General features: G+C 70.1%; 55 protein-coding genes and 1 pseudogene (2 of these 56 cut by a window edge). 34 read left to right on the top strand and 22 right to left on the bottom strand.

Going from position 1 to position 56,477, the window contains the following annotated elements:
• Together ACZ4TR_RS31840 and ACZ4TR_RS31845 are read right to left on the bottom strand one after the other, a co-directional pair.
• On the bottom strand, positions 1-108 hold the 5' end (the start) of the coding sequence (locus ACZ4TR_RS31840; protein WP_465291150.1) for a hypothetical protein. 753 nt of this gene lie to the left of the window's left edge; only the first 108 of its 861 coding nucleotides appear in the window; the start codon lies at positions 106-108; its stop codon lies beyond the left edge, outside the window.
• 4 nt (positions 109-112) lie between these two features.
• Positions 113-490, bottom strand: coding sequence for a hypothetical protein (locus tag ACZ4TR_RS31845; RefSeq protein WP_465291152.1), 378 nt, complete (start codon positions 488-490; stop codon positions 113-115).
• Positions 491-689: 199 nt separating this feature from the next.
• On the opposite strand from ACZ4TR_RS31845, the gene ACZ4TR_RS31850 reads away from it, so the two are divergent.
• From ACZ4TR_RS31850 to ACZ4TR_RS31880, 7 genes are all read left to right on the top strand, one after another.
• Positions 690-1,772 carry a substrate-binding domain-containing protein gene (locus tag ACZ4TR_RS31850; protein ID WP_465291154.1) on the top strand — a complete coding sequence of 361 codons (1,083 nt, stop codon included), beginning with the start codon at positions 690-692 and terminating at the stop codon, positions 1,770-1,772.
• Positions 1,773-1,851: 79 nt separating this feature from the next.
• Positions 1,852-3,162: an ABC transporter substrate-binding protein gene (locus ACZ4TR_RS31855; RefSeq protein WP_465291156.1), complete on the top strand. Its 1,311-nt coding sequence runs from the start codon at positions 1,852-1,854 to the stop codon at positions 3,160-3,162.
• An 8-nt stretch (positions 3,163-3,170) separates the two neighbouring features.
• On the top strand, positions 3,171-4,121 hold the full coding sequence (locus tag ACZ4TR_RS31860; RefSeq protein WP_465291157.1) for a carbohydrate ABC transporter permease: 951 nt from the start codon (positions 3,171-3,173) through the stop codon (positions 4,119-4,121).
• Complete coding sequence (locus ACZ4TR_RS31865) at positions 4,118-4,960, top strand: carbohydrate ABC transporter permease (RefSeq protein ID WP_465291158.1); 843 nt, start codon at positions 4,118-4,120, stop codon at positions 4,958-4,960. Before ACZ4TR_RS31860 ends, ACZ4TR_RS31865 begins: the two co-directional genes overlap by 4 nt.
• A complete protein-coding gene (locus tag ACZ4TR_RS31870) occupies positions 4,957-5,961 on the top strand; it encodes a hydroxyacid dehydrogenase (protein WP_465291159.1) in 1,005 nt (334 codons plus the stop codon). Before ACZ4TR_RS31865 ends, ACZ4TR_RS31870 begins: the two co-directional genes overlap by 4 nt.
• Positions 5,958-7,778 carry a DUF2264 domain-containing protein gene (locus tag ACZ4TR_RS31875; protein WP_465291160.1) on the top strand — a complete coding sequence of 607 codons (1,821 nt, stop codon included), beginning with the start codon at positions 5,958-5,960 and terminating at the stop codon, positions 7,776-7,778. The genes ACZ4TR_RS31870 and ACZ4TR_RS31875 overlap by 4 nt, the downstream gene beginning before the upstream one ends.
• Before the next feature lie 28 nt (positions 7,779-7,806).
• Positions 7,807-8,394, top strand: coding sequence for a sugar phosphate isomerase/epimerase family protein (locus ACZ4TR_RS31880; protein ID WP_465291161.1), 588 nt, complete (start codon positions 7,807-7,809; stop codon positions 8,392-8,394).
• Here ACZ4TR_RS31880 and ACZ4TR_RS31885 read toward each other — a convergent pair.
• On the bottom strand, positions 8,354-11,029 hold the full coding sequence (locus ACZ4TR_RS31885) for an exo-rhamnogalacturonan lyase family protein (RefSeq protein WP_465291163.1): 2,676 nt from the start codon (positions 11,027-11,029) through the stop codon (positions 8,354-8,356). The genes ACZ4TR_RS31880 and ACZ4TR_RS31885 overlap by 41 nt on opposite strands.
• A 680-nt stretch (positions 11,030-11,709) precedes the next feature.
• Between ACZ4TR_RS31885 and ACZ4TR_RS31890 the strand changes: the two genes are divergently transcribed.
• The 4 genes from ACZ4TR_RS31890 (at position 11,710) to ACZ4TR_RS31905 (ending at position 18,001) form a co-directional block, all read left to right on the top strand.
• On the top strand, positions 11,710-12,762 hold the full coding sequence (locus ACZ4TR_RS31890; RefSeq protein ID WP_465291165.1) for a rhamnogalacturonan acetylesterase: 1,053 nt from the start codon (positions 11,710-11,712) through the stop codon (positions 12,760-12,762).
• Positions 12,763-12,801: 39 nt separating this feature from the next.
• A complete protein-coding gene (locus ACZ4TR_RS31895; RefSeq protein ID WP_465291167.1) occupies positions 12,802-15,018 on the top strand; it encodes a glycoside hydrolase family 2 TIM barrel-domain containing protein in 2,217 nt (738 codons plus the stop codon).
• A 70-nt stretch (positions 15,019-15,088) separates the two neighbouring features.
• Entirely contained in the window at positions 15,089-16,423 is a 1,335-nt protein-coding gene (locus tag ACZ4TR_RS31900) for a right-handed parallel beta-helix repeat-containing protein (RefSeq protein WP_465291169.1), read from the top strand.
• Positions 16,424-16,495: 72 nt separating this feature from the next.
• The gene (locus ACZ4TR_RS31905; RefSeq protein WP_465291171.1) at positions 16,496-18,001 is read left to right on the top strand and encodes a family 43 glycosylhydrolase; all 1,506 of its coding nucleotides are present in this window, start codon (positions 16,496-16,498) and stop codon (positions 17,999-18,001) included.
• Positions 18,002-18,038: 37 nt separating this feature from the next.
• Here ACZ4TR_RS31905 and ACZ4TR_RS31910 read toward each other — a convergent pair whose 3' ends face one another.
• A complete protein-coding gene (locus tag ACZ4TR_RS31910) occupies positions 18,039-19,088 on the bottom strand; it encodes a LacI family DNA-binding transcriptional regulator (RefSeq protein ID WP_465291172.1) in 1,050 nt (349 codons plus the stop codon).
• Between the two features lie 314 nt (positions 19,089-19,402).
• On the opposite strand from ACZ4TR_RS31910, the gene ACZ4TR_RS31915 reads away from it, so the two are divergent.
• The 7 genes from ACZ4TR_RS31915 (at position 19,403) to ACZ4TR_RS31945 (ending at position 25,908) form a co-directional block, all read left to right on the top strand.
• Positions 19,403-20,731 (top strand): ABC transporter substrate-binding protein, encoded by a 1,329-nt coding sequence (locus tag ACZ4TR_RS31915; RefSeq protein WP_465291174.1) that lies wholly within the window; start codon positions 19,403-19,405, stop codon positions 20,729-20,731.
• Between the two features lie 13 nt (positions 20,732-20,744).
• Positions 20,745-21,626, top strand: a complete 882-nt coding sequence (locus ACZ4TR_RS31920; RefSeq protein WP_465291176.1) for a carbohydrate ABC transporter permease — start codon at positions 20,745-20,747, stop codon at positions 21,624-21,626.
• Positions 21,623-22,474: a carbohydrate ABC transporter permease gene (locus ACZ4TR_RS31925; RefSeq protein WP_465291178.1), complete on the top strand. Its 852-nt coding sequence runs from the start codon at positions 21,623-21,625 to the stop codon at positions 22,472-22,474. The genes ACZ4TR_RS31920 and ACZ4TR_RS31925 overlap by 4 nt, the downstream gene beginning before the upstream one ends.
• 7 nt (positions 22,475-22,481) lie before the next feature.
• Positions 22,482-23,966 (top strand): arabinosylfuranosidase ArfA, encoded by a 1,485-nt coding sequence (arfA, locus tag ACZ4TR_RS31930; RefSeq protein ID WP_465291180.1) that lies wholly within the window; start codon positions 22,482-22,484, stop codon positions 23,964-23,966.
• Positions 23,967-24,237: 271 nt separating this feature from the next.
• Positions 24,238-25,185, top strand: coding sequence for an arabinan endo-1,5-alpha-L-arabinosidase (locus ACZ4TR_RS31935; RefSeq protein WP_465291182.1), 948 nt, complete (start codon positions 24,238-24,240; stop codon positions 25,183-25,185).
• Between the two features lie 140 nt (positions 25,186-25,325).
• On the top strand, positions 25,326-25,460 hold the full coding sequence (locus tag ACZ4TR_RS31940; protein WP_465291184.1) for a hypothetical protein: 135 nt from the start codon (positions 25,326-25,328) through the stop codon (positions 25,458-25,460).
• 202 nt (positions 25,461-25,662) lie between these two features.
• Positions 25,663-25,908 (top strand): hypothetical protein, encoded by a 246-nt coding sequence (locus ACZ4TR_RS31945; protein ID WP_465291186.1) that lies wholly within the window; start codon positions 25,663-25,665, stop codon positions 25,906-25,908.
• A 406-nt stretch (positions 25,909-26,314) separates the two neighbouring features.
• Here the strand turns inward: ACZ4TR_RS31945 and ACZ4TR_RS31950 are convergent, their stop codons facing one another.
• The 4 genes from ACZ4TR_RS31950 to ACZ4TR_RS31965 form a co-directional block, all read right to left on the bottom strand.
• A complete protein-coding gene (locus ACZ4TR_RS31950; protein WP_465291188.1) occupies positions 26,315-26,638 on the bottom strand; it encodes a hypothetical protein in 324 nt (107 codons plus the stop codon).
• 62 nt (positions 26,639-26,700) lie between these two features.
• Complete coding sequence (locus ACZ4TR_RS31955; RefSeq protein ID WP_465291190.1) at positions 26,701-27,861, bottom strand: M20 family metallopeptidase; 1,161 nt, start codon at positions 27,859-27,861, stop codon at positions 26,701-26,703.
• The gene (locus ACZ4TR_RS31960) at positions 27,858-28,745 is read right to left on the bottom strand and encodes a polysaccharide deacetylase family protein (RefSeq protein WP_465291192.1); all 888 of its coding nucleotides are present in this window, start codon (positions 28,743-28,745) and stop codon (positions 27,858-27,860) included. Before ACZ4TR_RS31960 ends, ACZ4TR_RS31955 begins: the two co-directional genes overlap by 4 nt.
• Entirely contained in the window at positions 28,742-29,860 is a 1,119-nt protein-coding gene (locus ACZ4TR_RS31965; RefSeq protein ID WP_465291194.1) for a CapA family protein, read from the bottom strand. The genes ACZ4TR_RS31960 and ACZ4TR_RS31965 overlap by 4 nt, the downstream gene beginning before the upstream one ends.
• Before the next feature lie 67 nt (positions 29,861-29,927).
• On the opposite strand from ACZ4TR_RS31965, the gene ACZ4TR_RS31970 reads away from it, so the two are divergent.
• Positions 29,928-30,722: an IclR family transcriptional regulator gene (locus ACZ4TR_RS31970; protein ID WP_465291196.1), complete on the top strand. Its 795-nt coding sequence runs from the start codon at positions 29,928-29,930 to the stop codon at positions 30,720-30,722.
• Positions 30,723-30,745: 23 nt separating this feature from the next.
• Here ACZ4TR_RS31970 and ACZ4TR_RS31975 read toward each other — a convergent pair whose 3' ends face one another.
• Positions 30,746-32,071, bottom strand: a complete 1,326-nt coding sequence (locus ACZ4TR_RS31975; RefSeq protein ID WP_465291197.1) for an MFS transporter — start codon at positions 32,069-32,071, stop codon at positions 30,746-30,748.
• Positions 32,072-32,186: 115 nt separating this feature from the next.
• On the opposite strand from ACZ4TR_RS31975, the gene ACZ4TR_RS31980 reads away from it, so the two are divergent.
• Positions 32,187-33,275, top strand: coding sequence for an NADH:flavin oxidoreductase/NADH oxidase (locus tag ACZ4TR_RS31980; RefSeq protein WP_465291199.1), 1,089 nt, complete (start codon positions 32,187-32,189; stop codon positions 33,273-33,275).
• 27 nt (positions 33,276-33,302) lie between these two features.
• A complete protein-coding gene (locus tag ACZ4TR_RS31985; protein ID WP_465291200.1) occupies positions 33,303-34,088 on the top strand; it encodes an alpha/beta fold hydrolase in 786 nt (261 codons plus the stop codon).
• A gap of 42 nt (positions 34,089-34,130) precedes the next feature.
• Here the strand turns inward: ACZ4TR_RS31985 and ACZ4TR_RS31990 are convergent, their stop codons facing one another.
• The 7 genes from ACZ4TR_RS31990 to ACZ4TR_RS32020 all read right to left on the bottom strand — a co-directional run bounded on the left by ACZ4TR_RS31990 (position 34,131) and on the right by ACZ4TR_RS32020 (position 40,256).
• Complete coding sequence (locus ACZ4TR_RS31990; protein ID WP_465291202.1) at positions 34,131-34,808, bottom strand: GntR family transcriptional regulator; 678 nt, start codon at positions 34,806-34,808, stop codon at positions 34,131-34,133.
• A gap of 23 nt (positions 34,809-34,831) precedes the next feature.
• Positions 34,832-35,755 (bottom strand): NAD(P)-dependent oxidoreductase, encoded by a 924-nt coding sequence (locus ACZ4TR_RS31995; RefSeq protein WP_465291204.1) that lies wholly within the window; start codon positions 35,753-35,755, stop codon positions 34,832-34,834.
• A 30-nt stretch (positions 35,756-35,785) separates the two neighbouring features.
• The gene (locus ACZ4TR_RS32000; RefSeq protein ID WP_465291206.1) at positions 35,786-36,193 is read right to left on the bottom strand and encodes a carboxymuconolactone decarboxylase family protein; all 408 of its coding nucleotides are present in this window, start codon (positions 36,191-36,193) and stop codon (positions 35,786-35,788) included.
• Between the two features lie 95 nt (positions 36,194-36,288).
• Entirely contained in the window at positions 36,289-37,092 is an 804-nt protein-coding gene (locus tag ACZ4TR_RS32005) for an HpcH/HpaI aldolase/citrate lyase family protein (RefSeq protein ID WP_465291207.1), read from the bottom strand.
• Between the two features lie 23 nt (positions 37,093-37,115).
• A complete protein-coding gene (locus ACZ4TR_RS32010; protein WP_465291209.1) occupies positions 37,116-38,258 on the bottom strand; it encodes a CaiB/BaiF CoA transferase family protein in 1,143 nt (380 codons plus the stop codon).
• The gene (locus tag ACZ4TR_RS32015) at positions 38,255-39,412 is read right to left on the bottom strand and encodes an acyl-CoA dehydrogenase family protein (protein WP_465291210.1); all 1,158 of its coding nucleotides are present in this window, start codon (positions 39,410-39,412) and stop codon (positions 38,255-38,257) included. Before ACZ4TR_RS32015 ends, ACZ4TR_RS32010 begins: the two co-directional genes overlap by 4 nt.
• Positions 39,405-40,256 (bottom strand): HTD2 family dehydratase, encoded by an 852-nt coding sequence (locus tag ACZ4TR_RS32020; RefSeq protein WP_465291212.1) that lies wholly within the window; start codon positions 40,254-40,256, stop codon positions 39,405-39,407. The genes ACZ4TR_RS32015 and ACZ4TR_RS32020 overlap by 8 nt, the downstream gene beginning before the upstream one ends.
• Positions 40,257-40,375: 119 nt before the next feature.
• Between ACZ4TR_RS32020 and ACZ4TR_RS32025 the strand changes: the two genes are divergently transcribed.
• Complete coding sequence (locus ACZ4TR_RS32025) at positions 40,376-41,308, top strand: LysR family transcriptional regulator (protein WP_465291214.1); 933 nt, start codon at positions 40,376-40,378, stop codon at positions 41,306-41,308.
• Between the two features lie 176 nt (positions 41,309-41,484).
• Here the strand turns inward: ACZ4TR_RS32025 and ACZ4TR_RS32030 are convergent, their stop codons facing one another.
• Positions 41,485-42,486, bottom strand: a complete 1,002-nt coding sequence (locus ACZ4TR_RS32030; protein ID WP_465291215.1) for an amidohydrolase family protein — start codon at positions 42,484-42,486, stop codon at positions 41,485-41,487.
• Positions 42,487-42,548: 62 nt separating this feature from the next.
• On the opposite strand from ACZ4TR_RS32030, the gene ACZ4TR_RS32035 reads away from it, so the two are divergent.
• A complete protein-coding gene (locus ACZ4TR_RS32035) occupies positions 42,549-43,154 on the top strand; it encodes a TetR/AcrR family transcriptional regulator C-terminal ligand-binding domain-containing protein (RefSeq protein WP_465291217.1) in 606 nt (201 codons plus the stop codon).
• Positions 43,155-43,203: 49 nt separating this feature from the next.
• On the opposite strand, the gene ACZ4TR_RS32040 is transcribed toward ACZ4TR_RS32035, so the two are convergent.
• From ACZ4TR_RS32040 to ACZ4TR_RS32050, 3 genes are all read right to left on the bottom strand, one after another.
• On the bottom strand, positions 43,204-43,929 hold the full coding sequence (locus tag ACZ4TR_RS32040) for an SDR family NAD(P)-dependent oxidoreductase (RefSeq protein WP_465291219.1): 726 nt from the start codon (positions 43,927-43,929) through the stop codon (positions 43,204-43,206).
• Positions 43,926-44,486, bottom strand: coding sequence for a TetR/AcrR family transcriptional regulator (locus ACZ4TR_RS32045; protein ID WP_465291220.1), 561 nt, complete (start codon positions 44,484-44,486; stop codon positions 43,926-43,928). Before ACZ4TR_RS32045 ends, ACZ4TR_RS32040 begins: the two co-directional genes overlap by 4 nt.
• A 124-nt stretch (positions 44,487-44,610) precedes the next feature.
• Positions 44,611-45,264 (bottom strand): TetR/AcrR family transcriptional regulator, encoded by a 654-nt coding sequence (locus ACZ4TR_RS32050; protein ID WP_465291221.1) that lies wholly within the window; start codon positions 45,262-45,264, stop codon positions 44,611-44,613.
• A 122-nt stretch (positions 45,265-45,386) separates the two neighbouring features.
• Between ACZ4TR_RS32050 and ACZ4TR_RS32055 the strand changes: the two genes are divergently transcribed.
• Entirely contained in the window at positions 45,387-46,304 is a 918-nt protein-coding gene (locus ACZ4TR_RS32055; RefSeq protein WP_465291223.1) for an NADP-dependent oxidoreductase, read from the top strand.
• A gap of 81 nt (positions 46,305-46,385) precedes the next feature.
• Entirely contained in the window at positions 46,386-46,625 is a 240-nt protein-coding gene (locus ACZ4TR_RS32060; protein ID WP_465291225.1) for a hypothetical protein, read from the top strand.
• A 60-nt stretch (positions 46,626-46,685) separates the two neighbouring features.
• Here ACZ4TR_RS32060 and ACZ4TR_RS32065 read toward each other — a convergent pair whose 3' ends face one another.
• Positions 46,686-48,422 carry a BCCT family transporter gene (locus ACZ4TR_RS32065; RefSeq protein WP_465291227.1) on the bottom strand — a complete coding sequence of 579 codons (1,737 nt, stop codon included), beginning with the start codon at positions 48,420-48,422 and terminating at the stop codon, positions 46,686-46,688.
• A 273-nt stretch (positions 48,423-48,695) separates the two neighbouring features.
• On the opposite strand from ACZ4TR_RS32065, the gene ACZ4TR_RS32070 reads away from it, so the two are divergent.
• From ACZ4TR_RS32070 to ACZ4TR_RS32105, 8 genes and pseudogenes are all read left to right on the top strand, one after another.
• On the top strand, positions 48,696-49,592 hold the full coding sequence (locus ACZ4TR_RS32070) for an SDR family oxidoreductase (RefSeq protein ID WP_465291228.1): 897 nt from the start codon (positions 48,696-48,698) through the stop codon (positions 49,590-49,592).
• Between the two features lie 43 nt (positions 49,593-49,635).
• Entirely contained in the window at positions 49,636-50,109 is a 474-nt protein-coding gene (locus ACZ4TR_RS32075) for an AraC family transcriptional regulator (protein WP_465291229.1), read from the top strand.
• Entirely contained in the window at positions 50,094-50,369 is a 276-nt protein-coding gene (locus ACZ4TR_RS32080; protein ID WP_465291231.1) for a hypothetical protein, read from the top strand. Before ACZ4TR_RS32075 ends, ACZ4TR_RS32080 begins: the two co-directional genes overlap by 16 nt.
• A 184-nt stretch (positions 50,370-50,553) precedes the next feature.
• Positions 50,554-51,093 carry a (2Fe-2S)-binding protein gene (locus ACZ4TR_RS32085; RefSeq protein WP_465291233.1) on the top strand — a complete coding sequence of 180 codons (540 nt, stop codon included), beginning with the start codon at positions 50,554-50,556 and terminating at the stop codon, positions 51,091-51,093.
• Positions 51,090-52,085, top strand: a complete 996-nt coding sequence (locus ACZ4TR_RS32090) for an FAD binding domain-containing protein (RefSeq protein ID WP_465291235.1) — start codon at positions 51,090-51,092, stop codon at positions 52,083-52,085. The genes ACZ4TR_RS32085 and ACZ4TR_RS32090 overlap by 4 nt, the downstream gene beginning before the upstream one ends.
• Positions 52,082-54,199: a xanthine dehydrogenase family protein molybdopterin-binding subunit gene (locus ACZ4TR_RS32095; protein WP_465291237.1), complete on the top strand. Its 2,118-nt coding sequence runs from the start codon at positions 52,082-52,084 to the stop codon at positions 54,197-54,199. Before ACZ4TR_RS32090 ends, ACZ4TR_RS32095 begins: the two co-directional genes overlap by 4 nt.
• Before the next feature lie 232 nt (positions 54,200-54,431).
• On the top strand, positions 54,432-54,812 hold the full coding sequence (locus ACZ4TR_RS32100) for a transposase (protein ID WP_465291238.1): 381 nt from the start codon (positions 54,432-54,434) through the stop codon (positions 54,810-54,812).
• A gap of 27 nt (positions 54,813-54,839) precedes the next feature.
• Positions 54,840-55,376, top strand: a pseudogene (locus tag ACZ4TR_RS32105) (PQQ-dependent sugar dehydrogenase); the annotation flags it as partial.
• 72 nt (positions 55,377-55,448) lie between these two features.
• Here ACZ4TR_RS32105 and ACZ4TR_RS32110 read toward each other — a convergent pair.
• Positions 55,449-56,033: a TetR/AcrR family transcriptional regulator gene (locus ACZ4TR_RS32110; protein WP_465291240.1), complete on the bottom strand. Its 585-nt coding sequence runs from the start codon at positions 56,031-56,033 to the stop codon at positions 55,449-55,451.
• A gap of 92 nt (positions 56,034-56,125) precedes the next feature.
• Here ACZ4TR_RS32110 and ACZ4TR_RS32115 point away from each other — a divergent pair, with 92 nt between their 5' ends.
• A protein-coding gene (locus ACZ4TR_RS32115) for a ketopantoate reductase family protein (protein WP_465291242.1) crosses the window boundary here: on the top strand, positions 56,126-56,477 show its start. Its footprint extends 614 nt past the window's final position; only the first 352 of its 966 coding nucleotides appear in the window; it begins with the start codon at positions 56,126-56,128; its stop codon lies beyond the right edge, outside the window.

Raw genomic sequence — 56,477 nt, forward strand, 5'->3', positions numbered from 1 at the left:
CAGGGAGGTGAGGAAACTGACCTGACCGGGTTCCGGCTCGGGGCGCGCGAGGATACGATCGCGGGCCTCTGCTGCTCGTTCTTGGACGAGCGGGTGATCGGGTGCCACGGACCTAAGCACGCCAGCTGCCAAGTAACGAAACGTCGGTGGCCAGAGTGTCAAGGAGTGCTGCGGCTTGGTCCGGGGTCCCTCGTTCGGCGAGGCTGCAGGCCGCCTTTGTCGCGCCGAATGCAAGCGAGCGATTTGGCGATTCAATCAATTCGCCGGCTCGCCCCCGAACGACAAGATCAAGTATCTGGTCGCGCATTTCTGTTGCGGCATCATCGTCGAGTAAGTCCGCTTGGATGGCGATCTGCCTGATGCGAGCGTTCAGCGTCCACCACGGTGCGTTCGCCAGCGTACCGAAGGGCAGAAGAAGGTCGCCGGCATGGATTGCGTCGGAAACCGTGTTGCGCCACGCCTCACTCGCTTCCTCGACCAGACCGTCCATGCAGCACCTTCGCGCCTCCCGGGCGCTGACCAACGCGGCTAGCCTCCCAGGAAGCTGGCGCCTGCGTGCCGCGAGGAGCAGCTGTTTGCGCTGTTCCTCGTCGTACTCTGCGCGGACGAGCGGCGGCTCGACCAGCGCGTCGGCTGATCGTTATGCTCGGAGAAACGATCGAACGAACAGCCGACGGACGAAGGCCGAGATGCGGGAGTCGGGTGCGGACCGGCGAAGGCGGATCCTGGCCGTGGTGGAGGCGCGCGGCCAGGCGCGGGTCACCGAACTCGCCACGGAGCTGGCGGTCTCGGTGATCACCGTGCGCCGGGACGTCGAGGAGCTGGCCAGGGCCGGCCGGCTACGGCGGGGCCACGGCGTCGTCCGCTCGCTGGTTCCGCGGCGGCCGGAGCCGGCGCCCGCGGCGGCCGGTGGCGGCCAGGTGGTGCTGGTCGTTCCCGAACGCCACGCTTACCTCACCGAGGTCCTGCACGGCGCCCGTGGCGCGCTGGAGGAGGCTGACGTCCGGGGCGTGCTGCACCCGGCGCCGCAGGTGCCCGGCGCCGAGCGGCTGATCGTCGAGCGGCTGCTCGCCGACGACGCCGGGGGCGTGCTCATCGCGCCGCGCTGGCGCAGCGTGGCCACCGAGGAGGCGGACGACGGCTGGCTGGCCGCCGCCGACGTCCCGGTCGTCCTGATGGAACGGCGGCCGCGGCCGGGAAGTGCGCTGCACGCCAGGGATTCCGTCTGCACTGACCACTGGTACGGCATCCACCTCGCCGTGACGCACCTGCTCGCGCTGGGCCACCGCCGGATCGTCCTGGCCGCGCGCGACGACAGCCCGACCGCGCGGGCGCTGCGCGCGGCGTTCACCGGCATCTGCACCGGACGGCCGGAAATCGAGGACTGGACCGTGGTGCTCAGCGCGCCGGGCGCGGTGGCCGACCAGGAGCCGGTGCGAGACCTCGAGCCGCTCGCCGATGTGCTGCGCGAGCACGCCGCGACGGGCGTGATCATGCACGGCGACGTCGATGCCCTCATGCTCGTCCAGCAGCTGGCGGACGCGGGGATCACGGTGCCCGGCGACTGTTCGGTGGTGGCCTACGACGATGTCGTGGCGGTACTGGGCCGCACGCCGCTGACCGCGATCGCGCCGCCGAAAGCCGAAGTCGGCAGGCTGGCCGCGGAACTGCTGCTGGAGCGGCTGCGCGGACCGGCGGGCCGTCCACCGAGGCGGATCGCGGTCCTGCCGGAACTGAAGGTCCGCGGGTCGACCCGGCCGCTGATCGATTGACCGAGTTATGCGGGGCTATTGACCGGAATTCGTTCAAGCGCCCAAACTGCGTGGAGTTCGCGACCCGCAGGAGGCATCGATGCCTGTCCGACCCGACCGCCGGACCGTCCTCGCCGCGGGTCTCGCGTGGCCGCTTGCGGCCGCGTGCTCGGGTCCCGGCCGGGACCCGAGCACGCGGGGTGCCACCCGGATCACCTTCTGGTCGGCGCTGCGGGGCAGTCAGCAGGTCGTCGACGCGTTCAACCGCTCGCAGAACCGGATCCACGTGGTGTTCCAGCAGATCCCGTCCGGCGATCAGGGCGGCTACGCGAAGCTGAGCAACGCGGTCCGTGCGGGCAACGCCCCGGACGTCGCCACCATCGAATACCCGCAGGTGCCCGGGTTCGCCATCGACGGGGTGGCCCGGGACATCACCGATCTGGTCTCCGATCGCCTGCGGGCCAGGCTCCTCCCGCAGGCGCTGCGCCTGACGACGTTCGCCGGGCGGGTGTTCACCGTGCCGCTGGACGTCGAGCCGATGGTGCTGCACTACCGCACCGATCTGTTCGCTCAGCACGGTTCCGGCCCGCCGCGGACGTGGGACGAGTTCATCGCGGTGGCCCGCAAGGTCCGCGACGACCGGCGCCGGCTGGTCGCCTTCGCAACCGACGGGGCGACCCAGTTCGCGGCGCTCTCGTGGCAGGCGGGCGCACAGTGGTTCGACACCGCCGGCGGCGCCTGGAACGTCTCGCTCGCCGACGCCGCGACCCGCCGCGTCGCCGGATACTGGCAGGACCTGATCGACGAAGGTCTCGTGTTCGCGAACGGCGTGCAGGGCAGGCAAGGGGACGCGCAGATCGGACAGGGGCTCGTGCTGGCCCGGCTCAGCGGCGCCTGGGACGCCGGCGCGCAGATGAAGGCCCGGCCCGGCCAGAACGGGCAATGGGCGATCGCGCCGCTGCCCCAGTGGGATCCCGCGCACCCGGCGGTCGGGACGCACGGCGGTTCGACGTTCGCCGTCACCCGCGACAGCGCGCACCCGGAAGCCGCGATGGAGTTCATCGAATGGCAGGTCTCGCATCCCGACGCGTTGCGCGCCCGGCTCTCCAGCGGCACCAGCAGCCAGTACCCGGCCGCGCCGGAGCTGGTCGAGGTCGGGCGGAAGGCGTTCGACCGCCGCTACTACGGCGGCCAGGACATCTACCGGCTCTTCGAAACCGAGGCCGCGAAGATCCGGGACGGCTGGACGTGGGGACCGCGGATGAGCGCGACCCAGCGCGTCCTGCAGGACGGGTTCGCCCGGGCGAGCGCCGGCCAGGGCACCCTGCTCCACGCCGTCCGCGACGCGCAGCGCGCCACCATGCCGGACCTGGTCGCCCTGGGGCTGGCGACCACCGAGCACAGCAGCTGAGGAGACCCATGGCGACGACACTCGCCCGTCCGGAAAGCGCTTTCAGAACGCCCGCGCCGCGCGTCCGGAAGCGACAACGGCAGGGCACCGCCTGCACCGTGCTGATGGCCCCGTTCTTCGTGCTGCTGGTGGTGGTCTTCCTCGTCCCGGCCGGGACGGCGCTGTGGCTGAGCTTCTTCGGCGCCGACGAACCGGGCCTCGGGTTCGGGCCGGAACACACGGTCTTCGTCGGGTTGCGCAGCTACGCGGCTGTACTGTCCGATCCCACGTTCCTGAGCGGACTCGGTGTCGTCGCGCTGTACTGCCTGCTGTACCTGCCGCTGCTCGTCGTCTGCTCGCTCGGCCTGGCGCTGCTGCTCGACTCGGGGCTCGCGCGGCTGCGCGGGTCGGCGCGGCTCGCGCTGTTCCTGCCGCACGCGGTGCCCGGGATCATCGCCGCGATCATCTGGCTGTACCTCTACATCCCCGGCCTCAGCCCGGTGGTGGACCTGTTCGGCAAGGCCGGGATCACGGTGGACTTCCTCGGCGTCCACACCGTCATCCCGTCGATGGTGAACATCGCGCTGTGGAGCAACCTCGGCTACAACGTCGTCGTCTTCTACGCCGCCCTGCAGGCCGTGCCGCGCGAAGTGATCGAAGCTGCGGTGGTCGACGGCGCCGGCGGAGTCCACACCGCGCTGCGGATCAAGACCCCGCTGATCCGCGCGTCGATCGTGATGGTCGTGCTGTTCACGCTCATCTGGTCGTTGCAGCTGTTCACCGAGCCGATGCTGCTGTCGCAGGCCACACCGATGATCACCGCGCGGTTCTCACCGAGCATGTACGTCTACGACGCCGCGTTCACCCGCAACAACTACGGTCTCGCCGCGGCCGCGTCGGTGATCCTGCTGGCGTGCACGATCGCCCTGTCCTACGGCGTGACGCGCTGGACCAACCGCGCGCGGGAGGCCGCACAGTGAACCCGCCGAAGTTCCTCGGCCGCGCCGCCGTCAACACCGTCGTGGCGATCTCCGTGCTCTACACCCTGCTCCCGGCGCTGTGGCTGGTGCTCGCGGCAGCGAAGGACCGGGATGCGCTCTTCGGCAGTGACATCCTCTCCTTCCAGGGCTTCTCGCCGCTGAAGAACCTGCAGGACCTGTTCGCCATGGACAAGGGGATCTACGGCCGCTGGTACCTCAACAGCCTGCTCTACGCCGTCGGCGGCGCGGCGGTGGGCGCGCTGGTCAGCATCGCCTGCGGATACGCGTTCGACAAGTACCACTTCCGGCACAAGGAAAAACTGTTCGGACTGGTGCTCGCCGCGGTGATGGTGCCGCAGACCGTCCTCGCGCTCCCGCTGTACCTCCTGGCGTCGAGCACCGGCGTCGTCGACACGGTGTGGGCGGTGTTCATCCCGGTGCTGTTCAACCCCTTCGGCGTCTACCTCGGCCGCGTGTTCAGCCAAGGCTACGTGCCAGGAGAGATCCTCGAAGCCGCGCGGATCGACGGTGCGGGGGAGCTGACGACCTACTTCCGGGTCTCGCTGCGGATGCTCGGCCCCGGTGTCGTCACCGTGTTCCTGTTCCAGCTCACCGCCATCTGGAACAACTTCTTCCTGCCCATGGTGATGCTGTCGGACCAGAAGCTGTACCCGGTCAGTCTCGGCCTCTACAGCTGGAACAGTTCGGCCACGACGTCGCCCGAGTACTACCCGGTGGTGATCATGGGATCACTGCTGGCCGTCCTGCCGCTGGTGCTGGCGTTCACCCTGCTGCAACGGTTCTGGCGATCCGGGCTCACCGCGGGGGCGGTCAAGTGAGCCGGCCCCGCGCCGCGCTCGCCATGGCGCCCCGGGCCGCGGCGGCCGTGCTCGACGCCGCCGCGACGGACGCGTTGCGCCGCGTCTGCGACCTCGCCGACGGGGTGCTCGACGACTTCACCGGCGCCGCGGCCCGTGCCGTCCTGCACGACGTCGAGCTGCTCGTCACGGGGTGGGGTTGCCCGCCGCTGGACGCGGCTGTCCTCGCGGCCGCGCCCCGGCTGCGGGCGGTGGTGCACACCGCGGGGTCGGTCCGCCGGCACGTCACCGAAGCGTGCTGGGAGCGGGGAATCGCCGTGACGTCGGCCGCGGCGGCGAACGCGGTGCCGGTGGCCGAGTACGCCCTGGCGATGATCCTGCTCTCCGGCAAGCAGGTTCTGGAACGGGCCCGCGACCACCGGGCGGCCCGGGCCGGCGACGACGGGCTGGGCCTGCCGCCGCACCTGGGCAACTACGGCCGGACCGTCGGGATCCTGTCTGCGTCGATGATCGGGCGCCGGGTGATCGGCCTGCTGCGGCCGCACGACCTGCGGGTGCTGGTGCACGACCCCCACGTACCCGGCGAGGAAATCGCGGCACTCGGGGCCGAGGCCGTGGACCTGGCCGAGCTGTTCGCCCGCAGCGATGTCGTCAGCGTGCACACCCCGCTGCTGCCCACGACCCGAGGACTCGTCGGACGCGAGCTGATCGGCTCGATGCGCCAGGACGCCGTGCTCGTCAACACCGCCCGCGGGGCACTGATCGACCAGGACGCGCTGGCCGAGGCCACCGGAGCCGGGCGGATCCGGGCCATCCTCGACGTCACCGACCCGGAGGTGCTGCCCCCGGAACACCCGCTGTGGGCGGACCCGAACGTGCTGATCACCCCACACCTGGCCGGCTCTCAGGGCAACGAGCTGCGGCGGCTGGCCGAGCTGGCCGTCGCGGAGGTCACCCGCTGGGCGGCCGGGAAGGACTTCGCACACCCCGTCCACCGCGAACGCCTGGGGATGATCGCATGAGGCTGCCCGCCGAGAACCGCGGGCTGAGCCCGCACACCGGGTACACGCGAGAGCACTGGGTCGCCGTGGCGGACGGGCTGCTCGAGGCGGCCTGGCGCTGGGCGACCCCGGGCGGCGCCCGGCTCGACCTGCCGGGTCCGCCGTCGGCCAGCGGGGTCCGCTCGGACGGGCTGGAGGGGTTCGCGCGGACCTTCCTCGCCGCCGCGTTCCGGGTCGTCGGCGATGCGGGGAAGGACCCGCAGGGCTGGCTGGAGCGGTACGCCGGGGGACTCGACGCGGGAACCCGATCGCCGGGGTGTGACGACGCTGAGTCGTGGCCGGTGATCCGCGACCACTACGTCGCCGGCCAGCCGATGGTCGAGTCCGCGTCCGTCGCGCTCGGCCTGCGGCTGACCCGGCCCTGGCTGTGGGACCACCTCGCGCCCGCCGTCCAGGACCGGATCGAGGAGTGGTTGCGCGGGGCGCTGCGGCACGTCCCGGCGCCGAACAATTGGTACCTGTTCCCGTTCACCGTGGCAGGGTTCCTCTCCTCGGTGGGACGCGCCGACGCCGAGACCGAGCAGGCGCGCGACCGGGCGCTCGAGCTGCTGGAGGACTGGTACCGCGGGGACGGCTGGTACGCCGACGGCGACGGCCGCGCTTTCGACCACTACAACGGCTGGGCGCTGCACCTGTACCCGGTGCTGGACGCGCACCTCGCGGGCGAAGAGACCCGGTTCGGCCCGCGGCTGCGCGAGCACTTGAAGAGCTTCGCGCCGTGGTTCGGCGGCGACGGCGCGCCGCTCCACTTCGGACGGTCGCTGACCTACCGGTTCGCGGCGGTCTCGGCGGTCGGCCTCGGTGCGGTCACCGGGGACACCCCGCTGCGCCCGGGGGTGTCACGACGGCTGCTCAGCGGAGCGCTGCGCTACTTCCTCGACCGCGGTGCGGTCGACGAGCACGGGTTGCTGAGCCTCGGCTGGCACGGGCCGCATGCGCCGACGGTGCAGCGCTACTCCGGCCCGGGATCGCCCTACTGGGCTTCCAAGGCGTTCGTGTGCCTGCTCGCGCCGCCGGAGCACCCACTGTGGACGGCGACCGAGGAACCCGCGCCGAGCGAGACCGCCGACACGGTGCTCGCGCTGCCGGCGCCAGGCCTGCTGCTGCAGTCGACCCGCGACGACGGCGTCGTGCGCCTGCACAACCACGGCAGCGACCACGTCCGGCCGCACGAGGCCGAGTCGGCGGCCGATGAAGACCCGCACTACAGCCGGTTCGCCTACTCGACCCGGACCGGGCCGACCGCGCGGGACAACCCGGCGGACAACCATTTCGCGGTGGTCGTCTCCGGCGTGCGCAGTGTCCGGCGCCGGATCCACCCGCTGGGTGCAGGCCAAGGCGACGGCTGGGGATGGGCCGCGTCCTGGCACCACCCGGTGTTCCGCAGCGGCCCGGCGATGGTGCCGGGGCTGCGCGTCGAGAGTGTCACCGTGGCCCGCGGACCGCACGAGCTGCGGGTGCATCGGGTGGTCGGCGCACCGCCCGGCGCGCGGGCCGAACAGACCGGCTGGGCGACGGACCGCGGCGGGTCGGTGCTCCTTCCGCTGGCCGGCTGGACTGTGCAGGACCAGGTTCGGGCACCGTGCGGCACCGCGTACACGCCGTGGGTGTCCCTACCGCGGCTCATCGCAGACCTCGACGGTACGACGATCGTCGTCGCGCTCGCGCTACTCGGCGGCGCAGCCACGGGGGTCACTTCGGACGGTGCCGAAATCCGCTGGCCGGACGGCTTCGCGGTCCGGATCCGCTTCGACCCCTTGGAATTGACGGCCGGGTGACGACCGCCCGAGACGTGTCCGGCAGTGAGTGGAGGTCGTCGATGGCGCTGTCGACGGCGTCCGGTCCCTGCTTGCCGACGAGGGGCTGGCCATCGCGTGCCTCGCCGGGTACGCGAAGGTCGCCAAGCCGGGGCCGCACCAGCCCGTGATCGACGAGCTGCGGGCGCTGATCGACCTCGTCCACCGGATCGGCGCACCGGCGGTCCGCGTCTTCCCCGGTGGTGACGGCGACGCGCACCCACGGATCGAAGCCGTCCTCGACGACCTGAGCGCCGCCGGCGTGCGGCTGCTGGTCGAGACGCACGATTCGCACGGCACCGGCGCAGCGGCGCTGGACCTGGTGGCTCCGTTCGGACGGCCGGACCTGGTCGCGGTGCTGTGGGACGCGGTGCACCCGTGGCGCGGCGGCGAGGAGCCCGCCACCACCAAGGAGGTGCCCGGCCCCTATCCGGGCCACTTCCAGGTCAAGGACGCCGCCAGCCGGCAGGATCCGACCCCGGTGCCGCCCGGGACGGGAGCGGTGCCGCTCGACGACTGCGGCGAGCTGCTGCGCTCGTGGTCGGGCTGGGAGGCAGTCACGGCGCTTCCGCCGGGGCGATGGCGAGCAGCGCGATGATCGCCAGGTTTCGCTGGGCGAAGTCGTTGGTCGCGAAGGTGGCGAAGTCGCCCGCGGGGTTCGTGGTGGTGCGGGTCGGGATCTCCGTCACCGGTCCGGTCACGTCGGAGCCGGTGACGCGTTCCGCGGGCGGCCAGGACTTGCCCGCCGGGTCGGCGGTGAACTGCTCCCAGCCACGACGGCGCAGTCCGACGTCCCCGAGCTGCTCGCCCGCCCAGGCGGTGACGCGGGAGTAGATCGTCTTGAAGAGTCCGGGGTTGAAGTCGCGGCCGTACCGGGCGATCTTCTCGGCCGACGGCGCCTGGGCGTAGCGGGCGAAGTCGAGGTAGGTCCGGCGGAACTCGGGGACATCGACCAGGTCGAGGGCCTCCCAGAGGATCTGCTCGCCGAGGAAGGCCATCGAGAGGTTGTAGCCGCCGTCGAAGTCGCCCTTTTCGAGGTTCACCAAGTGGCCGGTCGCCGGGTCGAAGCCGACCGCGCCGCCCGCTTCCCCGGTGAACAGCCCGGCGGGGAAGGCGGCGATGTCCTGCATGCCGGTGACGATCCGGTCGCGCCAGCGGACGTCGCCGGTGCGTTCCCACTCCGTCAGCCAGTTGCTGACCAGCGCGTACCAATCGGGCCCGATCCGGACGCGGGCCGGCGCCTTGGTCTGCGGCGGCAGGACTTCGCGCAGCGGGTCCACCGTGCGCAGCGTCTCGTCGGCCTGCAGCGACGAGCGGATCAGGTCGCCCAGCAGCTCGTCGGCGGTGAGGTAATACGAGAACCGCTTGGTGAACGACTCGCCGACGCGGGCCTCCTTGGCGCCGTCACCCCAGTGCACGACGGCGTGGCGCGACCCGAGGCCGGCGAACCGGCCGGCGTGGTGAGTGTCTACCTCGGACACGTGCTGGGTCATGGCGCGCGCCAGCCGGAACGTCCGGGGTTCGCCCGTGCGCAGGAAGGCGTACCAGAGGAGGGCGTCGGTGCCGAGTTCGGCGTTGTCCCAGGCGTACCCCCCGACGTCGTAGCGCCACTCGTGGCGGTCCGCGTCGTAGGTGTGCATGACGTCGCCGTAGTGCCAGAACCCGTACCACTCCCGTTCGTCGACCTGGTCGGCGTAGAAGCCGATCTCGCGGGCGATCCCGTCTTCGAGGGACGCGCGGGCCGGCGTGCTGCGGTCGGGCAGGCTCCAGCGTCCGAACACCCCGGCCGCGTGGTAGGTCTCCGCGTCCGTCACGAGCTGCGGCGGCGCGGCCAGCGTGGCCGAGAGCGCGGCAACCGTGTCCCTGGCCGGGGTGGCCGCCATCCCCCAGAGCCGCAGCTCGGTGGAGCGCGCCATGCCCTGCGGTGTCGCGAACCCTTCTTGGACGTCTTCGTAGGACAGATCGAGCCCGTGGGCGGCCGTGTCGTAGGTGCGCAGGTCCATCGCCGGGGCGAGCGGGGAGTACGACCAGAGGGTCACCGTGGCCGTGTCCGTGGCGGCGCCGCGGATGTCGAGCGACCGGGGTGCGCGCTGCCAGAAGTCGTGCATCCCGAAGCCGAGCCCGCCGCTCACGCCGCCCACGTAGCCGAAGCCGGACGCGCGGTCGCCCCGGCCGGCGTGCCGGAGCCAGCTCCCCGCGGCGCTGGTGCGCTTCCACACCGCGAAGTGGCGGGCGGACTCCTGGAACAGCGTGAAGTCGTTCCACAGTGCGAGCTGCTGGTAGCCGTCGTGCACCTGCTGGCCCCACTGGTCGACGGGTGGGGTGGCGGTGCCGTCGGTCTGGGCCGTCCGGACCGCCGAGCCGGGGTCGCGGCGCAGGCCGGTGAGCACCCGCACGGGCTCACCCCACACCCCGCCCGCCGCCGTGCCGAAGCGGATGTGCCGGTTGTGCGGCTCGTCGGCCAGCGGAACGGAAAACCGCAGACCCAGCCCCCGGACGAAGGCGTGTTGCTCTTCGGCGTCCCAGACAAAACTGTGCACCACCCGTACGGAGTCGTCGCCCGCCCCGAGGTAGAGCCGCACCGTCCACGGCAAGATCGCCCGGTGGCCCCGCCGGTACCGGCCGGTCAGTTTCACGACCGCTCGTACCGGACCGGGCTGTTCGACCTCCACCCGGTCGACGACACCCGTCCAGTCCTCGAGCTGCGGGGCCCGGCCTTCGTCGTCCGGCTGGTCCTGCAGCCGGAGCACGAGCTCGCCGTCGCGGGCGACGACGCGTCCGTCCCGGGCGAGCGAACGCACGGCGACGGCGCCGGTCGTGGCGATCTTCAGCTCGACCGTGCCGTTGGCCACGACGATTTCGCGGGGTGACCGGTGCACGGTGGCCGGCGACGGCGGCGCCGCGGGAGTTCCGGGCGCCAGCACGAAGGCTTCCGCGACCGCCGCGGAAGTGACGGCGTGCCCGGTCCACTTGACCGATCCGTCCGGCCAGTACGCCAGCGGCCACGACTGCAGCGGAACCGGCCCGCCTTCCGCGGTACGCAGGGCCAGCGGCACCGTCCTGATGAGGGTTCCCCGGGGCCAGGGCACGCCGAAGGCGCACCCCGCCGCGGCGGCCGGCTTCCCGTCCAGCCAGTGCAGGCGAACCTCGCCGGCCGCCATGGGCGGCCGCGCCGGCGGCGCACTCGCGGCGGCTGCCGGTGGAGTGATGGCCGCGGCGGCCAACGCGGACACACCGCCGAGAAAAGATCTCCTGGGGAACGGGGAGTGCGGGGACATCTTCGGCCTCCGTTCAGCTCGGCACCGCCGCGGTGAACCGATTCAAACCAGGCTGTTCGGCGGTTGTCAACCCGGACTACCCGATCAGTCCAGGGTCGAAGTAAGCGCTTTCTTGACCGTTTGATCGATTCTGCTGCATCCGGGCGAAGCGTTCGATGCATTCGAGAAATGCACCCTTTCCTTGCTGGCACTGTGGTTGACGGCGCACCTGGGACGCGCCTAGCGTGCGTGATCCGATTCAAGGACGAATTCCGGTGAGATCGTCAAGCGGCAGTCGGAGAAGGGATCCGATGAGCGGACGATTCGCCGCGGCGCACGCCGTGGGTGCCGGGCACCAGATCGGGCGTACGGCGGCACCCCTGATCTTTCACCGAACCCCGATCGGCGGGAGAGCATGTGCGCCGGCACGTCGTGTTCATCCTGGAGCTGGTCGCCCGCGCGTCGAGCAGACGACCGCGGCGTGAGCCGAGGACGGTATCGCCGTGACGATGCCGAGGCTGCCATAGAAAGCGCTTTCTGGGCTATCAGCGAAGTCGGCTGCCGTGCTAGTCTTGGGAGCGCTCCCAAGCCCACCGGACTTGTCGAGTCTCTCCAGGAAGCCGGTGCGGAACGTCCATTCGGATAGAGGAGTTCGCATGACTGCAGGACGGTACGGGATGCTCGCCACCGGCTTGGCCGTCGTGGCCGCACTGGCCCCGGCGCCCGCGGAGGCGAGTGCCGGGCAGGCGTTGCCTTCCCCGTGCTCCGGGTCGATCCCGATCAGGTGCCATTTCGCGGTCCCTCCGGGCAACTACGACGTCACGATCGGGTTCGGCGGCCCGAAGGCGGCCGACACGTCGATGTCGGTGGAGGCGCGGCGGGAGGTGCTGAACGCGGTCCGGACGAACCCGGGCCAGGTCGTTTCCACGACGGTCACGGCCAACGTGCGTGATCCGGAAGGGCAGCCCACCGGACAAGGCGGCACGGGAACTGCGGGGCTGGACATCACCTTCGGCGGCAGTGCCCCGGCGATCGCCTCCCTCACCGTGACCGCGGCCGCGGCTCCGCTGGTGACCTATCTGGCCGGGGATTCGACCGTCTGCGACCAGCCGGTCGCGCCGTACACCGGCTGGGGTCAGGTCCTGCCCGCGGACGTGCGCAACGGGGCCGTGATCGCGAACTACGCCGATTCCGGGGAGAGTTCGGGCAGCTTCCTGGCCAACAGCGCGCTGTTCCCGCGGATGAGCCCGCTGATCAAGAGCAAGGACCTGGTGCTCATCCAGTTCGGGCACAACGACAAGACCACCTCGGCGACGGCGTTCCGGGACAACCTCGCCAAGCTGGTCGACGGGGTGCGGGCGCGCGGTGGTGTCCCGGTGCTCGTCACACCGCCGGTGCGGCGGTTGTTCAGCGGTGCCAAGCTGACGCCGACGGCCCTGCACGTCAACGGCAAAGGAGTCGACCTGCCCGCGGTGATCCGGGCGCTCGGCAAGAGCGCGAACGTTCCGGTGATCGACCTGACGGCCAAGAGCCGAGCGCTGGTCGAGTCCCTGGGTTCGGCGGCGTCCCAGGAGATCTACCTGACCGAGGCCACCGACGGGGTCACCGACAACACGCATTTCTCGGTCTACGGCGCGACGCAGCTGGCGAACCTGGTGGTACAGGGCATCCGCGAGCTGAACCTTTCCCTGGTGAGCTACCTGCGCTGACCGGCTTCCCGCCCATCGCAAGTTCGTGAGGTGAATTCGTTGTCCGGAAAACGGGGAATCTTCGGGAAGGCAGTAGCCGGGGCGCTACTGCTGATCGCGCCGCTGGCCGTGGCGCCCGGTATCACCGGCACCGCGGCCGCGGGCACCGGTCCGGCCGCGGCGGCCACCAGGTACCGCACGGTCACGGACTTCGATCCCGGCTGGCTGTTCAACTACGGTGACGCCGCCGGTGCCGGCGGGGCCTCCTACAGCGACGGTGGCTGGCGCCAGCTCAGCGTGCCGCACGACTGGAGCATCGAGGGCAAGAACCCGCCGGCGAGCCCGTTCTCGCAGTCGGCGCCGAGTACCGGCCGGGGTGGGTACCTGCCGTCGGGCGTCGGCTGGTATCGCAAGCACTTCTCGCTGGCCGGGGTGCCCGCGGGCCGGCGGGTGTCCCTCGAGTTCGACGGCGTGATGGCGAACGCGAGCGTGTACGTCAACGGCACCCTGATCGGCACCCACCCGTACGGGTACACCAGTTTCCGCTACGACATCACGGCGGCGGCCAAGCCAGGCGGCGACAACGTGGTGGCAGTCAAGACCGACACGACCTCGCAACCGGCGTCGCGCTACTACACCGGCGCCGGGATCTACCGCGACGTCCGGCTCATCGCGACCGACCCCATCCACATCGGACAGTGGGCCACCCGTGTCACGACGCCGAACGCCAACACCGTGCACGCGGAGACCACAGTGGTCAACGAAGGCGGCGCGGCGGCGAGCGTCAGCGTCCAAGGCGTGCTCTGCGACCCCGGTGGAGTCGCGCTCCCCGCGGTCACGACGGCGGCCAAGACGATCGCCGCCGGGGCGTCGGCCACCTTCGCCTACGACGTGCCGGTGAGCAACCCGAAGCTGTGGGATCTGGCGAACCCGAACCTGTACTCGCTGGCCACCAACGTCGTCGTGGGCGGAACCCCCGTGGACGACGACGTCACGTCCGTGGGCATCCGCACCCTGACGTTCAACGCCTCGACGGGCATGAGTCTCAACGGCAAGAACGTGAAGTTCCAAGGGGTCGCACTGCACCAGGACCTCCACGGGCTCGGCATGGCGGCCCCGCAGCGGGCCGTGCAGCGGCGGCTCGCGCAGCTGAAGGCGCTCGGGGTGAACGCCATCCGCACCGCGCACGACCCGCCGAGCCCCGCGTTTCTGGAGCTGACCGACCGAATGGGGTTCCTGGTCCTCGACGAGTTCTTCGACGTCTGGACCCAGCACAAGTACTCCGACGTCGGCGACTACGCGACCTACTTCAACCGGACGCCGGGCGCGCCGACCGGCACCCCCGCCGTGCCCGGCGCGAGCGGCTCGGTGCCGTGGTACCAGGTGGACGCCACGAGCGTGGTCGCGCGCGACCGCAACCACCCCAGCGTGGCGATGTGGAGCACCGGCAACGAGATCCGCGACCCGATCGCGACCCGGACACCGCTGCTGACCCGGATGGTCGCCATCGCACACGCGCTGGACCCGGGCCGTCCGGTCACCCAGGCGCTGTTCCGGCCGGCCGACAGCGGCGACGTCACCGGGGCGACCCGGACCATCGTGGACGTCTTCGGCGGCAACTACCGGCCGGACGAGGTCATCCAGGCCGCGAAGACGTCTCCGGCGCGGGCCGGGCTGTTCACCGAGATGGGCACCGGCACCGCCGCCTGGACGACGGTCCGCGACAACCCGATGATCACCGGCCTGTTCCTGTGGACCGGCGCGGCGTACCTGGGGGAGGCCGATGGGCTGTGGCCCCGCGGTGAGGGCGACTTCGGCCTCATGGACGGCGTCGGCACCGTCCGCCCGATCGGGTATTCGTGGCAGCGCACGTGGGGAGCCCCCACCACGTCCCCGCCGGCGACCGGCACCACGGCGAGCCGGGTGGTGCTCACGCCCGACCACAGCTCGGTGTCGACGGACGCCGACGACGTCTCGTACGTGAAGGCCACCGTGGCCGACTCGTCCGGACGCGTCGTGACCGGCTCGTCCGCCCCGATCACGTTCAGCATCAGCGGGCCGGGCGTGCTGGTGGCGGTCGACAGCGGCAGCCCGGTGCAGGAGACCTTCCGCGGGAACGTGCGGAAGGCCTACCAGGGCGTCGCGTACGGCCTGGTACGGGCGACGGGCGCGGGCACCATCACGGTGACCGCGAGTTCAGCCGGGCTGCCCCTCGGCACGACGACGCTGACCGGCACGACGGAGCCGTTCGTGCCTTGTTCCGGCAGCTGCAACTGACAGAACCGGTCCCGTGCCCGCCGCCGGTACCCCACGGCACGTACGGGACCTTCCACTCGGGAGTGTGCGCATGAAACCCTTCGCCGTAGGCCGTGTCCTCGTGTTCTCGGCCGTCGTCGTGACCGCCGCCGCGGTCGCCGGTTCCCCGGTTGCCGCGAGCAGCCCGGCGGCCGGGAAGACCTACTACGTCGCCCCGGCGGGCAGCGACAGCGCCGCCGGGACGCAGGCCGCGCCCTGGGCGTCGGTCGCGCACGCCCAGGCCGTCGCGCAGGCCGGTGACACGGTGTACCTGCGCGGCGGCACCTACAGCTACTCGCGTGCGAACAAGACCTGCGCGAGCCAGACCGACCGGGTGGACGCGATCACGCTGAACAAGAGCGGCAGCTCCGGCAACCCGATCCGCTACTGGGCCTACCCCGGCGAAACGCCCGTCTTCGACTTCTCCCGCGTGAGCGACGACTGCCGGATCAAGGGCTTCGACGTCACCGGCAACTACATCCACCTCAAGGGGCTGGAGGTCAAAGGCGTGCCCCAGAACAACAACCTCAACCACGAGTCGTGGGGCATTTGGGTATCCGGCAGCAACAACACGTTCGAAGCGCTCGACCTGCACAACAACATGGGTCCCGGCCTGTTCATCCAGGACGGCGGCGGCAACCTCGTCGTCAATTCCGATTCCCACGACAACTACGACCCGCGCACGTCCAACGGGGCCGGGGAAAGCGCCGACGGGTTCGGCGCCCACATCTCCGCCAATCACCCGGGAAACGTCTTCCGCGGCTGCCGCGCGTGGTGGAACTCCGACGACGGGTTCGACCTCATCAACGCGTTTTCGCCGGTGACGATCGAGAACTCGTGGGCCTGGCGCAACGGCTACCTGCCGGAGACGACGACCTCGTCCGGCAACGGGAACGGCTTCAAAATGGGCGGCTACGGCGGCAAGTACGTCAGCAACGGCGTCAAGCACACCATCCGGAATTCCGTGGCGTTCACCAACAAGGCCGCGGGCTTCTACGCCAACCACCACACACTGGCCAACGACTACTTCGACAACACCGGCTACAACAACCACCCCGACTACAACATGCTCGGCATCACCTCGAGCGGCGGAGCCACCGGACTGGGCAACCTGCGCAACAACCTCGCCTACCAGGGCACCCTGACCTCGAACATGTCCGGCACCAACGCTTCCTACAACTCCTGGAACCTGAACGTCACCCTGTCGGACGCGCAGTTCCGTAGCGTCTCGACGACCGGCTGGGACGCGCGGCGCCAAACCGACGGCAGCCTGCCGGTGCTGCCGAACCTTCGCCTGGCGGCGGGCAGCAGCCTGATCGACAAGGGCACCGACGTCGGCCTGCCCTACACCGGGAAGGCTCCGGACCTCGGAGCGTTCGAGTCCTGACCGGACCGGCGGTTCCGGGAGCGCGGACGGCCGGACGAATCGCCCAGAGGTACTCCACACGGAGGTCATGAAGTGCTGAAGAAGACATCTCGACGAACGCTCGTTTCGCTTCTACTTCCCCTCGCCGTCGCCTGTGCCTCCGCCGGTACGGCCGCGGCCGCACCGGCACCGCGCGTCGCCGCGGCCGCCACCATCCAGAACGACGTGTTCTGGAAGGACACCTCGGGGAACCCGATCTACTCCCAGGGCGGCGGCGTGCTCAAAGTCGGCACCACCTATTACTGGTACGGGGCCAAGTACAACGGTGCGGTCAGCTACTACAACAACCCCGGGGGCGGGAAGAACGGTGACACGTCGCTCAGCGCGATCACCATCTACTCGTCGACCGATCTGGCGAACTGGAAGTTCGAAGGCAACGCGCTGACCGGGAGCGACCTGGGCGGCGGCTGGGTCGGCCGGATCGGGGTCGCGCGCAACCCGAACACCGGGAAGTACGTACTGGTCTCGCAGCTGAACAGCGGGCTGGTGTTCGCCACGAGCAGCACGCCGAACGGCCGGTTCACCCGGGTGGGCACGCAGTCGTCCATCGCGAACGTCTCCACCGGCATGTCCGGCGACCAATCGGTCTTCACCGACGACGACGGCAAGGCGTACCTGGTCTACAGCAACAAGAGCGGCCGTTCGCACCTGTACGTCTCGCCGCTGCGCGCCTCGGACTACCTGCAGGTCGACCCGGCCAAGAACGTCTACAACAGCTCGGCGGGCGGGCGCGAAGGCAACATCATGTTCAAGTTCAACGGGACCTACTACTTCTGTTCTTCGGACCTGCACGGCTGGAACGCGTCCCACACCTACTGCATCAGCGCGAAGAACATCATGGGTCCGTACTCCGCGGAGTTCGTGCTGCAGGGAACGGATGCCGACTTCTCGCACGTGACGCAGACCGGCCTGGCGTTCACGGTGACCGGTTCGTCCGGCTCGTTCGTGGTGTTCGGCGGTGACCGCTGGAGCGACTTCGCCGGCAACGGCATCGGGTACAACCAGTGGCTGCCGGTCACCTTCAACGGGACGACGCCGGTGTTCCACTCGCTGAACCAGTGGACGGTCGACGCGGCGGCGGGGACGTGGTCGGTCGGACGTGGCAACAACTACGTCCTCAACCCGAGCGCCGAGGCCGACCGGGTCGCCCAGAACGACCTCGCCGGCTGGACCACGACCGGCGGCACCGTCAACGGCAACAACCAGGGTGGGCACACCGGGCGGTGGGCGTTCGCGCAGAGTTCGTCGTCGGCGTACAACGCCTCGCGGTACCAGAACATTTCGCTGCCGAACGGGACGTACACGCTGTCGGCGTGGGTGAAGAGCAGCGGCGGCCAGAAGAAGGCGACGATCTTCGCGAAGAACTTCGGCGCGGGTGAGCTGAGCGCGTCGATCAGCCAGTCGCTCGGGAGCTGGACGAAGGTCAGCGTCCCCGGCATCACCGTGACGAACGGATCGATCCAGGTAGGGATGTTCTCCGACGCGAACGCGGGCAACTGGGTGAACGTCGACGACTTCAGCCTGGTGCAGACCGGTTGACACCCAGTCGGTGAGGCCCCGGGCAGAGCAGCTGCCGTCACCCGCCTCCGGGATGCGGCCGGAGGATGGCGGACTTCCCGACTGTGCTTTCCCTGGCGATGAGCCGGTGTTCGGCGCGCACCTCGATGCCGGGCATCGGCTCGTCACCGCCGATGCGCCTCAGCAACCGGTCGACCGCGGTCGCCGCGATCGCCACCTTGTCCGGGGAGATCGTGCTGATCGTGGGGTTCGAGTAGCGGCCTTCTTCGATGTCGTCGTAGCCGATCAGCGCGATGTCCTCCGGTACGCGGCGGCCGAGCTCCAGCGCGGTGTGGAGCGCCCCCAGGGCGACGAGGTCGCTGTAGCAGAAGACGGCGTCCGGCGGGTCTTCGCGGGCGAGAAGGGCGCGCATGGCGCCCGAGCCGTCGGCGCGGTTGAACCGCGGGGTCGGGATGATCAGCGACTCGTCGACGGGCAGGCCGGCGTCCGCGTGCGCCCGGCGGTAGCCGCGGGTGCGCAGCTGCGCGGCCTCGCCCGTGGGGTAGGGCTGGTCGCCGATCGCCGCGATGCGCCGGCGGCCGAGGCCGATCAGGTGCGCGGTGGCGGCCCGCGACGCCTCGACGTCGTCGATGCCGACGTGGTCGAACACGCCGTTGGACACCCGTTCCCCGAGGACGACCAGCGGCAGGTCCGGGTCGATCTCGACGAGGTCCTCCTGGGCAAGCCCGAGCGGCGAGAAGATCATCCCGTCGAACAGGAACGCGCGGGCGCCGCGGCCGATCAGCTCGCGTTCGTGCACCGCGTCGCCGTCGGTCTGGTCGATGAGGACGTTGTACCCGTGTTCGCGCGCCCTCGGGATGATCGCCTGCAGCAGCTCCGCGAAGTACGGCGTGTCGAGGTAGGGCACCACGACCGCGATCTGCCCGGACCGGCCGCGGGCGAGGTTGCGGGCCAGCACGTTCGGCCGGTAGTTCAGCTCGAGCAGCGCCCGCTCGACCTTCTCCCGGGTCCGCTCCGACACGCGGGCGTAGCCGTTCACGACGTTGGAGACCGTCCGTGCGGACACCCCCGCGAGCAGGGCTACGTCACGCAAGGTGGCATCGCGCATGACGTGCTCCTTCGGTGGACGATCCCGCTCCGGGAGAAGTGTGCACGGCCATCCCCAACAGCGACAACCCGGAACGCTCGAGCCGGTCGGAGAAACCGGGGCTTGCAGCGCAGCAAACCGGCGTTCATACTCTTTTGCAGCGCAGCAAAACCCGGTGCCACGGCGGCAGCCACGGTCGTCCCCTGCGGACCCGTCCGGCCGTGGCGCGTGACACCGTTCGGTCCCTGCCCTCTGCTCCCGGCTCAGTGCGCCCCGGATGTTCACGTTCCGTGATGGCCGAAAGCCGCCGTGAGCCCGCGGAAAGGCGCTGTCTGATGCTCGGCTTCAACGGCTTGCGCAAGGTCCTGTCCCTGTTCGCAGCCGGCGGCCTGCTGGCGCTCGCCTCGTGTAGCGGCGGGTCCGGCGCCGGCGCGGACGGTGGCACCGGCAGCCCCGTGCACGTGTCGGTGTGGGCGTGGTATCCGGAGTTCAAGGGGGTGGTCGACGCGTTCAACGCCGCCCACAAGGACATCCAGGTGGACTGGACGAACGTCGGCACCGGTCCCGACCAGTACGCCAAGCTGAAGACCGCCTTCACCGCCGGCACCGGCGCTCCGGACGTCGCGATGGTGGAGTTCCAGCAGATTCCCACGTTCCTCATCCTCGACGCGCTCGTCGACATGGCCCAGTACGGCGCCGGCGACGACAAGGGCTTGTACGCCGACTGGGCCTGGCAGCAGTCGACCGACGGCGACAAGGTCTACGCCATCCCCGTCGACGGCGGCCCGATGGCGCTGATGTACCGCAAGGACCTCTTCGACAAATACGCGATCCCCGTGCCGACCACCTGGGCCGAGTACACGGCCGCCGCGGAGAAGATGAAGGCGGCCGACCCCAACGCGTTCATCGCGAGCTTCGGCAGCGACGGCGGCTGGCTCAACGGCCTGATGTGGCAGGCGGGTTGCCGTCCCTACGGCTACTCGCTGGCCAGAGCTCGGGACCAGGTGAAGATCGACCTGACCAACCCGGCCTGCGAGAAGGTCATCGAGTTCTACGGCGACCTCGTCGACCGCCACCTCATGGCTACCGACCCCTTCTTCACCGCCGACGCCGCCGCGGCGCTCGACTCCGGCAAGTACTGGACGTGGGCGGCCGCGGGGTGGACCCCCGGCTACGTCGCCGGTTCGCTGAAGAACACCGCGGGCAAGTGGGCGGTCGCGCCGATGCCGCAGTGGACCAAGGGCGAGGACGCCCAAGGCGACTGGGGCGGCTCGACCTTCACGGTCACCAAGCAGGCCAAGAACCCCAAGGCGGCCACCGTGGTGGCGCGGGAGCTGTTCGGCAAGTCGAAGCAGGCCTGGGACATCGGCCTGACCAAGATGTTCCTCTACCCGCTGGCCAAGGACGTGGCGGCCGACCCGGCGTTCACCGGCAAGGCGTACGGCTTCTTCGCCGGCCAGAAGGTCAACGAGATCTTCGTGCCGGTGTCGGAGAAGCTGGGCGACTTCGAGTACACCCCGTTCCAGGACTTCGTGTTCGGCGACCTGCTCGACCGGTGCGCGGAAGCGGTTTCGGGGAAACGGAAGTGGAACACGGTGCTCGCCGCGACCCAGGACAACGTCGTGGACTACGCCGGGAAACAGGGCTTCACGGTCAGCCGGTAGCGGAGGAGACCCCGTGCGACGCAGGCACACGACCGGCCACCCGTTCGCCGGAGCGTTGTTCGTCCTTCCGTTCTTCCTCGTGGTGGTGGCGTTCCTCGTCGTGCCGCTCGGGTACGCGTTCTGGCTCAGCCTGTCCAGCAAGAGCCTCGCGCTCGGCGAACGCTTCACCGGGTTCGCCAACTACGCCCGGGCCTTCACCGACCCGGTGCTGCTGGACGGCGCCGGCCGCGTGGTCGTGTTCGGCGCGGTGCAGATCCCGGTCATGCTCGGGATCGCGCTCGCCGGGGCGCTCACGCTCGACGCGGTCACCACGAGATTCGCGATCGCCTTCCGGCTCATCGCGTTCATGCCCTACGCGGTGCCCGCCGTCCTCGGCGCGCTCATGTGGGGCTTCCTCTACAGCCGGACGTTCGGCCCGTTCGCCGGCCTGCCGGCGGTGGTGGGCGGCGAACCGGTCGACTTCTTTTCGACGGACCTGCTGCTCCTGTCGCTCGGCAACATCGTGACGTGGGCGTGGACCGGCTACAACATGATCGTCCTGTACTCGGCGCTGCAGGGCGTGCCGCGGGAGACGTACGAGGCGGCGCTCATCGACGGCGCGTCCCAGGTGCAGATCGCGGTGCGGATCAAGGTGCCCGCGATCCGGCAGGCGATCGGGCTCGCCGCGATCTTCACGGTCATCGGCACCATGCAGTTCTTCGTCGAGCCCTACGTGATGTCCCGGTTCGCGCCGCAGATCTCCGCCGGGTACACCCCGAACCTCTACGCCTACAACCAGGCGTTCGCCTACTCCGACTTCCACTACTCGGCCGCGATCTCCTTCGCCCTCGGTTTCGTGGTGTTCGTCGCGGCGTACGCGTTCGTGCTGCTGACGAGGAAGCGGAGGCCGTCATGAGGCCGCTGGTGGCCCCGAAGACGCGGGTACCGCACGTGCTCATGGCGGCGGGCATGCTGTACTTCGTCATCCCGCTGCTGTGGATCGTGATCGCCGCGACCAAGAGCCAGTCCGCCCTGCTGTCCAGCCCGGCCCTGTGGTTCGACGGCTTCAGCCTGTTCGACAACCTCGCGCAGCTGTTCCGGGAGGACAACGGCGTCTACGGCCACTGGCTCGCCAACACCGCGGTGTACTCGGGGGCGAGCGCGGCGGGTGCGACCGTGCTCGCCGCACTCGGGGGGTACGGCCTCTCCCGGTTTTCCTTCTGGGGGAAGCGGTTCTTCGAGACCGCGCTGCTCGGCATGATCATGGTGCCGGCCACGGCGCTGGTACTGCCGACCTACCTGATCCTGTCCCACGTCGGCGTGGTCAACACGATGTGGGCGGTGATCCTGCCGTCGCTGCTCAGCCCGTTCGGCACCTACCTGGTGCGGGTGTACGTGGCGGAAAGCGTGCCGGTCGAGCTGCTCGACGCGGCCCGCCTCGACCGGGCGGGCGAGTGGCGGATCTTCTGGCGGGTGGTGGTGCCGATGATCCGGCCGGTCCTGGTCACGGTCTTCCTGTTCACGCTCGTGTCCACCTGGAACAACTACTTCCTGCCGCTGGTGATGCTGAGCGATGCCCGGCTCTTCCCGCTGACGGTCGGGCTGACCACGTGGTTCAACACCGCCCAGCAGGAGGCCGGCACGCGCGTGCTGTTCAACCTCGTGGTCACCGGCTCGCTGCTGGCGATCGTGCCGCTCGTCATCGCTTTCGTCCTCCTGCAACGGTTTTGGCGCAGCGGCGCCGCGGCCGGCGCACTGCGTTAGGAGACCCGTGCTCAAGGCCGCCATCGTCCTCAGTCCCGACTTCGTCATCGCGCCGGTCCGGCGCCGCACGTTCGGCTCGTTCGTCGAGCACCTGGGGCGCTGCGTCTACACCGGGATCCACGAGCCGGGGCACCCGACCGCCGACGAGGACGGCTTCCGCGGCGACGTGCTCGCCCTGACCCGCGAGCTGGGGGTCACGGTCGTCCGCTACCCGGGCGGCAACTTCGTGTCCGGGTACCGGTGGGAGGACGGCGTCGGCCCGGACCGACCGGTGCGCCGCGACCTCGCGTGGCGCGGCATCGAGACCAACGAGGTCGGCATCGACGAGTTCGCCCGCTGGGCGGCCAAGGCCGGCGCGGAAATCATGTACGCGGTGAACCTCGGCACCCGCGGTGTCACGGAAGCGCTTGATGTGCACGAGTACCTGAACCACCCGGGTGGCACGCACCTGTCCGACCGGCGGCGGGCGAACGGCACGCCGGAACCGCACGGGGTGCGGCTGTGGTGCCTCGGGAACGAGCTGGACGGCCCGTGGCAGACGGGCCACAAGACCGCGCACGAGTACGGCCGGCTGGCGGCGGAGACGGCCCGGGCGTTGCGGCAGGCCGAGCCAGGGCTCGAGCTGGTCGCGTGCGGCAGCTCGAACTCGGGCATGCCGACGTTCGGCGCGTGGGAGTCGACCGTGCTCGAGCTGACCTACGACCAGATCGACCACATTTCGTGCCACGCCTACTACGAGGTGCTCGACGGGGACGTCGGCAGCTTCCTCGCGTCGGCCGTGGACATGGACCACTTCATCGACAGCGTCGTCGCGACGGCCGACGCCGTGGGCGCCCGGCTCAAGAGCGACAAGCGCATCGGATTGTCCTTCGACGAGTGGAACGTCTGGTACCAGAAGCGGTTCCACGCCGATCCGCCCACGGCGTGGCGTACCGCGGCCCCCCTCCTCGAGGACACCTACGACGTCGCCGACGCCGTCGTCGTCGGGAACCTCCTGATCTCGTTGCTGCGGCACAGCGACCGGGTGGCGGTCGCCTGCCAGGCTCAGCTGGTCAACGTCATCGCCCCCATCCGCACGGAACCCGGCGGCCCGGCGTGGCGCCAGACGACGTTCCACCCGTTCGCGTTGACGGCCCGGCTCGCGCGGGGACAGGTGCTGCGCACGGAGGTCACGTCCCCGGTACACGGGACGGCCCGCTACGGCGACGTGCCGATGGTCGACGCGGTCGCCACCCACGACCCGGCGACGGGGGAGACGGTGGTGTTCGCCGTGAACCGCCACCGCGCCGAGCCGGTGGAACTGACCGTCGCCGTGCCCGGTGCGGTTTCGGTGGCCGAGTCTTGGACCCTGCACGACGCGGACACCTCGGCCACCAACACCGCGGCGCGGCCGGACCGGGTCGTGCCCCGGCACCACCCCGCCGAACTCAGGGACGGCACCCTGCGCACCGTCCTGGCGCCGGTGTCGTGGACCGCGGTGCGGCTCGCTTGACCCGTGGCGCGGTCGCCGCGCCGAGGCAAGATCAGTGTTAGCGTTAACAGTTTCAGTAACATTCTTCCTGCTGCAGCGGCGGCCGGTTCGGAGTTTTCCCAGTTTGACAGGGTGTTCGGCCGAGATGGCGGGAATCAGCCTCCGAACATTTGTGTTAGCGATAACAATTGCTCCTTGTCGACCCTGCCCGGCGGCGTTATCGTGGTAAGTGCTTCCGGCGGCATTGACCGCCGCCGGCATTCTGCGAATCGAGGACATCGTGGTCCCATCGATGAAACGGTTTTCGGTACTCCTGATCGCATTGGCCCTCGCGGTGGTGATGGCGCCGGAGGCGGCTGCTTATCCGCTGCCGGGGAAGGTGACCGGTGACGTCGGCGTGCACGACCCGAGCATGGTCAAGCGGCCCGACGGCAGCTACCTGGTGGCGCACACCGGGAACGACATCGCGTTGAAGACGTCGACGGACCGGACCGCGTTCCGCAATGCGGGTTCGGTGTTCCCGGGCGGTGCTTCGTGGACGAGCTCGTACACCGGTGGCAGCCGGAACCTGTGGGCGCCGGACATCTCCTACCACAACGGCCAGTACTGGCTGTACTACGCGGCTTCGACGTTCGGGTCGAACCGGTCGGCGATCTTCCTGGCCACCAGCACGAGCGGGAACTCCGGGACGTGGACGAACCGCGGTCTGGTGGTCGAGTCGCGCACCTCGGACGACTTCAACGCCATCGACCCCGATCTGGTGGTGGACGACCAGGGTCGCTGGTGGCTTTCGTTCGGTTCGTTCTGGTCGGGGATCAAGCTGGTCGCGCTGAACCCCTCGACCGGTCTGCGCTCGGACAGCACGATGCGGTCGATCGCCGGGCGGGGCGGCGGCGCGATCGAGGCGCCGAACATCGTCAAGCGCGGTAGCTACTACTACCTGTTCGTCTCGTTCGACCTGTGCTGCCGGGGCGCGTCGAGCACCTATCGGGTGATGGTGGGCCGCTCCAGCAGCGTCACCGGCCCGTACGCCGACCGCAACGGCGTCGCGATGACCTCCGGTGGCGGCACCGAAATCCTCGCGGGCCAGGGCAGCATCCACGGCCCCGGGCACCAGGACGTCTTGGCGGACAACGACGGCGACGTCCTGACCTACCACTACTACGCGAACAACGGCGCGTCGCTGCTGGGCATCAACCTGCTCGCCTTCGACTCGGCCGGCTGGCCCTACCTGCACTGACCACAAAGGAGACAGCAAGGTCGGCTCGCTGTCCCTGCGTCTGGGACTGGGTTGGGTCAAGTCGCACTCCTTCCTCACCGGTCAGTGCCCGGTCATGCGGTACCACCGCGAGCTGATGATGGGCCATCCTGAACGACCGGGTGTCCATCGCGAAGAACGTCAACGCCACGGCGATCTCGCTCGACCAGGCCCCAGAGGGGTGTGAGCAATTCGACCAGGGCGCCGCGCGGAAGTACGTGCTCGACCCGCACGGAATGCTCGCCAGGACGAGCTGAGTCCGCTGAAGGAGGATCAGCATGCCTATTTCGCTGATGCGGCGTGCCGGCCAGGTACTGCTCGGGGCGACGTTCGTCCAGCTCGGGTTCGACGCCGCTGTCGACCCCGGAGTTCGCGCCGAGAAGGCGGCGGCCTGGGCCTGCCGCAGGCCGAGCTGGCCGTGCGTGGCAACGGGGCGGCGATGGTGGCGGGGCGTTGGGGGTGGACGTCCTGCCCCGGCCCGCCGCGCTTGGTCTCGTCGTCGCGATGATCCCGACCACGCTCGCCGGCCACTCCTTCTGGAACTTCGCCGGTGACGAAAGGAAAGCCCACGAGATCCAGTTCCTGAAGAACGCCGGCCTCGTCGGCGGCCTGAGGGCGAGGGCGTCGTCGACGGTCCAGCCGAGGGTGTCGACGATCGAGTGCTCGGAGACGCGGCCCGAGCGGTCGACGCGCGCGATCGCGTAGGTCCACGCCGCCTCATCCGGCGCCGACGGCACTTGGGCGAGCGGGGGAGGGGCGGCTGTGGTTCCTTCGCGGCGACGTTCGCCCCGATGGGGAACGTCGGGGACCAGGGCGGGAACGAGGTGCTCAGACACGGGCCCACCGCCGTCGGCCGAGGTCAAGCGCCTGACCGTCAGCGATCAAGCAGCGGTGAGGTGGAGCCGAAACGCTGTTTCGGTGGTGATAGGTCGTCCACTTCGCTCTTGACTTGCCGCCGCGGGCTGCTGTAGATGACATCGCGGTGCCTTGGTGGCGACGCGATCCCGATGAACTCACGTCCGCAGGTTTGCCGCGGCTCTTGCCGAAACACCACGGGATACGTAAGCGACGTCGGCCGGCATATCGCCCTCCGGCTTTGCCGGACAGGAATTCACGCCCGCCGCGAGCTCAGCAGGAGCAGGCACAGCACGGCGATCCCGGTGACGAGCAGCATCGGGCTCGATGTGGGCGGCGTCGCCGCGGTCGCCTGCGCGACGGCGGGCTGTTGCTCGGTCGCGGGCGGTTCCGTCGCGGGCGCGGCGGCCGCCGTGGTGCCGGCCGGGGGTGTGGTCGCCGGTGCACCGGCGGTCGGGCGGCCGCGGTCGACGTCAGCGGCGGGATCTCCGACGCCTGGCGCTCCGTGGCTGGTTCCTTGACCACGAGCACCTTGTGCGACGAACACCGATTCGGGAGCCGGTCCGCGTCCTGTGCCCATATCCGGAGTCTTCGGGGACGATCGCCGGCCGGGTCAGGCCGATCGGGCAAGCCCTGCCGGTCTCAGCCTCCCTGTGCCCTGGCGATCAGCCGTTCCCGGGTCTGTCCTGACCGGGCGACCTCGACGACGGTGAGAGCCATCGCCAAACCCGCGTCGCGGACGAACCGGTCGCCCTCGGGGCCGCCCGCCGCGAGGGCGAAGGCGGCGGTGTGGTTGCCGTCCTCGGGCGGCAGGTCGAAGGAGAGCATCGGGTGGATGGCGGGCACGCGCAGCGAAACGTTGCCCATGTCGGTCGAACCGAACATCTTGTCCGGGTAGTCGGGGAAGGTCCGGCCGACGGCCTTCGCGTGCTTCTCGAACAGCGGGGCCAGATCAGGATCGTGCCGGAATTCGCGGTAGATGGACGGCAGCGCGGTGTACTCGACGCCGGTGCCGGTGGCCACCGCTCCCGCCTCGAAGCAGCGCCGCACCCGCTCCCACACCTCGTCGACCTCGTCGATCGTGTCGGCCCGGATCATGCAGTCGACGACAGCGTGGTCGGGGATGACGTTGACGGCGGCTCCGGCCTCCTTGACGACGTGGTGGACGCGGATGCCGTCGCGCAACTGCTGGCGCAGCAACCCGATCGCGGTCTGGGCGACGACCGTCGCATCCCCCGCGTTCAACGCGCTCCAGGGACGCGAGGCGTGGCCGCCGACCCCGGTGTAGGTGACCTGCCAGGAGCGCGAGGCACGCAGGTGCGGGACGACAACGTCCTTCAGCGTCGGGTGCACCATCATGGCCGCGTGGGTGCCGTCGAAGACCCCTTCGTTGACCATGATCTCCTTGCCGGTCCCCCTCTCCTCCGCCGGAGTACCGAAAACCCGGATCGTCAGCCCGAGTTCGCCGGCGTACGGGGCCAGCGCCAGTGCGGCGCCGACGGCGGACGCGGCGATGACGTTGTGACCGCAGCCGTGCCCGATCCCGGGGAGCGCGTCCATCTCCGCGCACAGACCGAACACGAAGCCGCCGGACCCGGCCGAGGCGGCGAACGCCGTCGGCAGGCCGGCCACCCCTTTCTCCACGGAGAACCCGCCGGATTCCAGGGCCGCGACGAGCGCGGCCGAAGTCGCGTGTTCTTCGAAGGCCAGTTCGGGGTTGGCGTTGATCCGGTGCGAAAGCTCCAGGACCGAGTCCAGGCTTTGCTCGAACGCGCGCTCGACGCGCTGCTCGACTCCGGTCATCGTGACAGCTCCTTTCCGACGTGGTCGGCGATCTGGGCGTGGGTGGCGAACCAGACGCCTTCGTGCGATGCGATGTGTTCGAGCAGTGCGGCGAGGATCGTGACGCGGGAGCGATGCCCGATGACGTGCGGATGCAGGGTGAGCTGGAAGACGCCGCCTTCGGCACGGGCGAGAGCGAACTCGTCGCGCCAGATCGACAGCACCCCGCGCGGCGGCGTGTACGGCCGCTGTGCCCCGAAGCGCTCCATCATGAAGTACGGCATGTCGTCACGGATCCACTCGACCGGCAGTTCGACGATGCCGGTGGGCTCGCCGTCCGCGACGATCTCGTAGCAGTCGTCGTCGGCCATCAGCGACGAGTCGTACGTCAGCCCCAGGTCGCGGATGATCTCGAGCGAATGCCCGGAGAAGTCCCACGATGGCGTGCGAATGCCGACGGGCCGTGTCCCGGTCAGGCGTTCGAGCGTGTCCGCGGCGCGGAAAGCGAGTTCGCGTTCGGCTTCCGGCGGCACCTGGGTGTTGCGTTCGTGGATCCAGCCGTGCAGGGCGATCTCGTGCCCGGCGTCCACATAGGACTTCGCCTCGCCGTCGTGCAGCAGCGCGGACACCGCGGGCATGAAGAAGGTCGAGGGCGCTTCGAACCGGTCGAGCAGCTTCAGCACCCGGGGCACACCGACCCTGGCGCCGTACTCGCCCTGGGACAGCTTTCCCGGCAGCACTTCGCCGTCGCGCAGGGGGATCGTCTCGTGGTCGGAGTCGAACGACAACGCCACCGCCACCTTGGCGCCGCCCGGCCAGGACTCCGGCCGCAGCGCACGCCCGGCGCGAACGCGCTCCACGTGCCCGCGCCAGACCTGTTCGTCCCATTGCCACGGTTCACTCATACTTCCTCCGTTTCTCCGAGGTTTCGCCGCAGTCGCCCGCCCGCATCGACCACGATGGACGGATCCAGCTCCCGGGACATCGCCGCGATCCGGGCGAGGATCGAGGCCGCCACCTCCGGGCGCGGCAGGATCGGCTGGCTGTCCGGATCGAGTTCGATGGGGTCCAGGCGCAGGGAAGGCCCGCCGGCGCCGCCCAGCCGGATCCGGAACACCGCGCTCTCGAACCAGGGGCCGTCGAGCAAGGCCGCTCGGTAAGGCGGGGCCGGGCGCGCGTCTTTTCGTACGGTCATCGATTCCGCGTTCCACCCGTCGCACCAGTCGAAGAGGAAATTACCGGTGGAGTACAGGATCAGCCCGTTCTCGTGGAACTCCACCGGATGCAGGCAATGCGGGTGGTGCCCGATGACGAGGTCCGCGCCGGCTTCGACCAGTCGCCGGGCCAGGGGGCGCTGGTATTCCGCCAGCGGGCCCTGCGTCGCGGGCAGGTAGCAGAACGGCACGCCCCAGTGCAGCGCGACCACGACGAAATCGTTGGCCTGCTTGGCTTTCTCGATCAGGGCTTCGGCCGCGCACACGTCCGGTTCGTGCGCGCTCGAATGCACGAAAGGCGGCATTCCCGGGGTTTCGTCGAGGAGCGTGCTGTCGAACTCGAAGCTTTGGCGCACCCGGATCGTCCCGACCCCGGCACGATCGGCCGTGGCGTTGAAGCCCAGCGGGAGGGCTGAGCAGAAGCTGAAGAAGGCCAGTGTCCGCCCGGCGGCGGACACGACGCGAGGCCTGGTCGCTTCGGCGATCGTCGCACCCGCCCCGGCGTGCCGGACACCCGCGGCGTCCAGCGCCCGCATCGTGTCACGCAGCCCTTCGCTGCCGAAGTCCAGCGCGTGGTTCGTCGCCAAGGAGACCAGGTCGAAGCCGAGTGCCGCCAGTTCCGTCGCGCCCGCGACCGGCGCCCGCATCGTGACCAGCTTCTCGGCACGCACCCCGGAATCGGTGTACGGGACCTCGAGGTTGCCGATCGTCAGGTCGCCGCCGCGGAGCAGCCCGAACGCCGGATCGCTCGCGGGTCGTCGCGGTCGCCCCGCCGCGACGACGTCTCCCACCACTACGAGGTCCATGGGCCCTCCGTTTCACATTGCGATACGGCATATCGCATTGTAGCCCAGTCGCGGGTAGGCTGGTGTCATGCGAGAGGAAGAAGCCGATCGGCGGTCCGGCAGTGTCCGGTCGATGAACAGCGTCCTGACCACCTTGCGGGTGTTCGAAGAAGTCGCCCTGCGACAACCGATCGGCGTCTCGGAACTGGCCCGTGTGACGGAGATCCCGAAGGGCACCGTCCAGCGCTGCCTGGTGACACTCAGGCAGGCCGGCTGGCTCAAGGTCATGGACACCGAACGCGCGCGGTGGGGCGTGACGAGGAAAGTGCTGGCCCTCGGACTGCGCAGCACAGGGGAGCGAGATCTCCAGGACGTGGCGGCCCCGGTCCTCAAGCGTCTCGCGGCCGCGACCGACGAGACCGTCATGCTCGGCGTGCGCGACGGCGAGTGTCTCGTCATCGTCGCACGTGAGGACACCACGCAGGTCGTTCGCGTCTTCCTCGAAATCGGCACGCGGGTGCCGCTGCGCGCGACGTCGGGCGGCACCGCGATCATGGCGCTGCTCGAGGACGATGAGGTCGACGAACTGCTGCGGTGCGAGCTCGCGGAGTTCGCCGACGCCCCCTTGCCGGACGTCGCGGAGCTCCGGCGCGAGATCGCCCAGACCGCGAAGCGTGGCTACGCGCTCAACGGCTCCTCCTCGTGGTACCGCCCGCACGTGGCCTCCATCGGCGCGGCCGTCCGGGACCCGCTCGGGCGTCCGATCGCGGCGGTCACGCTCGCTGTTCCGGAAACGCGATACCGCCGCGACCAGGAGAACACCCTTGCGCCCCTGGTCATGGCCGCCGCGGCCGAAATCAGTCACCTGCTCGCGGCCGACTGACACCGGGGAGGTCTCGTATGTCATCACGGGAGCCGGTCCATCTTCGCGCTGTCGGGCATCGTCGTGATCGTGACCATGCCGACGACCGCCGCGGCGACCACGTAGATCCAGATCTTGTCGCGGTGCCCGACGTCGGTCAGCCAGGTCGTGAAATACGGCGCCGTGCCGCCGAAGAGCGCGACCGTTGTCGCGTAAGGCAAGCCGGTCCCGGTGGTGCGCACCCGGGTCGGGAACAACTCGGCGTAAAGCGCCGCCACGTTCGCCGAGTTGCCGAGGAGCAGCACCACCCCGACGAACTCGACGAGCAGCAGCGTCCAGAAGCCTGCCCCGTCGAGCAGGCGATAGGCAGGCCACGCGTACAGCGCGAACCCGACCAGGAAGAACAGGAAGGTCGGACGCCTCCCGAACCGATCCGACAGCAGTCCTCCGAGGGGGAGCAGCAGCATGAACGCGACGACGGACAGCGAATTCGCGAGCAGGGCCCGATCGAGGTCGAGGCCGGTGGTCACGGCGACGTAGCCGGGCATGGCCGTGATCCACAGGTAGTAGATGATCGTTCCGGGAACGGTGATCCCGACGACGCGAAGCAGGCTCAGCTTGTGTCCGGCGAACAGCGTCCGGACCGGCCGGTGCGGGACGGTGGTCGCCGCCGCGTCGTGGAAGTGCCGCGTTTCCTCGGTGCGGAGCCGCAACCACAGGACGATCAACCCCAGAGCGGCAGCGGCGGCGAAGGCGATCCGCCAGCCGAAGGAGTGCAGCTGCCGATCGTCCAGAAGGGTGGTCACGGCGAGCGCGAACAGCGACGCGAGCAGGATCCCGCCGGCCGTCGACACCTGCTGGAAGGATCCCGCGAACGCCCGCCTCCCCGGAGCCGCGTTCTCCAGGATGTACGACACCGAACTCGGCCATTCGCCGCCCGCGGAGAAAGCCTGCACCAGCCTGGCCACCAGCAGCACCACGGGCGACAACACGCCGGCCTGCTCGTAGGTCGGGCACACCGCGATGGCGAGACCACCGGCCGACATCAGGCCGATGGTCAGCGTCAGGGCCTTCTTCCGGCCGAACCGGTCGGCGTAGGCGCCGAGCACGAGGCCACCGAGCGGACGGACGAAGAAGCCCACCGCGAAGATCGCGAGCGTGGACAGGAACGCGGCGGCCGGATCGCCCTTCGGGAAGAACTGGTTCGCGAAGACCGGCGCCAGGGACGCGTAGATCCCCCAGTCCACGTACTCGACAGCGTTGCCCAGCGCCCCGGCGAGGACCGCCTTCCGCTGCTTGGCGGTCATCTTGGCCGAGGGTGCCGTGGCGGCGGGGTTTCCGGTCACGACGGTGTGCTGTTCTGCAGTCACGGCTCTCCCTGAGGTTCGAAGCCAGCCCGATCGATTGGATTACCGTAATACGGTATTCTCATCTGTCAACAGTCCGTACTACGGTCATACGATGTTGCGAGGAAGTGAGTGAGCTGTGCCCAGCACTGAAGCACCCGGCCCGGAGCTGAACCCGTTGCGGTTGCGGGACGTTTCGATCCCCAATCGCGTGTGGATGTCCCCGATGGCCCAGTACGCCGCGGGACCTGACGGCTTGCCGACCGACTGGCACCTGGTGCACTACGGCCAGCGCGCGGTCGGCGGAGCGGGCCTGATCATGGTCGAGTCCACAGCGGTCGGCCCGCAGCACCGGACCACCTCGGCGGACCTCGGGATCTGGACCGAAGAACAGGCCGTCGCCCATCGTCGCCTGACGTCGTTCATCGCCGGACACGGCGCGGTCCCCGCGATCCAGCTGCTGGCCGCGGGCCGGAAGGGATCACACCAGGTGCCCTGGGAGGGCGAAGGGCAGAACGGCCCGGTCGGAGTGTCCGACGGCGGTTGGGGCGTGTTCGGGCCGTCGGCGATCCCGTTCGGCGACCTGGCCGTGCCCCGCGAAGCGACTCAGGCCGACCTCGACGAGGTCGTCGCAGCCTTCGCCCAGGCGACCCGGATGTCCCACCTCGCCGGGTACCAGGCCGTCGAGATCCACGCCTCGCACGGTTATCTCCTGCACCAGTTCCTGTCCCCGCTGGCCAACCACCGCACTGACGAGTACGGCGGGAGCCCGCGGAACCGGATGCGCTTCCCGCTGCGCGTGGCCCGGGCGGTCCGGCAAGCCTTCCCGGCGGGCAAGCCGGTCTTCGTCCGCATCACCGCGACCGACTGGGCCGAAGGCGGTATCACCGTCGAGGACGCCGCCGGGTTCGCCAAGGAACTGGCGGCCGCGGGCATCGACCTCCTCGACGTCACGTCCGGTGTCCTCGTGCGTGACCTCGAAGCCCGGCCGCCCGCACGGGCCGGGGTGAACGTCGGGTTCGCGACCACGCTCAAGCAGGCCTCGGGTCTCGCGGTCGCTCCGGTCGGGCAGATCGACGGCCTGGCGGCGGCGAGCCGGATCGTGGGCGACGGGGAGGCCGACGCCGTGCTGCTGGGCCGTCCCCTGCTGCGTGACCCGTACCTCGCTCTGCGCGGCCGCGCCGCCGACAAGGAAGCCTGGCCCGTCCGCTACCACCGCGCGCTCTGACCCTCTCCCGCACGACAAGGAACGATTGTGAACAAAAAGAACCGCGAAGTCGTCCGCCCCGACGGCACGACGATCCACTACACGGCCACCGGCCCGGCCGACGGGCCGGTCATGGCACTCGTCCACGGCTGGGGCTGCGACCGCCGCGACTTCGACGCGATCATCGGCTTCCTCCCGCGACATCTCCGCGTGCTGGCGGTCGACCTCGCCGAGCACGGAGACTCGCGGTCCACCCGCGACGTCTGGACGATGGAGGAATTCGCCCGCGACGTGGCGGCCGTCCTCGAAGCCGAGTCGGTCGGTTCGTGCGTCGTCGTCGGGCATTCGCTGGGCGGGGCGGTCGCGGTCGAAACCGGCAGGCTGCTGCCCGGGGTGGTCACCCGCATAGTTGCGCTCGATGCCCTGCACTACCTGTCGTTGTTCCCCGCGCAGGACGAACACGCGGCCGAGGCGTTGCTGCACCCCTTCCGTGAGGACTTCGCCGGGGCGATGCGGGGCATGGTCGAGGCGGGCTCACCGCCCGGCACCGATCCCGCGCTGGTGGACGCCTACATCGAGAAGATGAGCGCCGTACGTCAGCCGGCGGGCTTGTCCGCCCTCGAAGGACTGGTGAGCTGGGACATGGACGCCGCGCTGCGCGAGACGACCCAGCCGATCGTGGTGTTCGCCGTGCGCGCGATCATCACCCAGGAAGCCATCGACCGCTACGGCGATCGCGTGCGGATCGAGACGATCGAGCTGGGAAGCCACCATTTCCACGTCGAATCGCCTGAAGCCACGGCGGCGCTGCTGGCCACCGAGATGTCCGCCTAGGACTCCCGGGTCCCGGTCGTCCCCTCGGCGGCCGGGGCCCGCTCAGCCGGACTGCCGTGCGGCGAGTTCGCGCAGTGCGGTGGTCGCGGCGTTGCGGACGTGGTCCTCGCACGCCTCACGAGCGGCGGCGGCGTCACCGCGGACGGCCGCGGCGTCGTGGATGGCGGTCAGCTCGCGGACGGTTTCCGGCCCGCGGCCTTCGGCCTGCATGGACAGGCCACGCAGCAGCTGCACGCGGGCGTGGATGCCGCGCAGTGTCGAAGCGATGATCGGGTTCGCCGCGCCGTCGATGAGGACGTCGTAGAACTCGTCCTTCATCTCCAGCCGCTCGGCCAGATCCGCCTTGCGGTGCGTCCTGGCGTAGCGCCGGACGACCTTGCCCATCAGCTCACGCTGTTCGGTGGTGGCTCGCTCGGCGAACAGGGCTCCGGCCAGGCCTTCGAGCGCGCCGCGCACCTCGAACAGCGCTTCGGCGTCGCCGGTGGTCAGCTCGGTGACGACCGGCCCCCGGTTGGGCACCGTGGTCACCAGGCCTTCGGAGTCGAGCTGCCGCAGGACTTCGCGGACGACGGTGCGGGAAACCTCGTACCGCGCGCACAACCGGGATTCGACCAGTCGCTCACCCGGCTTGAACTCCGCGGCCAGGATGTCCTGCCGGAGCGCTTCGAGGACCTGCGCCCGCAAGGGAGCGGCCACGCGCTGCACTCTTTGTCCTGTCACGCGGCCGCCTCCTCGTCCTGGGTCTAAGACGGTATCACTGTAGTATGACCCGTCAGGTCGACGCCGGTCACCTTGGCCAGGTAGCGGGCGATCTCGGACTGGTCCGGGTTCCCCTCGCCCAGGTCGGCGAGCGCTTCACGGCAGAACCGGACACAGGCCCGCGACACCTCCGGCGCCAGCCCGAGCGAGGTCGACAGATCCAGCGCGGTGGTGATGTCCTTGACGGTCAACCGAAGCGAGAAGCCGACCTGGAACCGCCCGTCCAGCACTTCCGGCCCGATCTTGACCTCCGTCGACTGGTTGCGGCCGGTGGACCGGTTGACGACGTCGAGCATGATCCGTGGGTCCAGGCCGAACTTGGCGCCCGCGGTGAGCACCTCCAGCGCCCCGACCAGGCCGATGGCCGACAAGAGGTTGTTGAGCGCCTTCAGCGCGTGCGCGGCCCCGACGGGGCCGACGTGCGTCACGGACGTCCCCATCGCGCGCAGGATCGGCAGGACCCGTTCGTAGTCTTCGGCCGAGCCGCCCGCCATGATCGTCAGTTCGGCCGTCGCGGCCTTGCGCGGGCCGCCGGAAACGGGGGCGTCCACCATCGCGACGTCGCCCTTTTTCAGTCGCCCGGCCAGTTCCTGGGTCGCCCGGGGCGCGGACGATCCCATGTCCACCACCAGCGTGCCGGGTCTCAACCGGCCGGCGAAGCTTCGCGGGTTTCCGGGATCGCCGAGCACCCGCTCGACCACGGTGCTGTCGGGCAGCATGAGGATCACGACGTCGGCATCGGCTCCGTCGAGGAGGCCGGGCAACGCCGTCACCCCCGCGTCCCGGGTGGCCGCGTCGAGCGCGGCACGGTCGGCGTCGTGGACCGCGACCGGCGCGGATCGCGCGAGGTTGCGGACCATCGGCTGTCCCATCGTGCCCAGGCCGATGAAGGTGACGGCGGCTGCCATGACCACTTCCCTTCGTGGATGTCCGGCGGGTCAGCCCTGGAAGGCGGCGACGGTCGGCTCGAGGCCGTCCGCGCCGACGACCTCGCGCCAGGCCTCGAAACCGGCCTGGAACGCGACGATCCCCGCTTCGGGCAAAGAAATCTCGATCGCTTCGAGGATCTCGCGGGGCGTGACACCGAGTTCGAGGGCGACCTTGATGTGGCTCTGGATGTGCCCCTTCGTGGCACGCATCACCGTGAGGCTGACGATGAAGATGAGCTCCTTCGTCTTGCGGTCCAGCGTGCGCTGGTCGAGGTACGCGGCGCTGACCAGCCTGTTGGCGGCCTGCAGCACATCGAAGTCCTGCTTGGCCATCACCTTGTGGTAGTCGAGGACGTAGCCCCGTTTGCGCGCCATGTCGTCGATGTAGGTCTGCGGATCGTGATCAGTGGTGGTCATCTGGTCCTCCGGTCGTCGATGCCCTAACCATAATACTGTAATACGGTTAGTCAACCCGTGGGTCGCCGAAGCGCCGGAGCCCGCCGTGCTATCGATCAGGTGAGCTCGGCAGCGGCAAGGATGCGCCGAGCACGCCGCCGGACCGGGTCGTCGATCATCTGTCCGTTGTGGACACTGACGCCCGAGTTCGGAGATGCCAGCACGCCGCGCGCCCATGCGACGTCCTTCGCCGACGGGGCGAAGATCTCGGCGGTGCGCTTGATCTGTGCGGGGTGGATGAGCAGCTTCGCGCCGAACCCCAGCTCGCGGGCGTGTCGTGCGTCGAGGGCCAGGGACTCGGGGTCGTCGAAAGCCGTCGTGACGCCGTCGATCGGCGGCGCGCAGCACGCCGCCGCCGAGGCGTGGACGAGCTGCGACCGTGCGGCGGCCAGTGCCGCGTGGGAGGCCGGGTCGACGCCCAGCTCGGCGGCGAAGTCGACGTTGCCGAAGGCGACCCTGACCACGCCCGGGGCGCGGCAGATCTCACCGGCGGCCAGCAAACCGCGGGGGGTTTCGATGATGGGGATGATCGCGACGGCGCCGTTGTCGTGGCAGGCCGCGACGTCCTCCGCCGACTCCGCTTTCGGGACGACCACCGCCGTCGCCGTGCTGACCGCGGCTGCGTCGTCGTCGTGCCACGGCGTGGTCCGGCCGTTGATCCGCACCGCGGCGCGTCCTCCGCCGGCCAGCCACCGCGTCACCCCGGCTCGGGCGTGGACCTTGCTCTCCGGTGCGACCGCGTCTTCGAGATCGATGATCACCACGTCGGCTCCGGCGGCGACCGCTTTGCCGAACCGGTCAGGTCGGTCCGCGGGGACGAAGAGGAACGTCCGGGCCGTTTCGAGGGCAGGTGCCGCCATCGCCGGTCTCCTCTGCAGTGTGTTCAGGCGCCGAACTCGGCGCGCAGGGCTTCGGTGTGTTCGCCGAGTGCGGGGACAGGGCCCATCCGGGCTTCGCGGCCGCGCACCGTCACCGGCGGCAGGAGCGCCCGGACGGTGCCGCCGGTGGTCTTGATCTCCCGCCCGCGGTCGCGGGCTGTGAGCTGCGGGTGCTCGAAGAACTCCGCGGGCGTCCGGACTCGCGCCGACGCGATGCCGGCTTCGTCGAGCAAGGCAACGGCTTCGTCGGCGGTCAGCTGCGTGAACGCGGCCTCGATCAGCGGGGTGATCGCCTCGTTGTGCAGCACGCGGTCGGTGTTGGTCACGAACCGCGGGTCGACGGCGAGTCCGGGCTGCCGGAGCACCTCGGCGCAGAGGGTCGCCCATTCGCGGTCGCTCTGGACGCCGAGGAAGACCGTCGAGCCGTCGCCGGCGCGGTACGGGCCGTAGGGCGCGATGGACGCGTGCCGCGCGCCGGTGCGCACGTTCGCGCGCCGGCCGTAGACGGAGTAGTAGGCGGGCTGCATCATCCATTCGCCGAGTGCGTCGAGCATCGCGACGGTGATGGTGCTGCCGGTGCCGCTGCGGCTTCGCTCGTACAGCGCGGTCAGGATGCCGCTGTAGGCGTACATCCCGGTGGCGATGTCGGCGATCGAGACGCCGGCCTTGGCGTGCTCGTCCGGCGTCCCGGTCACCGACACCAAGCCGGTCTCGCACTGCACGAGCAGGTCGTAGGCCTTCTTCGCCCGGTACGGGCCTTCGCTGCCGTAGCCGGAGATGGAGCAGTAGATCAGCCCCGGGCGCGTCGCGCGGAGCGTGTCGGCGTCGAGACCGAGCCGATCGACCGCGCCGGGCACGAGGTTCTGCACCACCACGTCAGCGTGGTCGATCATGCGGCCCAGCAGGGTGCGGTCGGCGGGGTTCTTGAGGTCCAGCTCGATGCTTTCCTTGCCGCGGTTGAGCCACACGAAGTAGCTCGCCTCGCCGTGGACGGTGTGGTCGTAGGCGCGGGCGAAGTCGCCCGTGCCGGGGCGTTCGATCTTGAGGACCCGGGCACCGAGGTCGGCGAGCTGGCGGGTGGCGAACGGCGCGGCGACGGCTTGTTCCAGGGCGACCACGGTGACGCCGTCGAGGGGGAGCGCGGTCACGAGACGACCTTGTTCCGCTGGATGAGCTGGCGGGCGATCACGGTGCGCTGGATCTCGTTGGTTCCTTCGCCGACGATCATCAGGGGGGCGTCGCGGAAGTAGCGTTCGACGTCGAACTCGGTGGAGTAGCCGTAGCCACCGTGGATCCGGACCGCGTTGAGGGCGATCTTCATCGCGGTTTCGGAGGCGAACAGCTTGGCCATGCCCGCTTCCAGGTCGGCACGTTGCCCGGAGTCGTAGGTGCGGGCGGCGTGGAAGGCGAGCTGGCGGGCGGCCTCCAGCTCGGTGGCCATGTCGGCGAGATAGTTGCCGATCGACTGGTGCTCCCAGATCGGTTTCCCGAACGCCTCGCGCTCCTGCGCGTAGCGGAGGGCGTCGTCGAGCGCGGCCTGACCGACGCCGAGTGCGCGGCAGGCCACCTGGATCCGACCGATCTCCAGGCCCCGCATCATCTGGGCGAAGCCGCGGCCTTCCTGCCCGCCCAGCAGGGCGGCGCGGGGGACACGGAAGTCGGCGAAGGACAGCTCGCAGGACTCGACGCCCTTGTAGCCGAGCTTGGGCAGATCGCGGGAAACCTCGAACCCCGGGCCCTTCTCGACCAGCAGGATGCTGATGCCGCGGTGGGCCGGGCGCGCACCGGGGTCGGTGCGGCACAACAAGGCGACCAGCTGGGAGTGGCGGGCGTTGGAGATCCAGGTCTTGGTGCCGTTGACGACGTAGTCGTCGCCGTCGGCGCGCGCGGCGGTGCGGATGGCCTGCAGGTCGGATCCGCCACCCGGCTCGGTGAGCGCCATGGTGGCGCGGATCTCGCCGGTCGCCATCTTCGGCAGATAACGGTCCTGCTGCTCGCGCGTGCCGTGCTCGAGGATCAGTTTCGCGACGACGGTATGGCCGCCCATCGCGCCGGCCAGGCTCATCCAGCCGCGGGCGAGTTCGGTGGTCACGGCGGCGTAGCAGGACGTGCTGACCGCGACCTCGCCCCAGGGCTGGGGAATGGCCAGCCCGTAGACGCCCATCTCCTTCATCTGCTCGATGAGCCGTCCGGGGTAGGTGTCGGCGTGCTCCAGCTCGCGCACCACGGGCCGGACTTCCCGGTCCACCCAAGTGCGCACCAGAGCGGCGAGCTCGGCTTCGTCCGCGGTCAGTTCAGGCATCGGAGGAGTCCTTCCGGTCGAGAGCTTCGGCTTCCATCGCGAGCCGGCCGTCTGCGGAGGCGGCCCAGAGCGACGTCATCTCCCCGTCGCGCCGCCCGTTGACGGTGAACGCCTCCGGCAGGAACAGCGGGGAGCGGGCACGGTAGCGGAACGAGGCGGGGGGCCGGTGCCGGCGGACGGTCAGGTCCAGCAGCAACGTGGCCAGCAGCGGCCCGTGAACCACCGGGTTCGGGTAGCCCTCGACGGCCCGGCAGTAGTCGGCGTCGTAGTGGATGCGGTGGCCGTTGAACGTGAGCGCGGAGTACCGGAACAGCGCGGTGCTGTCGAGCTGCCAGGTCTCGCTGAACTCCGCGTCGCCCGGCGCAGACGGCCCTTCGTGCCCGGCCGGCCCGGTCGGCGGTTCCCGGTACACGATGGTTTGCGTCTCGGTGATCGCCGTCCGGCCGGCCACCCTGATCTCGTGGGCGACGTCGACGAAGTACAGCGGGCCGGTGCGGCCCCGTTTCTCCGAGATCGCGCGGATGGTCGAGATCTTCGTCGTCGTGGCGCCGAGCGGGACAGGGGAGTGGAACGCGAGGTCGCCGCCTGCCCACATGCGCCGGGACAACGGCACCGGCGGCATCGTGACACCGAGCGCGGGGTGCCCGTCGGCGCCGAGCTGCGACGCGCGAACCGTGTCGTGGAAGTACAGCCAGTGCCACGCGGGCGGAAGAGGGTCACCGGCTTTGAACTGCGGCGCGCGGTCGAGCGTGACCGCCAGCCCGTTCGCCGGTCCGGGGTCGAGCACAGTCGTGCTGGAACGGGTGGTCCCGATCCAGTCTTGCCAGTTCGTCTCCACTGTCATCGCCACGTTCCTCCATCGCCACGATCGCGCCGTGAATCCATCTTGAACGAGCATGTTGCTTGAAGTCGAATGACAAGATTTCATTACCGTATGCCGAGGCGACATGGGGAGGACGGAAGATGGATTTCAAGCAGCTGACCGCGGTCGTGACCGTGGCGGAGACGGGCAGCGTCACCAAGGCCGCGCAACTCCTGCACCTCGTGCAGTCCGCTGTCACGCGCCAGATCCTCGGCCTTGAAGAAGAACTCGGCGTACCGCTGTTCGACCGCTCCCGGCAGGGCATGCGCCCGACAGCGGCCGGCGCGAGGCTGGTGGAACGGGCGCGCCGGGCGTTGGGTGAGATCGAGCGGGCCCGCGCGGAGATCAGCCCGGTGCGCGGCGCCGTGACGGGCATCGCCCACGTCGGCGTCCTGGGCGGCGCCATCGACCTGCTGGTCCCGCCGTTGGTCGCGGTCGTCGCGGAGAAGTACCCGCGGATCGACCTGCGCATCTCGACGGCGTACTCCGGCCACCTGCGCGAATGGCTCGACACCGGAGAGCTCGATCTGTCCCTGGTGTACAACCTCGACGACACCCCCGCGGTGCGCGTCCTCCCGCTGCTGCGGGACCGGTTGTGGGTGGTGGGGCCGCCGGATGCCGGACTGCGTCCCGACCAGCCGGTCGACGTCGGCGACGCGCTGCTGCAGCCGTTCATCGTCCCGGTGCCCGGCCACGGATTGCGGATCCTGTTCGACCAGGCACGCCTGTCCGCGGGAGTCGAGCCCAACACGGTCGTGCAGGCGAACTCCATGGAACTGCAGAAGGTCCTGGTCAAGGCCGGACGCGGCTGGACCGTCCTGCCTGCCTCCGGCGTCGCGACGGACTTGGCCGAAGGAACGTTGAGCGCGGCTCCACTGCGGAACCCCGAGATTCCGCGGACCATCGGCCTCGGCTTGCCGCGGACCGGCCGGACACCACCAGCCGTCGAGGCGGTCGCGACCGAACTGGCCCGGATCATCCGCGCGGCCGTCGCGGACGGCGCGTGGCCCTCGGCGCAGCTGCTCGCCCGCTGACCGCGTGAGTGGCCGTCGTGGCGTCGGGTCAGGGGCGTCGCGGAGATCCCCGGCCGAGCGCAAAGGCCACCGGGATCCACACCGGACGGTCGAACGGCAGAACCGTAGCTACGAGATCGCCCTGGCCGGATATCGTTCGTCGCGGACAACCACGGCCATGGGGACACTGTGGACAGTCACACGCCGAGCAGTTTTTCCGCGTTACCGTGTGCGATGCGGTGCTGGTCCTCGGTGGACAGTCCGGATTCGGCGAGGAACGCGGCCGCCCCGTCGTTTCCGACGAACGGGTAGTCGACCGAATGGAGGATCCGGTCCGCGCCGATCGTCTCGAGGCAGAACCGCAGCTGTGCCTGACTGAACATGCCTGACGGCGTGATGTACGCGTTCTCCCGGAAGTACTCGGCGAAGGAGCGGTCCAGGCCGGTGATCCGCGTGGGCAGCTGGTCGTCGAGCCGGTCCAGGTAGAACGGGATCATCTCGCCCCAGTGCCCGAGGATCACCTGCAGTTCCGGATGCCGGTCGAACACCCCGGACAGCACGAGGTGCACGAAGTGCGTCGCGGTTTCCACGTGCCAGCCCCAGGCGGCGGCTTGGAAGCGTGCGGTGACCACCGGATCGAGGCCACCGTAGGAGGCATCGGTGACCGCTCGCGGCGGGAGGCCGGGGTGGAGGTAGATCGGCGCTTGCAGCCGGGCCGCGGCGGCCAGCACCGGGGCGAACCGCGGGGCGTCGAGGAATTCGCCTTCGGTCCGTCCGGTGATCAGGGTGCCGACGAACCCCAGTTCGGACACGCACCGGGCCAGCTCCCGCGCCGCGGCTCCGGGCGCGGCGGTGCCCAGCGTGGCGAAAGCGGCGAACCGGCCGGGGTACGCGGCGACCGCGGCGGCAGCGGTGTCGTTGGTGTGGCGGGCCAGTTCGGGTGCGACGTCGGCCGGTGCCTGCTGCCCCCACAGTCCGGAAAGGACCTGCATGGTGATGCCGTGCCGGTCCATGTCCGCGATCCGGGCTTCGCCGAGTTCTTCGAGTTGTTCCGCCGGCGCCGCGGTGGCGGCGGTGGCATTGCCCTCGGCGGCCGAGTAGGCACGCACGAAGCCGGGCCCGAGTTCACGCATCACCGGGGTGCTCGCGGCGGTGAGGGCGGGGTCGGAGAAGTGCTCTTCCAGCGTGATGATTCGCATGGGGTCTCCTGGTCGAATTATTGGACAGGTTGTCCACTAATTCGATGTTAGGCTTCTGTGCCATGGCGCGCAACGACACCGAACCGGCCAAACGCGGACGGGGCCGTCCGCCGTCGGCCGAGGTGCGCCGCCGCATCCTCGAAACGGCGGCGGTCGTGCTGGTCGAGAACGGCGTCTCCGAGGTCACTTTCGACAAGGTGGCGCGCCGCGCCGGGGTGAGCCGGATGACGCTGTACAAGTGGTTCCGCTCGCCCGCCTCGCTGGCGCTCGCCGCGTTCGAGGACACCTACGCGGACTCACTGCGCCCCGAGTCGACCGGCGACCTGTGGACCGACCTGCGCACCCACCTGCGGGGGTTCGTGGCCGACCTGTCCGAGCCCCGCCTCGGCGCGATGGTCGCCGGGTTGCTCGGCTCCGCCCAGCACGACCCGGCGCTGGCCGGCGAGATTTCCGGCAGCTACACCCGGCCCCGCCGCGAAGGAGCCGCGGAACTGCTGCGCGTCGGCCAGCGACGCGGGCAGCTGCCGGCGTCGGTGGATGTCGAGGTGCTGGTCGATCAGCTGTGGGGTGCCTGTTACGCGCGCCTGCTGCTGCCCGAGGGAGTACTGGACGAAGCCTTCGCGGACACACTGGTGGCGAATCTGCGTGCCTTGTCCGGTACGGATTGAGGGTGGGCTCAGGACCGCGACCGGGCGGACGACCCCGGCTGCGGTCGCGTCAGCCCGCCCGGAACTTGTCGGCCACGCCCTGCTCCAGATAGTCGTCGGGCAGGTCGTGGACAACGAGCTCGGGCAGTTTCCGCTCGACGTGGAGCTGCCAGTACGCATCCGCCAGCGTGTCCGGGTGGGAGGCGGGGCCGCCCTGGCCGATGAAGGCCGCGATCGCCACGTGGGCGGCGTACACCCCGGTGCCTTCGAGCGCGGCGTGCAGGTTGAGCACGTAGTTGCGCAGGCCGCCGGTGGCGATCTGGATGTTCGCCACGTGCGGGGCGATGATGGGTCCGGAGCCCGCACCACTGGTGACCAGGATCGTGCCGGTGCGGCGCTGCAGCAGGCCGGGCAGGACCTGCTGAATCGTCGCGATGCCGCCGAGCAGGTAGAGGTCCAGCTGCGCCAGGACGGAGTCGACGGTGATGTCGATGGCCCCCACCATCGGTGCCGCGCGCAGGTCGGCCGGAGTCGGGGCGGGTGAGTACTCGACCACGTCGATCGGGCCGAGCCGCTCCTCCGCGGCGGCCAGGGCCGTCCGCAGGGCGGGCCGATCGGTGATGTCCGCCGGGAAGGCCTCGACCTTGGAGCCGTGACCTGACAGGCTCGCCGCGACGCCGTCGAGCGTGGACCGGGTGCGCGCGATCAGTGCCACGTCGAACCCTTCGGTGATGAACCGGCGCCCGATCGCGTGCCCCAGTTGCGGACCCGCACCGACGATGGCGATCGTGCTCATTCGCTCTCCTCAGCCAACGAAATCAGTGCCGCCGTGAACCCTTCGACGTCCACTTTCAAGCCGACGGCCATGCGTTGCTGCAGGCCGCTCACGGCGCAGAGCACGACCTCGGCGCGCTGCAGTGCTTCCGCGCCGGGCTCGCCCGAGACGGTCCCTTCGATCAACCGGGCCAGCGTCGCGCACACCCGGGCGTGCCGCTCGGCGATCATCGCCTGGAGCGCCGGTGCCCCCACGGCCTTGGCCCAGACCTGATTGCTCAGCCCGCCGCGGTGCTCGTCGGAGGCCGCGGCGACCATGGCGCCGATCGCGTCCCTCAGCGTGAGTGCCGGCGCATCCTGTGCCACGAGACTGATGCCCATCACCCGCTCGGTCGCCGCCATGACGATGGCTTCCTTGTTGTCGAAGTAGCGGTAGACCGTACCTGTCGCGACGCCGGAGGCCCGGACGATGTCGGCCATGGAGGTCTCGGCGAAGCCGTTGCGGGCGAAAAGTTCCTGGGCGGCCGCGATGATCGCGTCACGGCGGCCGGTCATGCGCTGTTCGGTCATCTTGACCATGGCTCGGATCCCATCACGACGGCTTCTCCTAGCATGAATGAACGTTCATTCCGCGTCAAGGGCGGCGTCTGCGCGGTTCACCGCCGCGGCGAGCTCGCGCACCTCGCCGTCGGCACCGCTGCGGCTATCGATCTTCGGGGACGCCGGCAGCGGGGAGTACCGCGAAGGTCTCCACGTGGTCGATGGCTGCCAGCAGAGCGTCTTTCACCGGGGTGATCTCGCGGGCGACCTGGGCGAGGAGCATGCCGCCCTGGAAGGCGGAGAGCAGGAGATGGGCCAGCCGGGTGGGATCGGCCTCGGCGCTGATGCGGCCGAGGCCCTGCATCCGCGCGAGGCCGTCTCGGAAGACGTCCCTCCATTGCTCGAACGCCTTCGCGAGTTCGGTGCGAACGTCCAGGTCGGTCTTGATGATCTCGCCGGCGAGCGAGCCGAGGGTGCAGCCTTCCTGGTAGGAGCGCTCGTAGGCGATGTAGTGGCCCGCCCATTCCCGAAGCGAGTCGAGGCTGTCGAAGTGGGCGAACCGTGCGCTGCGATGGAACGTCAGGACGCGCTCGGCCTGCCACTCGATGACCGCCAGGACGAGGCTTTCCTTGGTCGGGAAGTAGTGGTTGAGCTGCGACCCGCTGACGCCGGCGGCGCGGCGGAGCTGCTCGTTGTTCGTCGCGTGGACGCCTTTGGCGTAGATGAGCTCCGCGGCGTGCTCGAGGATGCGGGCTCGGGTCGCCTGCCCCTTGCCCGTGAGCTTCTGCGGTGTCCGGGCTTCCGTTGTGACGTCCATGCGTCGCACGGTACCGCAAAGTGGGCTTGACAGCCCAGTCTGCGCCGTGTTGACTGCCGGAAGTGGGCTAGTTAGCCCAAAATGGCCGCAGGGCCGTGACCAAGAGACATGCGGAGGCACTCATGAAGGCAATCGTCGCGACGGACCAGGCCGCGGAAGCAGCCGGGATCACGCTCGTGCAGCGTCCCGAGCCGACGCCGGGGATCAACGACGTCGTCGTCGAAGTCCATGCGTCGGGCTTCGTCCCCGCGGAGTGGGAGTGGCCCTCGACGTGGGTGGACCGCTCCGGACACGATCGAGCTCAGGCGATCATCGGCCACGAGTTCGCCGGGGTGGTCTCCTCGCTCGGCTACGGCACGACAGGGCTCTCGCTGGGCCAGCGGGTCTTCGGGATCACCGACTGGCATCGCGACGGAACCCTGGCGGAGTACGTGGCCGTGGAGGCGCGCAACCTCGCGCCGCTGCCGGGCAACGTCGACTTCACGGTGGGTGCGAGCCTGCCGATCTCCGGGCTGACCGCGTGGCAGGGCCTGGTCCAGCACGGTCGTCTCCGGTCGGGGCAGACTGTCCTCGCCCACGGCGCCGCCGGCGCGGTCGGGTCCGTGGTGACGCAGCTCGCCCGGGAGTTCGGCGCCTACGTCATCGGGACCGGGCGAGCGGCGGACCGCCAGGCGGCGCTCGACTTCGGCGCGAACGAGTTCCTCGACCTCGACCACGACGATCTCGACGGCATCGGCGGGGTCGACCTGGTCTTCGACGTCATCGGCGGTGACGTCCAGCGGCGCTCGGCGAGCATCGTCCGTCCCGGTGGGACGTTGGTGTCGGTGGTCGGGCCCGTCGAGGCTCCCCCTGCCGACGGCCTCGCGATCGACTTCGTCGTCGAGTCCGTCCCGGGTCAGCTGGTGGAGATCGTCGACCGGGTGCGGGACGGGCGCCTTCGCACGCACATCGGAACGATCGCGACCCTCGATGATGCTGTCCCCGCGCTGAACCCGGCCGAGCGACGCAAAGGCAAGACCGTCATCCGCGTGCGCCCCTGAACGTAGGCAGTTCGAAAGCGCACACCGGCTGTAACCTCGGGGCGGTGGTGAGCGACTCAGCTCCTGAGCGAGGAGCTGCCCATGCCACAGCGTGAAATCGTCGTCACACCGAGCCGGTTCGGGTGGCTGGTGCTGGCCCTCATCTTCGCCGGCACGGCCGTCGTGCAGATCTACCTGTTCTTCTCGACCGCGGCCGGCTGGCCGGCGTGGGCGGCGATGGTCCTGGGGGCGCTGGCCCTGAGCTGCTTCGTGAACTCAGGGCTGCATGCGGGCTCCCGTCTCGAGATCAAGAACGTGAAGAGCGGAGAGCCGGCTGGATGAGGGGATGGTCCGACCCGTCAGCCGGTGGCGGCCCGGGTGAAGGGGCCGCCACCGGGCCGGTCAGGGACGGTGCTTGTGGCCGAGGCGGCGACGGCGGCCGGCGTTGCGTTCGTCGTGCAGTTCCTTCAACGAGCGCATCATCGCGTCCTCCTGCTGCATCAGCGGGTCGTGCCGCAGGTCCTTCCAGACCGACAGGCACAGCCCGACCATCACGAACAGGAACGGCACCGCGATCAGGATCGTGAGGTTCTGCAGGCCGGTCAGCGCCTCGTTGCCGCCGGCCAGCAGCATGACCGCCGCGACCGCGCCCATCAGCACACCCCAGAAGATCACCACGCTCTTCTTGGGGTGCACGCTGCCGCGCTGGGACAGCGTGCCCATCACCACCGAGGCGGCGTCCGCGCCGGAGACGAAGAAGATCGACACCAGCAGCATCACCAGTATCGCGATCGGCACGAACCACGGCAGGGTCTCCAGCAGCTCGAACGTCGCCGACTGCGCGCTGCCCGCGCCCGCGATGTCCGTTCCGGCGCGCTGCCTGCTGATCGCCGCGCCGCCGAAGATCGCGAACCACAGCAGGCTCACGATGCTCGGGATGGCGATGACGCCGAAGATGAACTGCCGGATGGTGCGGCCGCGCGAGATGCGGGCGATGAACATGCCGACGAACGGCGTCCACGAGATCCACCACGCCCAGTAGAAGACCGTCCAGCCACTGAGCCACGTCTGCATCTGCTCGCCGCCGGTCATGCCGGTGCGGCCGGACATCTCGGCGAACTCGCGGAAGTAGTCCCCGATCGCGCCGGGCACGATGTTGAGGATCAGCACGGTCGGCCCGACCACCAGCACGAACACCGCGAGCACCGCGGCGAGCACCATGTTGATGTTGGACAGCCACTGGATGCCCTTGGCCACCCCGGAAACCGCCGACGCGATGAACGCGACGGTGAGGATCGCGATGATCGCCACCAGCAGGCCCTTGCCCGGGTCGTCGATCCAGCCGACGGCGCCCATGCCGCCGCCGACCTGCAGCGCGCCGAGGCCGAGCGACGCGGCCGAACCGAACAGCGTGGCGAAGATCGCCATGACGTCGATCGCCTTGCCCAGCGGCCCCTCGGTGCGCCGGGTCCCGAGCAGCGGCGCGAACACCGAGCTGATGAGCTGGGTCCGGCCCTTGCGGAAGGTGCTGTAGGCGATGGCGAGGCCGACGACCGCGTAGATGGCCCACGGGTGCACGGTCCAGTGGAACAACGTGGTCGCCATCGCGGTGTGGACGGCTTCGTCGGAGTTCGGGGCCGCGGTCCCCGGCGGCGGGCTGGCCAGGTGCGAAACCGGTTCGTAGACACCGAAGAACATCAGCCCGATGCCCATCCCGGCACTGAACATCATCGCGATCCACGACGACGTCCGGAACTCGGGCAGCTCCTTGTCCTGGCCCAGCGGGATCCGGCCGTAGCGGCTGATGGCCAGGCACACCGCGAAGAGGACGAACCCGCTGGCGGTGAGCACGAAGGCCCAGCCGCCGTACGGGATCACGGCGTTGTTCAGCACGGTCGAGGCGACACCGGCGAGGCTCGCCGGGGAGAGGACGCCCCAGCCGATGATGGCGACCGCGAGCACGGCCGCGACCCCGAACACGACGCGGTCGGTGGCGGCCGGGCGGTCGGCCGCGACGTCGAGGGGAACGTGCTCGTCGGGCGAGTGCCCGGGACCGGTGGTGTCCGGGGCGTTGGCGACGTCCGTCGCGGCGGACGTCACCTCCTCTTCTTCCGCTTGCCTGCCGTCCTGCGAAGTCATGGTTCAGGCGCGCGCCAGTGGCGCACGATCTCCTTCCGCCCGAGTTGAGCCGTTTGTCCTACCCGGCACCCTAACCAGAAACGGGGTGCGCGGCAGAAAATGCGGACATCCGGGTTTGAAGCGGCGATCGTGGTGCTGACCTGCGGGGACGCGGGGCCGAGCCGGAGCGGTGATCCGCTCGGCTCGGCCGGTTTCCCGGCACCGGTGAGTTCGGGGCTTCGGGTGCGTCATACGTGCACAGGCTGAAGTTCGCAGAGAGAAGGTGTGGTCCTGGTGACCGACGAAATGATCTTGGTGACAGGCGCGGCCGGCAGAGCCGGATCCGCGGTGATCAAGGCGTTCCTCCGCCGGGGTGTGCCGGTGCGGGCCCTGGTGCGCGACGCGGCACGCGCGCCGGAGCTGGCCGGCCTGCCCGGTGTCACGGTGGTCGAGGGCGATCTGCGTGACCGGTCGGCGCTGGCTCCGGCCCTGGAGGGGGTGAAGCGGGCGTTGCTGATCTCGTCGCCGCGTGCGGAGATGGTCGACGCGCAGATCAGCTTCATCGACGCCGCGCGGGCGGCGGGCGTGCCGCACGTGGTCAAGTTTTCCGGCCGGGAAGCCGGTGTCGGCTTCGACCAGGACGTGTTCCGCGGCACCCGCTGGCACGGCCGGATCGAGCGGTACCTGGAGCGGTCCGGGCTGGCGTGGACGCACCTGCGGCCCAGCCAGTTCATGCAGAACTACCTGCCCGGCACGGTCACCGGGGTGGACGCCGCGGCGGGGGAGCTGGTGCTGCCGATCGGCGACACGCGGCTGTCTCCGGTCGACGTTGCCGACGTCGCCGAGATCGCGGCCGGGCTGCTCACCGCGGACGGCCACGAAAACCGGGCCTACGACATCACCGGCCCGGAAGCGCTGACGATGACCGAGATCGTCGAGCGCATCTCCGCCGCGACCGGCAGGACTTTCCGCTACGTCGACGTGACGTTCGAGGAGCAGCGCCGCCGCTACGCCGCCGCCGGCCTGCCGCCGCACGTGGTGGACCTGTTCGACGAGCAGTTCCGGGAGCGCCGGCGCACCCCGGAGGCCCGGGTCGAGCTGGCCGCGCACCACCTCTTCGGGGTGACGCCGACCAGCTTCGCGGACTTCGCTCGGGATCACGCGGCCGAGTTCGCCGGGCAGGCGCGGTGAACGCCACGCATGCGCCGCGCGGTGCGGTGTTCCAATGATGACCATGCCGCTCGACGAACTGCGTGCCTTGCTGGCCCGGCATGCCCGGCCCGAGCCGAGCACGGACATCGATGCCGTGCGCATCTTCCGCGCCGATCGGCCCACCCGCCGACGCCGACCACCTACAGCAAGGTGCTGGCCGTCGTCGCCCAGGGCGTCAACCGGTTCGCGCTGGGCGACCGCGTCTACGAGCGCCGCGCCGGGGGAGTACGTCATCGCTTCGGTCGACCTGCCGGTGACCGCGCAGTTCCTCCGAGCCGGCCCGGAGGAACCCGCGCTCGGCTTCGGCCTGGACCTGCGGCCGGCCGCCGTCGCCGAGGTGCTGCTGGCCGCGGACGCCGGGCGGCTGCCGGAACTCGCCCCCGGCGCGACGGCCGGTCTGGCCGTCAGCACCGCGTCCGCCGAACTGCTCGACGCCGTCGTCCGTCTCCTGCGGCTGCTCGATCAGCCCCGCGAATCCCCGTGCTCGCGCCCCTGATCAAACGGGAGATCATCTGGCGGTTGCCGACCGGTGAGCAGAGCACCGTTCTGCGTCAGTTCGGCTTACCCGACAGCAGTCTCAGCCACATCGCCAGGGCCGTCCAATGGATCCGCGACAACTACGCGCTGCCCTTCCGCGTCGAGGAGGTGGCGCAGAAGGCGGGCATGAGCGTCTCCGCGTTCCACCGCAACTTCCAGGCCGTCCGCCTGGGCGCGAACGTCCGAACCGGAGCATCCGGCACTTCTCGGGACCGTTGACCAGAACTCGCGACTTCTTGTCCGATCCTGCCCGCCTGCCCTGCTGACGGGTCCGGCCGCGGGGGACTCGCTATAGCCTGCCCGGACAGCGGCACCGGAAGACGGCTCGCGGCCGGCTGGTGTCCGGCAAGCGACGACGCGCGTGCACGACCGCACGCACTGTTGTCAGCCTGAGAGGACGGCGATGACCGACCACACCCGCAGCGACATATCGTTGCGAGTCAACGAGATGACCCACCGGCTGTCCGTGGACAACCGCAGGACCCTGCTCGACGCGTTGCGGGAGGACCTCGGCCTCACCGGGCCCAAGAAAGGGTGCGACCACGGGCAATGCGGCGCCTGCACGGTGCTGTGCGACGGCCGGCGGGTGGTCTCCTGCCTGACCCTCGCGGTCGCCGCCGACACCACCTCGGTCACGACCGTCGAGGGACTGGCCACCGAGGGCGAGCTGCGGCCGATCCAGGAGGCTTTCCTGCGCCTGGACGGCTTCCAGTGCGGTTTCTGCACCCCCGGACAGCTCTGCTCGGCGGTCGGGATGCTCGCCGAACACGCCGCGGGCTGGCCCAGCGCCGTCACCGCCGTCGACGCACCGGACCAGGCGCCGGAACTGGACGAAACCGAAGTGCGCGAACGGATGAGCGGCAACCTGTGCCGCTGCGGGGCGTACCCGCCGATCGTGCGCGCGGTGCTCGAGACCGCGGCACGTGAGGGCGGTGCGGCGTGAGGGAGTTCGCCTACCAGCGCGCCGCACAGGTCCGGGACGCGCTCACCGCGGTCGCCGGCGATGCCGGCGCCCGGTACCTGGGTGGGGGCACGAATCTCGTCGACCTGATGAAGTGCGGAGTCGAGGAGCCGACCCGGCTGGTGGACGTACGGCAGCTGCCGCTCGACGGTGTCCGCGACACACCGGACGGCGGGCTGGTCATCGGTGCGACCACGACGAACAGCGACGTGGCCGCGCATCCCGAGGTGCGCCGCCGGTTCCCGGCGCTGACCCAGGCCGTCCTGGCGGGCGCGTCCGGCCAGCTGCGGAACATGGCCACGGTGGGCGGCAACCTGGTGCAGCGGACCCGTTGTGGTTACTTCGCCGACCTTTCCCAGCCGTGCAACAAGCGAGTGCCCGGCAGTGGGTGCGCCGCGCTCGGGGGAGTGCACCACAACCACGCGGTACTCGGCCACTCCGAGCACTGCGTGGCGACCCACCCCTCGGACATGGCGGTGGCGCTCGCCGCGTTGGACGCGGTCGTGCGCTACGAGACGCTCGACGGCGCCGGAGAGATCCCGTTGTCACGGTTTTACCTGCCGGTCGGTGACCGGCCGGACCGCGAAACCGCGTTACCGCCCGGCGCGCTGATCACCGCCGTCGTCCTGCCGGGGTCCGCGGCGGGCCTCCGGTCGCGTTACCGCAAGGTCCGCGAGCGCGCGTCGTACGCCTTCGCGACCGTGTCCGTCGCCGCCGCGCTCGACATCCGCGATGGCGTGGTGCGCGACGTACGCATCGCGCTGGGCGGTGTGGCTTCGCGTCCCTGGCGGCCCAGTTCCGCCGAGGCGCTGCTCCGCGGCGCCCGACCCACCGCCGACCGGCTCCGGACCTGCGCCGAGGAGGCGCTGAGCGAAGCCGATCCGTTGCGTGACAACGGGTACAAGGTGACCTTGGCGCGGAACCTGATCGCGGCCACGCTCGATGACCTCAGTGGAACGGACAAGAACCGATGAGCGCGAACCCCGCTTCCGGCGCCGTCGGCGCGCCACGCCCCCGGACCGAGGGCCGGCTCAAGGTCACCGGCGCCGTCCACTACGCCGCGGACGTGCCGATGCCGGACCTGGCCCACGGCTGGATGGTGACCGGCACCGTTTCCCGAGGCCGGATCCGCGACATCGACGCCTCGACAGCGCTCGGTATGCCGGGCGTGCTGGGCGTACTCGACCACCGCAACGCACCCCGCCTCAACCCCGAGGCCGGCAACTACTTCGGCCCGGACGGCAGCCTCCGGCTCCTGCAGGACGAGGCGATTCCGTACGCGGGCCGGCCCCTCGCGCTGGTGGTGGCGGAAACGCCCGAGCAGGCCAGAGCGGCGGCAGCGGCGCTGCGGGTGACCTGCGACGTCGAACCGCACGATCTGGACCTGCGCCTGGACCACCCGGCCGCGCGGCCGGCGTCGACCGCCTTCGGCCCGGAGGCGGACATCGGTGACCTGGACGCGGAACTGGCGGCGTCCGCCGTGGTGGTCGAGGAGCGGTACCGCACTCCCGAGGAAAGCCACTGCGCCATGGAGCCGCACGCCGCGACCGCGTGGTGGGACTCCGGCCACCTGTACGCCGAGGACTCCAACCAGGGGGCGTTCAGCGTGTCCGAGGTCCTGGCCGCGTTGTGGTCCATCGACCGGGAGCGGGTGCACGTTCGTTCCGAGCACGTCGGCGGGGGTTTCGGCGGCAAGGGCGCCTGCGGCCCGCAGGTGGTGCTCGCGTCGATGGCCGGCCGGCGGTTCGGCCGCCCGGTGCGGATCGCCATGACCCGGGCACAGGCTTTCGAGACGACCTCGTCGCGGCCTCGAACAGACCAGGTGGTGACCATCGGCGCGGACGCCGACGGCCGCCTGCGGGCCATCCACCACCGGGCGGCCTACGGCCTGTCGCCGCTTTCGGAGTACATCGAGGCGTGCACCGAGCAGGCCAAGATCCTGTACTCGGCGCCGGCGATCCGCACGCGGCTCACCGCCGTGCCCCTCGACATCCTGCCGCCCGCCTCGATGCGCGGCCCCGGCGCGACGCCCGGCTCGTTCGCCCTGGAGTCGGCGGTCGACGAGGTCGCCGAGCGGCTCGACATGGACCCCCTCGAACTGCGCCTGCGCAACCAGCCCGCCGTCACGCCCGTCTCGGGAAAGCCTTTCAGCACCCGCCGCCTGGTCTCCTGCATGGGCGAGGGCGCGCGCCGGTTCGGCTGGGCGGCGCGCGACCGGCGCCCCCGCCGCCGGCGCGAGGGCCCGCTGCTGGTCGGCAGCGGCATGGCCACCACGTCGTTCAGCGCCGGGGTGTTCCCGTCGAAGGCCTCGATCACCGCGGAGCCGGACGGGACGTTCACGGTGTCGATCGGGGCGAGCGACATCGGCACGGGCGCCCGGACCGCGCTGACCGCGGTCGCCGCCGACGCGCTGGGAGCCGGCACCGAGCGGATCCGCATCCGGATCGGCGACAGCGACTTCGGAATGGCGTGGGGCGCGGGCGGTTCACGCGGTACCACGTCCTGGTCCTTCGCGATCACCGAGGCCGCGAATGAACTGCGGGAGAACCTGGACGACCCGGTCCGGCCGATGACCGTGACGGTGGACACCAGCACGAGGATCGATTTCCAGCCGGCCACGGAACGCCAGACCTACAGCGCCGTCTTCGCGGAGGTCACCGTCGACCCGGCCACCGGCGAGGTACGGGTACGCCGGCTGCTCGGCATGTTCGCCGTGGGCCGGGTGATCAACCCGCTGCTGGCGCGCAGCCAGGTGGTCGGCGGGATGACCATGGGGCTGTCCATGGCCCTGCACGAGGAAAGCGTGCGAGACCCCCGCACCGGCCGGCTGGCGAACGGCGACTTCGCCGGCTACCACATCGCCGCGCACGCCGACGTGCCCGACATCGAGGCCGGCTTCGTGCCGGACTACGAGCCCCAGGACCCGTCCGGGTTCAACGGCCTCGGCGAAATCGGCACGGCAGGCACCGCGGCCGCGATCGCCAACGCCGTGTGGCACGCCACCGGAACCCGCCAGCGGAACCTCCCGATCCGCCTCGACCGCGTGCTGGAGCAGACCACTGCCGTCGCTTCGCCTTCGCTGCGATAGCGGGCGGACAACCGCGCCGAGACGGGGAACCGCTCGGCATCCCGTCGCAGCGGTCAGCTCTCGTCCACGACGCAGTGGGCCAGGCGCAGTCTCCCGGCCGGGTTCGCACGAGTCGTGCGGCCTGGCTGCCCCGGCGCAGGTCGAGGGCGTGGTGTCCCGGGGCAGACGTCTTGAATGAGTCATTCAGGACCTCCCAAGACCTGAATGACTAATTCAGGACTGGGCTTGACCCGTGTTGGCGGACACCTCCGATCAGGGCGCCAGCCCCTGGGAAGGGATGCCCCCTCATCATGGAACCCATGGCCAGGAAGAAACCACGAGCGCCGCAACGACCCGGCGGGCCTTCACCCCCGAGTTCAAAACCCAGATCGTCGAGCTGGTGCAACACGGCGAACGAACAGTGCCCGAAGTGGTGCGTGAGTTCGAGCTGTCCGACTCAGTGGCGCGGAAATGGATCGTCCAGGCCGAACGCGACGCCGGTGTCCGCACCGACGGGCTGACCAGCACCGAGAAGGCCGAACTCGCCGCGCTGCGACGAGAGAACACCCGGTTGCGGGAGGACGTGGAGATCCTGAAACGAGCGACGGCTTTCTTCGCGAAGGAGACCCGGTGAACGTCTACCCGTTCATCGAGGCGGAGAACCCTGCGCCTCGACGCGGACGGCACCGTGCCTTCGGACAACCCCTTCGGCAACTACGTGTGGAGCTACGGCCACCGCAACCCGCAGGGACTCGCGTTCGACTCCCAGGGACGGTTGTGGGAACAGGAGTTCGGCGACGGGACCATGGACGAGACCAACCTGATCACCAAGGGCGGCAACTACGGCTGGCCGGCGTGTGAAGGCACCTCCGGAACGTGCGGCACCGCCGGCTTCATCGCCCCCAAGCACACCTACCCCACCTCGGAGGGCTCCTGCTCCGGCATCGCCATCGTCCGCGACGTGCTCTACGTCGCCTGCGAACGCGGGACCCGGATGTACCGGGAAGTGATCAGCGGCAGCGATCTGACAGGAGTCCAGGCGTACTTCAACGGCACCTACGGACGGTTGCGCACCGTGGAGCCCGCCCCCGACGGCGGTCTCTGGCTGACCACCACCAACACCGGCGACAAGGACAGCACTCCCGACAACAGCAACGAGAAGATCTTCCACGTCGCACTGGGTGGGGGACAGTCCTAGACCGGCAGCGAAGCCGACTCGTCAGGGGCGTCGGTGAAACGCGGTCGGTTGCAACGGATCGCTTCGCTGCGGCTATGTTCCCTTCTTGCCGGACTTGGTGTGTAACCCGTCCAGTACGAGGGTGATGACACCGTCGGCTTCGGTCCGCCACCCGGGGCGGTCGTGGGCCGCGCCGATGCCGTGCAGCGCCATCATCACGGCACCGGCGTCCACGTCGTCGCGGACGGTGCCCTCCTGTACGGCGGCGGCCACCAGGTCGGTGACCGCTTGCTCCAGCGCCCGGCTGCCCTCGGCGAGAGCACCCGAGCGGTCGGCCCACAGCGTGGCCAGCGTCCGGGCCAGGCCCTGATGGGCGGCTATGTGGCCGACCATGTCGCGCAGGAAGGTCGCCAAGGCCTCCGCCGCGGGCAGGGTGGCCTGCAGCCGGCGGGCGCGGTCGCACAGCGCGGCGACTTCCCCGTGGTAGACCGCCTCGGCCAGCGCCTCCCGGGTGGGGAAGTGGCGGTACAGCGTGCCCGTGCCCACCCCGGCCAGCCGGGCGAAGTCATCGAAGCGCAGGTCGAAGAAGCCACCGGCGTCGAAGACCTCCCGGGCCTTGGCGAGCAGGGCGTCACGCTTGCGCTGGGCGTCGGCCCGCAGCGGCTTGTCGGCGGTCATGCGCTCCCTCGCGTTGACAACTGGAGATGACCTCCATATTCTGCCAGAAGTGGAGATGATCTCCATATCAATCGTACCCCACGAGGTGCACTGTGAAGATCCTGATGTTCGGCCGAGGCGTGATCGCCACTGTCTACGGCTGGGCCCTGCACCACGCGGGACACGAGGTCGAGTTCTACGTCCGGCCGGGCCGCGCGGCGACGTACGGCGACGCGGTGGACCTCGACCTGCTCGATACGCGGCGCCGGGTGTGGGGGCAGCGCGTCGTCGAGAAGTGGCCGGTGCGCTACCGCGAGAAGCTGGAGCCGGACCACGACTTCGACCTGATCGTGCTCAGCGTGCCGCACCACCGCCTCCCCGAGGCGACGGCCTTCCTGGCCCTGCGGGTCGGCCAGGCCACCGTGCTGGTCTTCGGCAACGTCTGGACCGAGCCGCGGGCCGCGA

The sequence above is a fragment of the Amycolatopsis sp. NPDC028719 genome (assembly GCF_055565395.1).

Bases quoted from the DNA above. Each gene is read 5' to 3' on its own strand.
- ACZ4TR_RS31925 (WP_465291178.1), top strand. From the start codon at position 21,623: ATGAGGCCGCTGGTGGCCCCGAAGACGCGGGTACCGCACGTGCTCATG.
- ACZ4TR_RS32055 (WP_465291223.1), top strand. From the start codon at position 45,387: ATGAAGGCAATCGTCGCGACGGACCAGGCCGCGGAAGCAGCCGGGATC.
- ACZ4TR_RS32085 (WP_465291233.1), top strand. From the start codon at position 50,554: ATGACCGACCACACCCGCAGCGACATATCGTTGCGAGTCAACGAGATG.
- ACZ4TR_RS32065 (WP_465291227.1), bottom strand. From the start codon at position 48,422: ATGACTTCGCAGGACGGCAGGCAAGCGGAAGAAGAGGAGGTGACGTCC.
- ACZ4TR_RS32045 (WP_465291220.1), bottom strand. From the start codon at position 44,486: ATGGTCAAGATGACCGAACAGCGCATGACCGGCCGCCGTGACGCGATC.
- ACZ4TR_RS31910 (WP_465291172.1), bottom strand. From the start codon at position 19,088: ATGCGCGATGCCACCTTGCGTGACGTAGCCCTGCTCGCGGGGGTGTCC.
- ACZ4TR_RS31965 (WP_465291194.1), bottom strand. From the start codon at position 29,860: ATGGACCTCGTAGTGGTGGGAGACGTCGTCGCGGCGGGGCGACCGCGA.
- ACZ4TR_RS31890 (WP_465291165.1), top strand. From the start codon at position 11,710: ATGACTGCAGGACGGTACGGGATGCTCGCCACCGGCTTGGCCGTCGTG.
- ACZ4TR_RS31845 (WP_465291152.1), bottom strand. From the start codon at position 490: ATGGACGGTCTGGTCGAGGAAGCGAGTGAGGCGTGGCGCAACACGGTT.
- ACZ4TR_RS32060 (WP_465291225.1), top strand. From the start codon at position 46,386: ATGCCACAGCGTGAAATCGTCGTCACACCGAGCCGGTTCGGGTGGCTG.
- ACZ4TR_RS31970 (WP_465291196.1), top strand. From the start codon at position 29,928: ATGCGAGAGGAAGAAGCCGATCGGCGGTCCGGCAGTGTCCGGTCGATG.
- ACZ4TR_RS31850 (WP_465291154.1), top strand. From the start codon at position 690: ATGCGGGAGTCGGGTGCGGACCGGCGAAGGCGGATCCTGGCCGTGGTG.
- ACZ4TR_RS32000 (WP_465291206.1), bottom strand. From the start codon at position 36,193: ATGACCACCACTGATCACGATCCGCAGACCTACATCGACGACATGGCG.
- ACZ4TR_RS32030 (WP_465291215.1), bottom strand. From the start codon at position 42,486: ATGCGAATCATCACGCTGGAAGAGCACTTCTCCGACCCCGCCCTCACC.
- ACZ4TR_RS31900 (WP_465291169.1), top strand. From the start codon at position 15,089: ATGAAACCCTTCGCCGTAGGCCGTGTCCTCGTGTTCTCGGCCGTCGTC.
- ACZ4TR_RS32025 (WP_465291214.1), top strand. From the start codon at position 40,376: ATGGATTTCAAGCAGCTGACCGCGGTCGTGACCGTGGCGGAGACGGGC.
- ACZ4TR_RS32035 (WP_465291217.1), top strand. From the start codon at position 42,549: ATGGCGCGCAACGACACCGAACCGGCCAAACGCGGACGGGGCCGTCCG.
- ACZ4TR_RS31955 (WP_465291190.1), bottom strand. From the start codon at position 27,861: ATGACCGGAGTCGAGCAGCGCGTCGAGCGCGCGTTCGAGCAAAGCCTG.
- ACZ4TR_RS31860 (WP_465291157.1), top strand. From the start codon at position 3,171: ATGGCGACGACACTCGCCCGTCCGGAAAGCGCTTTCAGAACGCCCGCG.
- ACZ4TR_RS32110 (WP_465291240.1), bottom strand. From the start codon at position 56,033: ATGACCGCCGACAAGCCGCTGCGGGCCGACGCCCAGCGCAAGCGTGAC.
- ACZ4TR_RS31960 (WP_465291192.1), bottom strand. From the start codon at position 28,745: ATGAGTGAACCGTGGCAATGGGACGAACAGGTCTGGCGCGGGCACGTG.
- ACZ4TR_RS32005 (WP_465291207.1), bottom strand. From the start codon at position 37,092: ATGGCGGCACCTGCCCTCGAAACGGCCCGGACGTTCCTCTTCGTCCCC.
- ACZ4TR_RS31915 (WP_465291174.1), top strand. From the start codon at position 19,403: ATGCTCGGCTTCAACGGCTTGCGCAAGGTCCTGTCCCTGTTCGCAGCC.
- ACZ4TR_RS31935 (WP_465291182.1), top strand. From the start codon at position 24,238: ATGAAACGGTTTTCGGTACTCCTGATCGCATTGGCCCTCGCGGTGGTG.
- ACZ4TR_RS32095 (WP_465291237.1), top strand. From the start codon at position 52,082: ATGAGCGCGAACCCCGCTTCCGGCGCCGTCGGCGCGCCACGCCCCCGG.
- ACZ4TR_RS32075 (WP_465291229.1), top strand. From the start codon at position 49,636: ATGCCGCTCGACGAACTGCGTGCCTTGCTGGCCCGGCATGCCCGGCCC.
- ACZ4TR_RS31995 (WP_465291204.1), bottom strand. From the start codon at position 35,755: ATGGCAGCCGCCGTCACCTTCATCGGCCTGGGCACGATGGGACAGCCG.
- ACZ4TR_RS31950 (WP_465291188.1), bottom strand. From the start codon at position 26,638: ATGGGCACAGGACGCGGACCGGCTCCCGAATCGGTGTTCGTCGCACAA.
- ACZ4TR_RS32050 (WP_465291221.1), bottom strand. From the start codon at position 45,264: ATGGACGTCACAACGGAAGCCCGGACACCGCAGAAGCTCACGGGCAAG.
- ACZ4TR_RS31855 (WP_465291156.1), top strand. From the start codon at position 1,852: ATGCCTGTCCGACCCGACCGCCGGACCGTCCTCGCCGCGGGTCTCGCG.
- ACZ4TR_RS31875 (WP_465291160.1), top strand. From the start codon at position 5,958: ATGAGGCTGCCCGCCGAGAACCGCGGGCTGAGCCCGCACACCGGGTAC.
- ACZ4TR_RS32020 (WP_465291212.1), bottom strand. From the start codon at position 40,256: ATGACAGTGGAGACGAACTGGCAAGACTGGATCGGGACCACCCGTTCC.
- ACZ4TR_RS32040 (WP_465291219.1), bottom strand. From the start codon at position 43,929: ATGAGCACGATCGCCATCGTCGGTGCGGGTCCGCAACTGGGGCACGCG.
- ACZ4TR_RS32015 (WP_465291210.1), bottom strand. From the start codon at position 39,412: ATGCCTGAACTGACCGCGGACGAAGCCGAGCTCGCCGCTCTGGTGCGC.